We start from the raw sequence: 55,982 nt of genomic DNA on the forward strand, positions 1-55,982 counted from the left end.
TTTCTCCACAGCCTGAAAATAACCTCCTCTTTAAGAGGAGGTTATTTCACACGCCAAGAAAATTTAAATTTTAATAAGCGAGATAATAGTAGGTAGACTATCGTACTGGTCCCTATAAAACCAATATAATAATTTAAGATAGAACGACTTCCGCCCGCTGCCATTCCTCCAAACATTCCAATAAAGATTACACAACATATCATACATAGTGTTTTAAGCTTCGGATATAATAGAAAGTTTCCGTTTTGTTCATTAGGTGATCTTGTATATAAGTACATTCCTAAAGGGAATAGAATAAGTATATTTGCAATTGGACCGGTAAGTTTTGTTGCTGAAGGAATATACGTAAAATTAGGTTCATCATGACGTACGCCTTGTTGATCAGTATAAGCACGTTGAGGATCGTAATTAAAATTAATATTGAATCCACGAACGGGCGCTAAAATACTCATTTTTTCTATTACTGAACCGTAACGATCTACATTTTCCTCCGTATAGACGGTATGATTGGAAGTAAGTCCAACCGTATGAATAGAAATAGCTCCGGCAATTAGAGTCGGCAAAATAAAAGGGAATCCAAGTATAGCAACACTGAAGAATCCTTGTGAAATCATATTACCAGCAATTGTTCCTATGCATAATGCAAGTGTATAGATAGCAATTAAGATGATAACCATGTACAAGAAGTAAGTATGAAATGGTGAAAATATTTGATACTTATTATGAAAGGTTGTCTTTTTCATAATAGCAAAAAGTCCCCAATTTAGTATAACGATAGCTACAATATTACACACACCAAAAAGCCATTTCGTTATGAAGAGATGTTTTCGTTTAAATGGCATAGACCATAAAATGTCACTTGATTGATTTTGACGTTCCCATCCAATAAGAATGCAGGCTAATATAATAAGGAGTCCTCCTTGAACCATGATAGCATCGGGAAGTGAAAGTTGATAATAGTATCGGTATATATATTTCCATTCATTATGTTCATGAAAATATTTTAATTGCTCGGCAGCTGCTAAATAGTATTTATATGATAGTACATAAAAACTTACTAACCAAAGTAGCCAAACAATATATTTACTTTGTTTGTAGGTATGCACCCATAATGCTTTTTGAAACATAGGATCTCTCCTTTAAAAAACTTTATAGTTTGTAAGACGTGATAATATAAAATAAGTGACGATTCCGAATAAAAAGAATCCAACATAGTAACTAAATAATAAATCAAAACGTTTTAACATTTGCCCACCTATTAATGCAAAATAAAAGGTAGTACACCACATCCAGAGTGAGTTGTATTTTGGAAAAAGGAAAATTTTCTTATTATGTTCATTAGGTGACCTTGCATAGAGAAACATCCCAATAAGCAAACTGAAAATTGTATAGAAGATAGGAACAAGTATTATTTTTGCAGAGTAATAACTATGAAAAGTAGGTCCCCTTTGTATTACTTTTCCATGATCTTCATCTGATTGGGCAGTAGGGTGGTAATTATAACTAATTGAAAAGTCTAATATAGCGCTTGAAATGTTGGTTTTTTTATTGAATTTATAAACGTTTTCGAAACTTGTATAACTTTTATTTTCGTGTATTGCTTCAGCATGAGCTGTAAAGAAAAGGAGTAAGAGTGAAAAGATTCCCATTCCCATTATGCAAAAAGTAATGCTGAAGATGCTTTGTGAAATAATACTGCCAGTAAATGTACCTATACATAAAGAGACAGTATAGATAGCGATATATGTGAAAATTGCATACAAGAAATATCGATGAAACGGTTCGAAAGATTGATATTCAAAGTGAATCGTAGATTTATAAATAAAATACATAAGACCCCAATTGATTAGAAATGATAGTACAATGAAAAATCCACCAAAAACCCACTTCGATAAGAACATATCACGTCTTTTAAATGGAAATGTCATAAGTGAATCTCCATTTTGATTACTTCGCTCCCAGCCAATTAATATACAGGATAGGATAATTGTAATAATACCTAACCAAAAGCTATTAGAAGAATGAAAAGAATAATGATAGTAGAACTTTTCTTCACCTATTTTTTCTGGATGGAGAAAGAGAGACTGTTGAGTTTCTGCTGCTTGATAGTATTCGAAAGATAAAAAATAAAGTGAACTGAAGAGAAAAAGTAACACAGCATATTTCCCGCGCTTCCAATTCCACATCCACAACGCCTTATGAAACATACCCATCCTCCTCCAGTGTCGTAACGAAGACATCTTCAAGTGACATTGTTAATTCTTCAATGAGTATAGGTTGCTCTTTATAAAACTTCTCAAGCGTTACAGCTACATTTCCTTCAATTAAAATCGTATATACTTTTCCCGTTTGATTTAATATTTTAATATTGCTCAAGTTTTCTAGTTTTTGAGGTAATGATCGTTCATAAGCAACTTGAATTTTAGCAAATTGTGATTTTGCATCGTCTAGTGATGTAATAGAAGATACGGTATGTCCTTTTAATATGATGATTGTATCTGCAATTTGTTCAACTTCATCTAAATGATGGGTAGATATGAAAATGGTAATCTCTTTTTCTGCAACTTCTCCAACGAGAAACTGTAAAATCTGTCTTTTAACGATAGGATCAAGTCCGTTTGTTGGTTCATCTAAAATAATATATTCTGCCTGTGCAGCAACAGCTAAAATGATGGCAAGCAGTGCCTTCATTCCTTTTGAATAACTACGAATTCGTTTGTTTGGTAAGTTGAAACGTTCTAGTAGTTCGTAGAAATATGGTTCATCAAATGCGGTATAAACTGCTTTATAAAACTTCACGATTTCTTTTACTGTATAACCGTTCAGTATGTTAGTAGAATCCGGGACATATACGATTTTTTGTTTCGTTTCAGGATTCTTATGAATGTCGATATCCTCATATGTAACAGTTCCCTCATCTGGGTCTAAAATGCCGACTATCGTTCGTAATAAAGTTGTTTTCCCCGCACCATTTCTTCCAAGTAATCCGACGATACTACCTTTTTGTAATGTGAAAGAAACATCGTCTAAAATTGTTTGATTATCAATTGTTTTCTTCAAGCTTGTCACTTTCAACATTCGTATTCCCTCCAATCTCTTTATAGTATGAATCTATCCAATCATGAATTTTATCTTTCGTAATACCAAGATAAGAGGCTTCTAATAGTAATTGATGAAATTGCTTTTCAACCATAGCGATTTTCCTTTCGTCTAATGTTGGGGTAATCGATTGGGATACAAATGTTCCTTTTCCTCGTAACGTTTCAATAATTCCTTGTCGCTCTAACTCTTGATACGCTTTACTCACTGTATTTGGATTTATAACGAGTAAAGAAGCGAGTTCGCGTACAGAAGGAAGTTTATCACTTGGAGCCAACATGTTTTTCAATACGAGTTCTTTTATATTTTGAACAATTTGTTCCCATATCGGAGTGTTGCTTCTTGGATCAAGTTGAATATGCAAGAGCAATCTCTCCTTCCTCATATGTATTAAGTGTACTACTATGTGTAATACACTTAATACAATATAGGGGACGAATGTATTTGTCAACTGAAAATAATAGAAAAAATTGGTATTAAAAAAAGGAGAATTGGAAAAAATAGGTCTGATATAGAATGGAGGGTTAGTCATGAAGCGAGTTTTTGGAATACTTGTTTGTTTCATGTTATTGCTTTCTGGAACTTCAGTGAGTTTTGCGCAATCTGAAAAAACGAAGCAGGAGAAAACAGAAGAAACAACGCCGAAGTTAGCGGAACAAGCGTCGTCAGCAATCGTAATTGAGCAAGATACAGGTAAAGTTTTATTTGATAAAAACCCAAATGAAAAATTACCACCTGCTAGTATGACAAAGATTATGACAATGCTTTTAATTATGGAACAAGTTGAAAAAGGAAAACTAAAACTGACCGATAAAGTTAGAGCAAGCGAACATGCAGCTTCAATGGGTGGATCGCAAATCTTTTTAGAACCTGGGGAAGAGATGACTGTAAATGAGATGTTAAAGGGTATTGCAATTGCATCTGGAAATGACGCATCTGTTGCAGTAGCCGAGCACATCGCAGGTTCAGAAGAAGGATTTGTAAATATGATGAACAAAAAGGCGAAAGATTTAGGGCTGAAAAATACACATTTTCAAAATCCAACAGGTCTTCCGGCCAAAGACCATTATTCGACAGCAAATGATATGGCTATAATGGCGAGAGAATTGATGAAGTATCCACTTATTCGTAAATACACAGGTAAGTACGAAGATTATTTACGTGAAGATACGGATAAAAAGTTTTGGCTCGTTAATACGAATAAACTAGTACGTTTTTATCCTGGCGTAGATGGAGTAAAAACAGGTTTTACGACAGAAGCGAAATATTGTTTAACAGCATCGGCTGAAAAAAATGGTATGCGTGTCATTTCAGTTGTCATGGGAGCACCAACATCAAAAGAACGGAACAACCAAGTGACAAAGCTTCTTGACTATGCATTTGGACAATATATGACAAAGAAATTGTATACGCGCGGCGAAAAAATTAAGACAGTTCAAGTAGGAAAAGGGAAAAAAGAAAAAGTAGATTTAGTTGCGTCAGATAATGTTTCTCTTCTTATGAAGAAGGGCGAGAATATGGACAAGGTAAAACAAGAAGTAATTGCTGAAAAGAAAGTAAAAGCACCGATTAAAAAAGGTGACGCGCTTGGCACCCTTGTTATAAAAAAAGATAAAGATGTTTTATTAAAACAAACAATTATAGCAAAAGAAGATGTTGCTGCAGCGAGCTGGTGGGAGTTATTTAAAAGAAGTTTTGGGATGTTTTCAACATCAAAATAGCGGCAAATATTTTGCCGCTTTTCTATTCGTATGTAAGTGAATAATGCTGAAAGGTTTCACTTTATGACGAAATAGTTCTTCTTTTGTCAGCAGGAAGGATTCTTATTTTATATCACGAAAATCTTTATGTATGTGAATAAGTAAAGTTTGAGCATAAGGAGGAAATCGTGTGAGTCTTTCCATGCAATTAGAAGTAAAACGTGACGTCCTATGTGTGAGACTAGAGGGTGAATTAGATCATCATACGGCTGAAGAGTTGCGAACGAAAGTAACAGATATGATTGAGACACATGGTGTTCATCATATTGTTTTGAGCCTAGAGAACTTATCGTTTATGGATAGTTCTGGTCTAGGTGTTATATTAGGCCGATATAAACACGTAAAGGGATTAGGTGGAGAAATGGTTGTTTGTGCAATTTCACCGCCTGTTAAGCGTTTATTTGAAATGTCGGGCTTATTCAAAATCGTTCGCTTAGAAGAAAGTGAAGCGCACGCGCTCGCGACGTTGGGGGTGGCATAGATGAGAAATGAAATGAACCTTCAATTTTCAGCATTAAGTCAAAATGAATCATTCGCTCGCGTTACAGTGGCGGCTTTCATTGCACAACTAGATCCAACGATGGAAGAATTAACGGAGATTAAAACAGTTGTGTCAGAAGCGGTTACAAATGCAATTATTCATGGATACGAAGGAAATGCAGAAGGTATTGTTTATATTTCTGTAATTTTGGAAGAAGCAATGGTGAAACTCACGATTCGAGATGAAGGGATTGGAATCTTTAACTTAGATGAAGCGAGACAACCCCTTTTTACAACTAAACCTGAATTAGAGCGTTCCGGAATGGGATTTACTATCATGGAAAATTTTATGGATGAAGTAGAAGTTATTTCAAACGAATCTTTCGGGACAACAATCCATTTGACAAAATACTTATCAAATAGTAACGCTCTATGCAATTAAGGAGAATAGCCTATGGACATAGAGGTCAAAAATGAGAAGAAGAAACCTCAGTTAAAGGACCACGAGCTAAAAGCGTTAATTCAAAAAAGTCAAGATGGAGATCAACAAGCGAGAGATACAATCGTTCAAAGTAATATGCGCCTCGTTTGGTCGGTTGTACAGCGGTTTCTTAATCGAGGATACGAACCAGACGATTTATTTCAAATTGGATGTATTGGGCTCTTGAAATCGGTAGATAAATTTGATTTATCTTTCGACGTGAAATTTTCAACATATGCAGTTCCAATGATTATTGGTGAAATACAACGTTTCTTACGCGATGATGGATCAGTGAAAGTTAGTAGGTCTTTAAAAGAAACAGGAAACAAAATTCGAAAGATGAGAGATGAGCTTTCGAAAGAATTCGGAAGGGCTCCAACGATTAATGAAGTGGCAGAGGCACTAGAACTAACGCCAGAGGAAGTTGTTCTAGCACAAGAAGCGAGCCGGGCGCCTTCATCTATACATGAAACTGTATATGAAAACGATGGAGATCCAATCACTATTTTAGATCAAATTGCAGATCAATCTGAAACGAAATGGTTCGATAAAATTGCTTTAAAAGAAGCGATTAGAGAACTAGATGAACGAGAGCGCTTAATTGTATACTTGCGTTACTATAAAGATCAAACTCAGTCAGAAGTAGCAGAGCGCATAGGCATTTCGCAAGTACAAGTTTCAAGACTTGAAAAGAAAATATTAAAACAGATGAAAGATCGAATAGACGAATAATTGTCTATTCGATCTTTTTATGCCGTTAATAGGAGAGCGATGTTAATTTTCGTAAAAATTAACAGAATTTATTTATAATTTAGTCAATTTAAAATGTAATCCAAGTATGAACTTGTCATAAAGGGGGAAGGAAAAATGGAAACGAGGCAACAATGGGGAACGAGGGCTGGATTTATTTTCGCAGCGGTCGGATCTGCCGTTGGATTAGGAAACATATGGCGTTTTCCTTATACAGCGTATGAAAATGGAGGAGGAGCATTCTTTTTACCGTATTTATTTGCATTATTAACGACTGGTATTTCATTGTTAGCGTTTGAGTTTGCCCTTGGTCATCGTCATCGTGGCTCAGCACCACTTACATTTTTCCGTATTAGCCCGCGTGCAGAATTTATTGGATGGTGGCAAATGTGCGTAACATTTATCGTTTCAACATATTATGCAGTGATTATTGCTTGGTCTATATCGTATACATACTTTGCAATTACTGGAGCATGGGGAAAAGACACGCAATCATTTTTATTTAAAGAGTACTTACATGTTGCAGATAAGCCAGGACAATTTGGAGGACTTGTACCAGAAGTATTAATTCCGTTAGCTCTCGTTTGGATTATTGTGCTTGGCGTTGCATTTAAAGGAGTTAAAAAAGGAATCGAAGTTGTTAACCGTATATTTATTCCTTTATTAGTTGTTATGTTCCTTATTATCGTTGTTCGTGCAGTGACGATGGAAGGTGCTATGCAAGGACTAGATGCATTCTTTAAACCAGATTGGAGTCGTATTTTTGATGGGAAAGTATGGCTTGCTGCTTACGGTCAAATATTCTTTAGTTTATCTTTAGCATTTGGAATTATGATTACGTATTCTAGTTATTTACCGAAAAACTCGGATACAACAAATAATGCCTTTATTACTGGATTTGCAAACTCAGGATTTGAATTATTAGCAGGTATTGGGGTCTTTGCAGCTCTTGGATTTATGGCAAATAATATGGGAGTACCGGTTGATAAAGTAGCAAGTGCTGGCGTTGGGCTTGCGTTCGTAGTATTTCCCCAAATTATTAATGAATTGCCGATGTCACCGTTGTTTGGTGTTTTATTTTTCTTATCGTTAACGGTTGCTGGAATTACATCACTTATTTCACTCGCGGAAGTATGCTTTGCCGCTGTATCTGAAAAATTCAGTTTAAGTCGGGAAAAAACTATTGGAATTATGGGAACCCTTCTCGTGTTAGTTTCTCTTGTTTTTGCAACACGTGGTGGGCTTATGTTCTTAGATGTTGTCGACTATTTCGCTAATAATTTCGGATTAATTACAATTGCACTTGCGGAAGTAGTTACGATAGGGCTCATTTTACGTCGTTTACCAGTTTATCAAAATCATGCAAACTTTGTATCTGATATTAAATTAGGAACGTTTTGGAGAGTGAGTTTACTCGTTATTACTCCGCTTATGTTAGGGTATATGCTAATTGATGGTACAATCCAAAATATTAAAAAGAACTACGGAGATTATCCGACTGAGTTTGTTGTAATGTATGGTTGGTCGATAGCAGCAGCATTCCTCATAGTTGCAATAATCATTGGTCTGAAAAAATGGGATGCACAAATTCATTCGGATTCTGCCAAGCTTGAAAAAGAATGGAAAGATCGAGGTGTTTCATAATGAGTGGATCAGCGATTATGATGATGGTTATTGGAATCGTAGTCATTTGGGGAGGGCTTGCATTAAGTATTGCAAACTTATTTAAGAAAAAGGCATAAGTAAAAAACATCTGTACCAAAATGGTGCAGATGTTTTTTTATGAAAAAATTGTATTAGAAAAAAATTCAATAACCATACTACAACTACGAGGAAGAGTGAAGGGGTGAATGAAAGTTGGAACAAACGATTTATATTAAAATGCGCAATCGTTTAAAAGTTTCTCCTTCGTATGAAGTGAAGCTAGGTGATGTTGCTCAGCTTGCTGGAGATGCTTTCGTAGTTGAAGCGTTACAAAATGAGATTGTTTACAAAATAACAGCACACGATAAGACGCATGTTGTAATTGATGTTATGAAGATAATTGAGATCATTAGGCGAAAAGCGGCTCACATACAAATTAATTTACTCGGTTCTGGACAAACTCTTGTTGAAATTATTTATGAAAAAAAGAAAGTGCACCCAGTTTTCTTTGGACTTGTATGGTTATTACTTTTTATTGGAGCAGCTCTTGCAATCATTTATTTCCATGAGGATGTAAGTATGCAACAAGTACATCAACGGTTATATTACATGATTACTGGAGAATTTAATGCACAGCCACTTTTATTTCAAATTCCTTATTCTGTAGGTCTTGGCTTAGGGATGGTTCTATTCTTTAATCATGTATTTCAAAAACGAATTAATGAAGAGCCGAGTCCGTTAGAAGTTGAGATGTTTCAATACCAACAGTCGCTTGATCAGTATGTAATCGTTAATGAAAACAAGGATAATATGAAACAACTTGCCGATGATTGAGTCTGGATTTGTTATTTTAATTGGTTTAGCTGGAGGGATAGCGGTAGGTAGCGGATATGTCGCATTTTTAGCTGTACTTGGTATAATCCCCCGTTTAGCTCAATTAACGAGAAGTGGAAAGCATATTCAATATTTTGAGTGGGCAGTCATTGCAGGTACTTTAACAGGGGCTTGGTGCAGTTTGAAAAACATTACATTTCAAACGTCGCAATATTGGCTCGTTATATTAGGGCTATTTTGTGGTACGTTCATTGGAATGCTCGCTGCGGCATTAACAGAGGTGTTAAATGTTCTACCTATTTTAGCGAAACGAGTAGGGATAGAGGGGAAGATTATTGTTTTACTCGTTGCTCTTGTACTTGGGAAAGTAATAGGCTCGTTGTTTCACTGGATTTATTTCGTAAAGTAGGAGGCAGTATATAAATGACAAGTCAGAAATTGAAGGATGATTACATAAATAAAGTGAAGGAGTATCATCCAAAGCCAAACTATTTACTAAATTGTATCAAAGCATTTCTTGTAGGTGGACTCATTTGTACAGTTGGAGAAGTATTGATGAAATTTTATATACATTATTTTCACTTCAGTGAACAAGAGGCAGGAAACCCAACTGTTGCAACGCTTGTTTTATTATCCGCGATTTTAACAGGATGTGGTGTATATGATAAAATCGGTCAATTTGCTGGAGCAGGATCAGCGGTACCGGTAACAGGATTTGCAAATTCTATGGCGAGCGCTGCCTTAGAACATAAGAGTGAAGGGATTGTTCTAGGGATTGCGACAAATATGTTTAAACTGGCAGGAAGTGTGATTGTATTTGGGGTTGTTGGTGCATATATCATTGGGTTAATAAGGTATACCTTTAAAATTTTTATGTCTTAAAGGAGGGGCTAGTATGAGGTTGACCGGAAAACAAACGTGGGTATTTCAAAACGATATATATGTGAATGCAACGGGTACTGCTGTCGGTCCGAAAGAAGCTGAGGGCCCTCTTGGAAAAGATTTTGATATTTCATATGATGACTTGCATTGTGGAGAGGAAAATTGGGAGCTCGCCGAACGAAGATTAATGTCAGACTCAATTCAACAAGCAGTGCAAAAAGGGAATATAAAAACATCGCAAATTGATTTCTTTTTAGCGGGAGATTTATTAAATCAAACAGTGACAGCAAATTATGTTGCGCGTAAGTGGGGCATTCCTTTTTTAGGAATGTTTAGCGCCTGTGCGACGTCTATGGAGACTTTAGCAGTTGGATCAGCTTTTATAGACGGTGGATTTGCAAATCGTGTCTTAGCTACAGTAAGTAGTCATAATGCAACGGCTGAAAGACAATTTCGCTATCCAACAGAGTACGGTGGGCAAAAACCAGGGACAGCAAATTCAACTGTGACTGGTGCAGGATCTATATTAATTAGTAATGAAAAAAGTGCAATTAAAATTACGGCGGCTACAATCGGAAAAGTGCAAGATTTAGGAATCACAAATCCTTTGGATATGGGGGCAGCGATGGCTCCAGCAGCAGCTCATACAATTCAACAGCATTTTGAAGATTTAAGAAGAAGTGCCGATGACTATGATTTGATTGTTACGGGTGATTTATCAGCTGTTGGGACACCGATTGCAAAACAACTTTTACTTGAGGAAGGTTACGATCTTGGACATATATACAATGATTGCGGATTAATGATTTATGAATCAAGTCAAGAAGAAGTGTTTGCAGGTGGTAGTGGTTGCGCTTGTTCAGCAGTTGTCACATATGGCCATTTATTACACGAGATGCAAAAAGGGAATTTACAACGAATTTTTGTCGTTGCCACTGGCGCATTATTAAGCCCGATAATGATGCAACAGAAAGAAACGATTCCAACAATTGCACATGGTGTCGTATTTGAGAGAGTTAAAGGAGAGTGAATTGTGGATTTTATATATGCATTTCTTGTAGGTGGAGCTATTTGTGTAATTGGGCAACTATTGTTAGATTTCGCAAAGTTAACACCAGCTCATTTAATGGCAACTTTTGTAGTCATCGGAGCAATTTTAGATGGATTTGGATTGTACGATAAACTAATAAAGTTTGCAGGTGCTGGAGCAACAGTCCCTATTACAAGTTTTGGACATTCACTATTGCACGGAGCAATGCATGCAGCAGAAAAACATGGATATTTAGGAATTGGTATTGGCATGTTTAGTTTAACGTCTGCGGGCATTTCCGCAGCGATATTGTTTTCGTTTTTTATAGCACTTATATGTAAACCGAAAGGATAAATCAAATGAGACGAAGGGTTGTTTTGGTCACAGATGGAGATGAATATGCAAAGCGGACAATTGAGCTTTTAACAAAGGAATTTGGGGGAAGGTGTATTTCAGCATCACAAAGTAATCCAACCAAATTGACAGGGAAAAAAGTTGTTGAGCTTATTATGCAAACGCCATATGACCCTGTATTTGTCATGTTTGATGACAGTGGATTTATTGGAGAAGGATCTGGTGAAAAGGCTTTAAAATATGTAGCTACCCATAAACAAATTGATGTGCTCGGTATTTTAGCGGTAGCGTCTAATACGCATCATTGGGAATGGGCACGTGTAGATGTAAGTGTAGATCGGAACGGAAATTTAACCGAATACGGTGTTGATAAATTTGGACTTCCAGATGGTGAAATTGGCAGAATTAGCGGAGATACAATTTATTGTTTAGATGACTTGAATGTTCCTGTCATCGTTGGAGTCGGTGACATTGGTAAGATGTGCGGGAATGATGAATGGGAGAGAGGATCACCTATTACTAGAAAAGCGATTCAATTAATTTTGGAAAGGAGTGGTTTTTATGACGAAGCCTAAAAAAGTGGATATCCCTATATCAACTTTCATAAGTGATAATGAAAATTATTTAAAGCAGACAGTTGGACTAGGCGTTACATACGATGTTGGCATTCGTAAATTTCAAATTTTGAATAAAGAAATCGGTGTGTTATTTGTAAACGGACTTTGTGATACAAATTATATTATCCCTATTTTAGAAGAAGCGGTGGATACAAATGAGATAAGGGATGTAGAAGAAGATACAGTGAAGCTTTTAGAGAATCGCTTAATCCATCAACAAGTAAGCAAAGTGAAAACGATGGATGAGGTAATGCTCCAAGTATTATCAGGGCTCATTGTGATATTTGTGGAAGGTGAAACGGAAGCGTTCGCGATTGATGTTCGTAGTTATCCAGGGCGAACACCGACAGAACCAGATACCGAAAAGGTAGTACGCGGTGCGAGGGATGGATTTGTTGAAAATATCGTTGTAAATACAGCGTTAATTCGTAGGAGAATTCGAGATCCACGACTTCGAAATGAAATGGTTCGAGTAGGAGATAGATCACAAACGGATATTTGTATTACATACGTTCAAGATGTTGCAAATCCAGATTTAGTAAAGATTATAAAACAAGAATTAAATAACATTGATGTAGATGGAATTACGATGGCGGATAAAACAGTAGAAGAATTTGTTGTAAAGCAAAGCTATAACCCATTCCCGCTTATTCGATATACAGAAAGGCCAGATGTAGCAGCAAATCATCTACTAGAAGGACATGTGTTAGTACTTGTTGACACATCGCCAAGTGCTATGATTACACCGACAACATATTTTCACCATTTACAGCATGCAGAAGAGTTTAGACAAAATCCAGCTGTCGGTACATTTTTACGCTGGGTGCGCTTTTTAGGTGTTATATTCTCGTTATTTTTATTACCATTTTGGTTAGTGTTTGTATTTGATCCAACTCTTTTACCAGCAAATCTTGCTTTTATTGGACCGACTAAGATGACGCATTTACCAATCCTATTACAGGTGTTAATGGCAGAGGTCGGACTTGAGTTTTTAAGGATGGCTGCTATTCATACTCCAACCCCATTATCGTCTGCAGCAGGGTTGATTTCCGCCATATTAATTGGTCAAATTGCAATTGATGTAGGTTTGTTTGTGCCAGAAGTAATTTTGTATGTAGCGGTTTCGATGATTGGTGCATATGCAACACCGAGTTATGAATTAGGATTAGGAAATAAGGTTGGGAAATTGTTTGTTATTATTTTAACAGGTCTCTTCCATGAGATGGGATTTGTAATTGGTATGACGATATTAATTTTATTTTTAACGTCTATAAAAAGTTTACAAACACCTTATTTATGGCCGTTTTTACCATTTGATTGGGGCGCGTTAACAAAAATTTTACTCCGTCCAACGATGTCTAGTTTAAAAGTACGACCAAGTATTGTAAGACCTCAAAATGTAAAAAGACAAAAATAAACGGGATTATACACCCGTTTATTTTTTTAGTAAAAATTTATTGTTTTTTAACAAAAATCAAACATTTTTTGTGTACACTTAGAGTAGATATTGTGTATGGAAGGGGAAGAGTACATGATTAAATTATTTGTAAGTGATTTAGATGACACGCTCGTTTACGATGTGAATCATATGCAAAAAGAAGATGAACGTGCGCTGTGTTGGTTAGCTGAGAAAGGGACAAATATTTGTTTTGCCTCTGGCCGCTTTACACACAGAATTGATGAAGTTGTAAAAAGGTTTTCATTCCCATATTACATAACTGGCTTAAATGGAGCGACAATGTTACTTCCAGATGGGAATTTATTTCATGAATCGAGTTTTGAAAATACGGTTGCCCAGGAAATATATCGATATATACATAAAAAAGGACTAGCGGATATTGTTTGTGCAAATGAGCAACGATATACAAAAAGGAAAAATGAACATCACCATAATTTTGAAGCGTATATGGGCGTGCATATCGCCGAAATTGAAGCGTTAGAAGAAGAGTTTGGTAAGACTGTACACCCTGCAAAATTGTTTGTTTTTGGAGAAGAAGAGAAAATTGTGACATTAGATCAAGAGCTACGAGATACGTTTCAAGGCGAAGCGGAAGTTTTTATATCAGGTAAACGCTATGTTGATATTATGCCAAGAGGCGTGAGTAAGGGGAGTGCTCTAAAACGAATAATGGACCATTTGCAAATTGAAGCAAATGAAGTTGCTTGTATTGGAGATTCTTTCAATGATATTTCTATGTTTGAAGTAACCCCGCATTCATTTACTCTTCATCATGCCCATCCATATGTAAAGGAGAAAGCAAATCATATAGTGCGTTCGGTTGAAGAGGCTGTTATGAAATTACCGTTACTTGTATAAAAAAGAAGCCCGTCACTGGCGGGCTTCTTTTTTACTTGAATAAAGATTTAACAAAATCAATGATACTTGAGAAGAAATCTTTCACTTTATCTAGAAAACTTTGTCCTTCTTCAGATCCTAAAAAGGCAGAAACGTGTTCTTTTGCTTTGTTTAATTGACTACCAACTTGATTCCAATCGATATTAAGATTCTTCATTTTATCAAATAACGCTACTAGGTTATCTAATTGTTCATCTGTTAATGTAATGCCGAGTTGATCAGCAATTTTTTTAATTAATGAACGTAAATCTTCTGTTGTTTTTGGCTGTTCTTTTGCAATTTCTTCTTTAATTTTTGCAACAAGTTGAACTGCTTTTTCTTCACCAATTTTATCACCAAGCTGGGCTGTTTGTACCATTTCTTCATTCGCTACTTTTTTAACTTCTTCCGGAATTGGTTTATTGGACGCAGTTTCATATGCTTTCATTAATCCAGTTAAAGCTGCAGTTCCTGAAACTTTAAAAGGTGCAGTAATTTGAATTTCTGCATCTTTTACACCTGCTGTAATCAAAGCGTTAGTGTACATTGCATCTGTTACCCAGTTAATGTTCTTTGATCGCACAATAAGACCAGATCCTGGTTTTGTGTATGTAATCATAGAAGAAGAAATTGCTCTCGTACCAATTTGTGCTTTTGGAACAATGCCTTCTAGAAATTTATGTTCTTCCGCATTAGATACAGTAATAATTGTAGCATCTTTCGGTGCTTTCATTTCTTTTAACAGATCTTGTTTTTGTTGTTCGGATAAGTTCTCTCCTAGTGTAACAATTGATTCTCCCTCGATGATGTCTGCAAATGAAGCTGTTGGCATCATAAATACCGTTACAGCTAATAGCAGAGCTAATAATTTCGTTTTCACGAAAAACCGCTCCCTTTCTCTTTCTAAAATTTTCGGGCAACAAAGTTATTATAGTATATATTTCTTATTTGTCACCTAGCTTTTTCCGCATTTTAAAAAAGAAGTATCTAGATTGTCGGATTCTTTTTGTTTCTAGTCATGAATGTGGTAATATAGTGCTGAGATAGTTGAAAGGAGACATATACATATGAAAACTTTAGGATACATATTAATGGAAAACGGTGAAAAAATCGAATTGGAATTTTTCCCAGAAGAAGCGCCAAAAACAGTAGAAAACTTTAAAAAATTAGCAGAGCAAGGATTTTATGACGGTGTTACATTCCACCGTGTTATTCCTGGCTTCGTAAGCCAAGGTGGAGACCCAACAGGTACAGGTGCTGGTGGTCCAGGTTACTCTATTCCATGTGAAACTGATGGAAACCCTCATAAACACCTTGTAGGATCACTTTCTATGGCTCACGCTGGCCGTAACACAGGCGGTAGCCAATTCTTTGTTGTTCATGAGCCACAGCCACATTTAGATGGCGTTCATACTGTATTTGGTAAAGCAACAAGCGGTATTGAAACAGTATTAAAAATGCGTCAAGGCGATGTAATGAAAGAAGTTAAAGTTTGGGAAGAATAAGGTAAGGAAAAAGAGAGCTTTTGCTCTCTTTTTTATTTTTAATGAGATTGAGTACTTCTTCTATAGCTCATCATACAAGTAGTATTGTTGCTAAAATATATTGCTTGTGAGAACAAAGCTTTAACAAATTACATAGAATACATTACATTATATGTTTCAACAAATATTTTTTGTTATATTAATTTTGCTAGAATTGTGCTGTTTTAGGGGAACTATTAACGAAGTGATGTTGAATGATATGTTTCTTTTCATTCCATATAAAATTTTATTTTTTTCACTCTATTTATTAAAGGAATAGTGCTGAAACATAGATTTGACTTTCTTCTTTTCGCTTTGTATGATTATCAAGTTGTTTTAGACTCTTCTCACTCTGTTGAAAATATTGTAAAATGAATGTGATATGAAAAGAGTGATTGAGGGGATTACTAGTTTGTAACTTTTGTGAGAAGGGATAAGGGTTATGTTAATTCGTTTTAAAAAAAGTTATGAAAAAATTGCAATGGGGCTTCTTTCGTTTATGCCAACTGAAAAAGATGTGAAAACATTACAATTGACAATGAAAGAATATGAAGCAAAAGATGATTGGCAATTGTATTTGTGGAAAGAAAATGAAGATTTTGTTGGAATAATGGGGATTGTAAAAAAAGAGAATCAAGTATTAGAAATCCAGCATTTAAGTGTAAATCCGTCCCATCGTCATGTGGGGATTGGAACGAAGATGGTTCAAGAGTTAAAGAGTAAATTTCTTGAGTTTACAATTTGCGGAAATGAGCAAACAGCAAGTTTTTGCGAAAAATGTAAAGGGCTAGAACAAAATATACATTCGTGAAAGCAGGGATAAGTAGTTTATTATCTCTGCTTTCTTTTTTGTAATTGTTCGTTTCGTTCAGTAATGACCTCTGTGCGATCACGCAAAGAGTGCTTGTGTATAATATATTCACTTGGAATAGCATTCAAGTCTTTCCAAGAGAGGTTTTGTTTTTTGCATAACTCTATGCACTGCTTCTCTAACAATGGATCTGATAAGGGTAAAAATAAAGGTACAAAACGTTCTTTTTTATGGATAGATTGCAATCTTTCATTGAGCAAGGAAAGAAGTTGTACTTGATTAATTCCTAAACGTTGTAAAGACACACCGCTTTTTTCTAAAATTGTGATTGCGCTTTTCATCATTTTTGTGGAACCATTCCAGTTAGCACGTCTTTGATGGTATAAAGAAACGGCAATTTGAATGAGACCAACTAAGTAATGATCACGATTTCCTCTTGGTTTTGTCTTCCAGTACTCTTCTAGTATTTCGTGGCATTCAAAATAGTCGTAATCTCCTTGGAAATGAATTAAAAATTGTATGTATTCGGTAGGATACATGTTTTCTCGCCCCTATCTAACGGTTATACATATAAGTGTATCATAGAAATATGAACAATAAACGACTAGGAGATTTCCCCCTAGCCGTTATTGTTCATATTAGCAGAAGCAAGCTGCTCCTACAATAATTAGCAAAATAAACAGTACAACAAGTAATGCGAACCCACCGCTAAAACCACAATCAACGTGACCCATAGTTTTTTGACCTCCTACATTGTTCTTACTACACTGTTATCATATGAAGTGGTGGGCATGATGACATAGGCATCGGTCTATTTTTAATTAAATTTCTTAAAAAGGTTGGATAGAACATGAGTATGCTCTATACTTATGTTGTTATAGAAAAAATGTGGTGGGATGCTTTGTGCAATATAATTTTAAAGTAGAGGCTTTTGAAGGGCCTTTAGATCTATTGTTACATTTAATACATCGTTATGAAATTGATATATATAATATTCCTGTAGCAGATATTACAGAGCAATATTTATCTTATGTGCATACGATGAAAGAACTGCAATTAGATGTTGCAAGTGAGTATTTAGTAATGGCCGCAACGTTATTACAAATTAAAAGTAAAATGTTGTTGCCGAAACATGAAGAAGATGTACTTGATAACGGTGATGATTTTATAGATGATCCTCGTCAAGAATTGATGGAGAGGTTAATTGAATATAAGAAATATAAGCAAGTTGCTACTGAGTTAAAAGAAAGAGAACAAGAAAGAGCACAGCTATATACACGTCCACCAATTGACTTTACATCGTTGCAACAAGAAGAAGAGACAAGCTTGCCTCTTGATGTTACGTTATATGATATGCTAGCGGCATTTCAAAAATTAATGCGCCGTAAAAAGGCAAAAAAACCTGTAACAACACGTATTACTCGTCAAGAAATACCAATTGAACAGCGAATGACTGATATTTTAAAGCAATTAAAAATAAAGGGTGGTCGCCAAAGTTTTCATGATTTGTTTGTTGATGATGAACGTGAAATAATGGTTGTAACATTTTTAGCAGTTCTGGAACTTATGAAAAATCAACAAATCATAATTGAGCAAGAACATAATTTTGATGAAATTTTCGTATCAAGCTCTAATAAATCTGCATAGAGCAAGTATATGAAATTGGGATAGAAACACTTTATCCCGTGCTATGTTTTAATGTATCGTTTGGAACAAGAGAAAAAATATTGAACCGAACGCATTGATTGTGATTCGGTTTTTTGATGTGTATTTTTATGGGAAAATAGAAGGAAGGAGCTCGTGAAATGGATAGGAAAGAACAAAAGTCAATTATTGAAGGCCTTTTATTTGTTTCTGGTGATGAAGGGATTTATCCAGAACAAATAGCGAAAGTTCTTGGAATTGAAATGAATGAAGTAATTAATATTTTAGAAGAAATGCAACAAGAATGTGAAGGTGCAAACCGTGGTTTGCAAATTGTACAGTATGCAAAAGTATATCGTTTTGCTACAAAGAAAGAACATGCTTCATATTATCAAAAATTAATAGATACACCAACAGCTGCTTCGCTCTCACAAGCTGCCCTTGAAACGTTAGCGATTGTTGCATATCGTCAACCAATCACAAGGACTGAAATGGAAGAGATTAGAGGGGTTAAAACCGATAAGGCGTTACAAACGTTGGTTTCACATTTACTTATAAAAGAAATGGGAAGAGCGGAAGGACCAGGGCGTCCTATTTTATACGGAACAACAAAAGAATTTTTGGACACATTTGGATTGAAAACATTAGATGATTTACCGCCGCTTTCTGAAGAGAATGAACAAATGAATGAAGCGGATTTATTCTTCGGTTCCTTACAAGAGATATCGAAATAAAAGCTTAGCATTTTGCTAAGCTTTTTTTGTATATCAATTATTTACAGTGCCATACTAAATGAAAAAAGGAGACGAGTTATGAGAGGTATGCGGATTATTCTATTATTAGTTTCTGTTTTATTATGTTTTTCTTTAAATAGCGCATCAGCTAAAAGGTATATGATGTCCATTCATACTACGTCTCCTTTACATATGCATCGGCAACATCTTAGTAAAATGAAAGTGAGCTTTTTAAAAGTGGGGCAAGGTGATGCAACACTTATCATAATGCCAAACGGACAAACAATGTTAATTGATGGAGGACCTTATGAAGCAGGAGAAGTTATTATTCAGAAATTAATTGAGAAAGGGATTAATCATTTAGATGTAATTGTCAGTACGCATCCCGATATGGATCATATAGGGGGGCTAATTCCAATTGTAGAGCAAATGCCGGTATCGCTTATATTAGATAGCGGAAAAACATATAGTTCTCTTACTTATCATACATATCGGAATAATATTAAAAAAAGAGGGATACCTTTCGTTTCGGTAAAGGAAGGGCAATATATACCGCTGGATCCACATGTTTCTATACAAGTATTAAACAATGGGAAATCAAAAGATGAAAATAATGAATCCTCAATTGTTTTAAAGGTGCGATATGGAAAAGCGGATTTTTTATTAATGGGTGACGCGGATGTACGGACAGAACATGAAATATTAAAACAATTTGATGTACATGCAGATGTTTTAAAAGTGGGGCATCACGGTTCGTATACTTCAACAAGTGAAACGTTTATAAAAAAAGTGGAACCGCAGTTTGCTATTCTGTCTTACGGGAGTAGTAATCCGTATGGACATCCTCACCAAAGTGTAGTAAAACGCTTAAAAAGGCACGGTATAATGGTATATAGAACGAATAAACGTACAGTAGAAATAGAAACAGATGGTGAACATGTTATGTTAGAGTCTAGCGGGTTAATGCCATTGTTGAAGTGATTTCTATATTAGGGGTGGATACTGTCCCTTTTTGGAAAAATGAATAATATATATTATAGTTATAAAGGACGTAAGAAATTTCCTTTTTTGTTGAATAAAAAGGAAATTTCATTAGAATGTATAGACAACTACTCGTGCATATATTAAGATGGAACTAGGCGAATAAGGTAATAATAACAAGTAGGTATTTCATGGGAAAGGATCGATGAAAATGAAAACGCAAATTGTCATCAATGCCAAAATTTACACAGGTCAAGATATAGTGGAAAACGGATTTATCCGTTACGCAGAAACCATTAAAGAAATTGGTTTGATGGCTCAATATGTACCACAAGAAAATGAAACTGTTTTTGATGCTACAGGGAAGATTGTAATTCCAGGTATGATCGATGTTCATATTCATGGAGGATACGATATTGATGCGATGGATGCAAATAGCGATGGGTTAGTAACTCTAGGTAAAGAAATGTTAAAAGAAGGGGTTACAACTTACTTCCCAACAACAATGACACAAGCTCCAGAGGCAATTGAAGCAGCGCTAACCGCTGCGAAAGAAGCAAAAGAAAAAGGAGCACATTTCGAATATATTCACTTAGAAGGACCTTATGTTTCAAAGAAACGTGCAGGTGCACAACCACTTGAACATATCGTTCCTGCAAATATTGAGCAATTTAAACAATGGCAAGAAGCAAGTGGGAATTTAATTAAATTAGTAACATATGCACCAGAAGAAGAGGGAGCATTAGAGTTTGAACAATATCTTGCTGAAACTGGTGTAGTTGGCACAATGGGGCATACAGATGCAATTGATGCGCAACTAAAAAATAGAAAGATTACACATGCGACACATTTATACAATCAAATGCGTGGATTACATCACCGTGAACCAGGGGTTGTTGGTCATGTGTTATTAAATCCAGATGTAATGGTTGAAGTAATTACAGATGGTATTCATATTCACCCTGATATGGTGAAATTAGCATATAAGTTAAAAGGACCGAAAAAAGTAAGTGTTATTACTGACGCAATGCGCGCAAAAGGTCTTGAAGATGGATTATATGAGCTTGGCGGACAGCCGGTACATGTAAAAGATGGTAGTGCTCGATTAGAAGATGGAACGTTAGCTGGTAGTATTCTAAAAATGGATCAAGCTTTCCGAAATGTAATTGAATTTACAGGTTGTTCAATCGAAGATGCAGTACTGATGACATCAGTTAACCAAGCAGAAGAGTTTGGATTAAATAATAAAGGTGCATTAGCGGTAGGAAAAGATGCAGACTTTGTTGTGATGAATGAAGATTTACATGTATATGATACGGTTCGTTTAGGAATTCATATGAAGGAAGGGAAGTAATTAAATGAATATTCTTGTTGTAAAAACTCCAGAAGAACTAGCAGAAGCAGGTTATAAATTAATTGAAGAAGTTGTAAAAACAAAAGAAAATCCAACATTAGGAATGGCTACAGGAAGCTCTCCATTAGGTATTTATGCAGAAATGCGAAAAAATAAACTTGATACAAGCCGTGTAACCACTGTAAACTTAGATGAGTACGTAAATTTACCACATGAAGATAAAAACAGCTATCACTATTTCATGCAAGAACAGTTGTTTGATTATCTTCCATTTAAACAAACTTATGTACCAAACGGGATGGCAAGTGATTTAGAGGAAGAGTGCAAACGTTACGAGGGCATTCTAGCTGCTAACCCAGTTGACCTACAGATTCTTGGAATCGGTGAAAACGGTCACATCGGATTTAACGAGCCAGGAACACCGTTTAATTCTCCAACGAACATTGTTGAATTAACAGAATCTACACGCCAAGCAAACCTTCGCTTCTTCGAAAAAGAAGAAGATGTGCCAACTCATGCGATTACAATGGGAATTGGAAGCATTATGAAAGCGAAACAAGTTCTACTTGTAGCTATGGGTGCTAAAAAGGCAGAAGCTGTTAAAGAATTATTGCAAGGTGAATATAGTGAAGAGTGTCCGGCTACAGTTTTACAACGTCATCCGAATGTAACCGTAATCGCAGATCAAGAAGCTCTATCTTTATGCAGTGAGGCGATTGCTGATGAACATCGACAAGTATTCACCATTTCCGATCTATTATCAGATTCAAGAGTGGGTGAAACAGCTAATTGAGGACGGCGAATGGAAGCCGGGAGATAAAATCCCATCTGAGAATGAACTTTGTGATAAGTTCGAAGTGAGTCGTATGACAATCAGACAGGCGATTAATAATTTAGTGGAACAAGGCTATTTATATCGGAAGCGTGGAATTGGAACATTTGTCCAACTTCCGAAAGTGGAACAAAAATTGCAAGGAATGACGGGATTCACAGAAGATATGATTTCTCGTGGAATGAACCCAAGTAGTCAATTACTTAGTTTCCGCCTAGTTCCAGCTACTGCTAAAATAGCAGACCGGTTGAGAATACAGGAGGGGGAATCGGTTTATGAAGTGAGGCGTATTCGCTTAGCTGATGATGAACCGATTGCTTTTGAGACGACATATTTGTCGCCAGCTCTTGTAAAAGATATTAACGAAGAGATATTGCAACAATCTTTATATGAACATTTAGAGAAAAAACTGGGCTTTAAACTTGTTAGCGCTACTCAGTCAATTGAAGCTTCTGTTGCGACGGAAAATGAAGCTGAACATCTGCATATTCCTAAAAAGGCGCCTGTACTTGTAATGCGTCAATGGTCATATTCAGAAGGTGAGATACCGCTAGAGTACGTGAAATGTATTTATCGTGGAGATCGTTATAAATTTATTACGAATATCGCACGTAACAAATAGTATATTTCAGTTTGTGAAGTACAGTCGAAATGAAAATGGATAACATGTAAAGAAATAAAAATACGACTCATCCTTATAAGGAATGAGTCGTATTTTTATTATGAGCAATTACGTGGTTAACAGCATCTTTGACGTGATTTACTACATAGTGAGCGTGTTTTTTTACTGCATCATCTGCTTGCGACATAGCAAAACTGTGAGGAGTTAAAGAAAACATAGGAATATCATTGTAAGAATCCCCTATACAAGCAATTTCCTCAGGTTTTATTTGAAACTCATTTAATAAAACAGAAATGGCAGAGCCTTTACTAACATTCGGTGGCATTACATCTAAACATTGTTCTGCTGAGATGAAAGTACTAACTTTCCCGTGGAATTTTTCATCAATTTTTTTTTGAAGGAGTTGTAAGCTCTCCTTTGTTCCACCGACAGAAATTTTATTTGGGAAAATTGTATCATCAATCTTCTGTAGTAAGTTTGGTTCTTCAACAGAAGTCATTGTTACTTGTTGTTCAAGTTCTTGAATAAAAGGTGTTTTCTCTTCAATGTAATAATTATGCTCATCACTTACATAACGGAAATAAGGATTTTCATTCGTCATAGCTAACAAATCGGGAAGTATGCTGGAATCAAAAGTTGCAGATAATAGTTGTTTATTTTCATGTGTATATACAAAAACACCATTTACACTAATACGATGAAAATTTGTATTTACAGCTTTCATTAAGTCTGCAATTTCATTATCAAGTCTTCCGGAAGCGAAGCAAAGAATAACATTTTGCTCGGCGAGGCTGCGTAGTGCCGCAACATCTTGTTCATCAATAAGACCTCCGTGTTGCATCATTGTACCATCGATATCACTTACAAACATTTTAATCATGCTGTTATCTCCTTTCTATGTACAGTTGCTCTTACATTATACGCATCATATATAAACATGTCTAAAAAATGAATTTTTATTAAATGGCAGATGTTTTACATTGACGACAAAGAAGAATATTCTGTAACATAAAAGTAGGCTATTTAAGTACGAGGGTGGTGTTATATGAATAATTATCTAGAAATTAAAAAAGTTTTAAATAATAATGTCATCATTGCTAGCCATCCTGAACACGAGGAAGTAGTAGTGATTGGTAAAGGAATTGGATTTGGGAAAAAAGCGAAAGATGTATTGGAGCAAGAACAAATCGAAAAAATGTTTGTCTTAAAAAATGAACGTGATCGTGAACAATATAAATTATTAGTGCCGCATGTTAGTGAAAAATTAATTGAATTGATGAACGATATTATGCTGTACATTCAAGAAAAAGCGAAATCTCCACTAAATGAACATATTCATATTGCGTTAACAGATCATATTTCATTTGCAATTAAAAGGTTAAAACAAGGACTTACAATTGATAATCCTTTTTTAGTTGAAACAAAAATGCTCTATCCAGAGGAATATGAAATTGCGGAAGGTGTTGTAGAACTTTTAAATTCTCGTTTGCAAATTACATTGCCAGAAGGAGAAATTGGTTTTATTGCACTTCACATTTACAGTTCGCTTACAAATTCTGATTTATCTTCAGTTAATCAAAACTCCCGTCTCATTGCACAACTTGTATCTTTAATTGAGACAAACTTAGAAATTACATTAGATCAAGAGAGCATTCATTATTTACGCCTTATTCGTCATCTTCAATATGCTATTGAGAGGGTGAAAAAAGGAGAAAAAGTAGAAGAATCGCAAAGTTTTGCTGATTTATTAAAGGCGGAGTATCCAGTTTGCTATAACGTAGCTTGGAAGCTAGTTAAGGTCATGCAAAAAGAGTTGCAACTACCTGTATATGAAGCTGAAAGTATTTATTTAACGATGCACTTGCAACGCTTAGTCAAGGCAGAGCATGTGTAATAATTCATATATTTTTGTCTAAAATGAAAACGTTAAAAAAAATGATTGAATCGCTTACAATAGTTATGTATAATAACTATTGCAAAGTTATACAAATTTCGACAAACACATTAAGGTGAGTAACGAAAACGTTTGCCTTAATTATAGTGAACTTATACGTAAACCTATTTTTGACACGTGTTACTGATTCGATCAGGCATGAGTGGAGAAAAGTAAGGAATGTAAGCTAGAGAAAGGGATATACTACCCTTTGTATAGCTATCGTTCTATCTTTTTTTCCTCATGTCTTTTTGGCGTTTGTCGGAAGGTATCAATATAGATAAGAGAGGAAGGGTTTCCATGTTTAAGAAGATCTTTGGTGTTCTTCAAAAAGTCGGAAAAGCGTTAATGCTTCCAGTAGCGATTTTACCGGCAGCAGGTATTTTACTTGGATTTGGTAATGCATTTCAAAATCCACAGTTAACAAATGTTATTCCTGCTTTAAAAGCAGATTGGTTCGTAATGGTTGCAAAAATTATGGAACAATCTGGTGATATTATTTTCGCTAACCTTGCATTATTATTCGCAGTTGGGGTAGCAATTGGTTTAGCTGGTGGAGACGGAGTAGCTGGTTTAGCAGCATTCGTCGGTTACTTAATTATGAACAAAACGATGAGTGTGTTCTTAGAAGTAGATAAGCTAGTGAAAGTAACAAGTTCTGGAGCAGACCCAGTAAAAATTGGATTTACAGATCCAGCGTATGCAAACGTATTAGGTATTCCAACGCTACAAACAGGGGTATTTGGTGGTATTATCGTCGGTATAGTAGCGGCATATTGCTATAATAAATACTTCAACATTGAATTACCATCATACTTAGGTTTCTTTGCAGGTAAGCGTTTCGTACCGATCGCAACTGCAACATTCTCTTTAATAGTAGGTATTATCATGTGCTTCGTTTGGCCATACATTCAAGGTGGCTTAAACACGTTCTCACATCAAATGATTGATGCAAATAGAACAATCGCAGCATTTATATTCGGTTTAATTGAACGTTCATTAATTCCATTTGGACTACATCACATTTTCTATTCACCGTTCTGGTTCGAATTCGGTCAGTATACAAATGCAGCTGGCGAATTAATCCGTGGTGACCAAAAAATCTTTATGGCACAGTTAAAAGACGGTGTAGAATTAACAGCAGGTACATTTACAACTGGTAAGTATCCGTTCATGATGTTCGGTCTTCCAGCAGCAGCTTTAGCAATGTACCATGAAGCACGTCCAGAAAATAAAAAATTAGCAGCAGGTATTTTAGGTTCTGCAGCATTAACATCTTTCTTAACAGGTATTACAGAGCCACTTGAATTTTCATTCTTATTCGTAGCGCCAGTATTATTCGGAATTCACGCTGTATTTGCTGGTCTATCATTTATGACAATGCAAATTTTAGGTGTTAAAATTGGTATGACATTCTCTGGTGGTTTAATTGACTTCCTATTATTCGGTGTACTACCAGGCCGTACAGCATGGTGGTGGGTAATTATTGTTGGTCTTGTACTAGCAGTTATTTACTACTTCGGATTCCGCTTTGCAATCCGTAAATGGAATCTAAAAACACCTGGTCGTGAAGAGGCAAATGCGAATGACGGTGCAGGAAAAACAGAAGCAGGCGAACTTCCTCGTGAAGTATTAGTAGCACTTGGTGGTAAAGAAAACATTGCTTCTTTAGATGCTTGTATTACTCGTTTACGTGTTCAAGTTAACGAACAAAAGAATGTAAACAAAGACCGCTTAAAAGAACTTGGAGCAGCTGGTGTACTTGAAGTTGGAAATAACATTCAAGCTATTTTCGGACCGAAATCTGACACGTTAAAATCACAAATTCATGATATAATGTCAGGTCGTACACCTCATGTTGAAAAAGAAGAACCTGTAAAAGTGGAAGAAACTCCTCAAAAAGTTGATGAAAATGAAACAATTGTATCACCAATCGAAGGGAAAATCTTACCAATTACAGAAGTGCCTGACCAAGTATTCTCAGGAAAAATGATGGGAGACGGATTTGCAATTGAGCCAACTGAAGGAACAGTAGTTTCTCCAGTTAACGGTGAAATTGTCAATGTATTCCCTACAAAACATGCGATTGGTATTCAATCTGAAGGCGGAAAAGAAATTTTAATCCACTTTGGTATTGATACTGTAAAATTAAATGGTGAAGGATTCGAGGCACTTGTAGCACAAGGTGATAAAGTGAAGCAAGGCCAACCATTATTAAAAGTAGATCTTGCATTTGTAAAAGAAAATGCACCATCTATCATTACACCAATTGTATTTACAAACTTACAACAAGGGCAACAAGTCGAATTGAAAAAAGATGGAAATGTTAAGAAGGGCGAAACCGCTATTATTGACATTCAGTAGGAATTTGACGCAAAATGTTTATAATTATAATAGGCGATGTGGTTGACCGAACATCGCCTATTATATACAATAGATGATGTAGTACTCACGTCTATACAACTAAAAAAAACTGTAATTTAAAGGAGATAAATAATCATGGAAAAAATCTTTAAAGTAACTAGCGACTCAGGAATTCATGCTCGTCCAGCAACTCTACTTGTAAACACTGCAAGCAAATTCGGTTCTGACATTAACTTAGAGTATAACGGAAAGAACGTTAACTTAAAATCAATCATGGGCGTTATGTCTTTAGGCATTCAACAAAACGCAGAAATTAAAATCACTGCAAATGGTGATGATGCAGCTCAAGCACTAGCAGCTATCGAAGAAACTATGAAAAACGAAGGATTAGGAGAATAATGACTCTTAACATTCAAGGGATCGCTGCATCAAGTGGGATTGCTATTGCAAAGGCTTTCAGACTTGAAAATCCTGAATTTAACATCGAAAAGAAATCAATTACAAACGAAGCTGCAGAAATTGCACGCTTAGACGCTGCGCTTGAGAAAGCAAAAACTGAATTAGAAGCTATTAAGGACCACGCATTTGCTGAACTAGGTGCTGACAAAGCTGCGATCTTTGAAGCACATTTATTAGTGTTAAATGATCCAGAACTAGTAAACCCAGTAAAAGATAAAGTAAATAGCGAAAAAGTAAATGCTGAATTTGCAATGGATGAAGTTGCATCAATGTTTATTTCTATGTTTGAAAACATGGATAATGAATATATGAAAGAACGTGCTGCGGACATTCGTGACGTAACAAAACGCGTTCTTGCACATTTACTAGGAATTAACTTCTCAAATCCTGGTACAATTTCTGAAGAGGTAATCATTATTGCTGAAGATTTAACACCATCTGATACAGCTCAGTTAAACCGTAAGTATGCAAAAGGTTTCACTACTGATATCGGTGGACGTACATCTCACTCTGCAATTATGGCTCGTTCTATGGAAATTCCAGCTGTTGTTGGTACGAAAGTTGTTATGGAGAAAATCCAAAACGGCGATATCGTTATCATTGACGGTTTAGATGGAGAAGTAATTGTAAACCCATCAGAAGAAACTCTTCGTTCGTTTGAAGAAAAGAAAGCGAAATTTGAAGAGCAAAAAACTGAATGGGCAAAATTAAAAGACCAAGCTACTGTAACAAGTGATGGACATCACGTTGAGCTTGTTGCAAATATCGGAACACCAAATGATGTACAAGGTATTATCGATAATGGCGGAGAAGGCGTTGGCTTATACCGTACAGAATTCTTATACATGGGTCGTGACAATCTTCCAACAGAAGAAGAGCAGTTCGAAGCGTATAAAGCAGTTCTTGAAGGTGTAAAAGAAGGTCAACCAGTCGTTGTTCGTACACTTGACATCGGTGGAGATAAAGAGCTTCCATACTTACATTTACCAAAAGAAATGAACCCATTCTTAGGATACCGTGCAATTCGCTTATGTCTTGATGAGCAAGATGTGTTCCGTACACAACTTCGTGCATTACTTCGTGCTAGCGTATACGGTAACTTAAAAATTATGTTCCCAATGATTGCAACTCTTGATGAGTTCCGTCAAGCAAAAGCAATTTTATTAGAAGAGAAAGCGAAACTTGTAGAAGCGGGTACAACTGTTTCTGATTCTATTGAAGTTGGTATGATGGTTGAAATCCCAGCTTCAGCTGTATTAGCAGATCAATTCGCGAAAGAAGTTGACTTCTTCTCTATCGGAACAAATGATTTAATCCAATACACAATGGCTGCAGACCGTATGAACGAACAAGTATCATACTTATACCAACCATATAACCCATCTATTTTACGTCTTGTAAAAATGGTTATCGATGCTGCTCATAAAGAAGGCAAATGGGCTGGTATGTGTGGTGAGATGGCAGGCGATTCACTTGCTATCCCATTATTATTAGGATTAGGTTTAGATGAGTTCAGTATGAGTGCAACATCTATTCTTCCTGCAAGAACACAACTAAGCAAGTTGTCAAAAGCAGAAATGGAAACATTAGCAGAAAAAGCATTAATGATGTCAACTGCTGAAGAAGTTGTTGAACTAGTTAAAAGCATATAACCAATAAAAAAACCTGAGTCGATTTGAAATCGGTCTCAGGTTTTTTCTATGAGAAAAATAAATCTTATTTTCTTACTATAGAGGATAAGGAACGGAATTAGATAGCGATAGCAACGATATCAGTTGGGCATACACGTAAAATACCAGTAAAAGTATTTCGATTTTGATTGTTCTTATCGTCTTTATTGTTATCTTTGTCGTCTTTGTTATTACGAGCTAAAGCAGAGAAAAGAGCAACACCGTTAGCGAAACCTTCAAAAATTACATTGTTGAAAGTGCCATTACCTCTAATGCTTAAAAGAGAAAGTTCTGTTCCAACTGAAATGCTAGCAAGTACGTTACATACAGCTGGTTGTTGTGGTCTAACTACTTCTCTCTCTTTCTCTTTCTCATGATGTCTGCACTCTCTTTCATGATGATGACAGTCTCTAAAGTTATCACAGCATCCAAATGATCCAAACATAATCCTCATCACCCCCTTCACACTTATAATCTATGTAAGTTCGGTAGTGAGTGACTGGACAGAGAGTGGAATTTTTTCTAGGGGATTTTCTCATTTTAAATGACTAGCTGGGTGTTTAGTATGGAATGATGTTTAAAATAGGGGAAATATAACAAAAAAATGTAAAAACCACCGAAATAAATGAAATAGGTAGCCTTTACACTTTTTTACTTTTATATAAAACGATGATATATACAGGAAGAGCTAGGAGTAGTGGTACAATGGATCGTGCAGTATGTTTTTCTGATTCTAATTGGAATGCTTCTTCTTTTGGGAATTGTAAAATGGAGATGTTTGCGGCATCACCAATAAAATATAGAAGCAGTACAGTTACTATGTAACATAAAAGTGCGATAAAGCTTCCGTATGAACTCAATGAAAATCCCTCTCTTGTTATCTATTTGTTATCATTGTATCATAATTGTAACAAAAATACACGGGTATATTTCAACACCTAAACAAAATTCGACACAAAACGTCAAGTTTATTTATGATAAGGGAATAGAATATACTTTTCCATAAGTATAAATGTCGAATGATTTGTAGTAATATTACAAAAGTATGACAGGAAATAAAAAAACGAAGGCAATGTAGTTACCTTCGTTTTTTATTATTTTGCCCACTCACTCACTTGCTCTACGCTCATACGAGGTGCAGGGTGGCCTTTTAAAGTTGATTCACCAATTGTAATAAGCATAATTGGAACGTAACGAGATGAAACGTTAAATTCGTCTGTCAGTGCTTGTGGATTGAAGCCACCAATAGCACAAGTATCCCAACCAGTTGCTTTAGCTGCAAGCATAAGTTGCATTGCTGCTAAAGATGCATTTGAAAAGGCAGCATCTCTTGGGAATTGTTCACGAGCATATGCAGATTCAATATTTTTAGCTAAGCGTTCTTTTGCTTCTTCTTTCATAAATCCTTGTTCTACAATTGGACCATATACTGGCTCAACATTTTTATAAGCTTCTAAATCACCTAAAATAGCGACTACTGCAGAAGCATCAAGAATTTGTTGTTGGTTATAAGCTATTGGGTGTAATCGTTTTTGTACATCTTCACCTTGAAAAACGAGGAATTTCCAGTGTTGCAAGTTCCAAGCGGAAGGTGCTTGTGCTGCGGCTTTTAAAATCTCATGTAATTCTGTAGATGAGATTTCTTTATTTGGGTTGAATGCACGTGTAGATGTGCGTTCATATAGAACGTTAAAAAAGTTGTCGTTTGTCATTGTATATCCTCCAAATTGTATATCGAATTATTTTCAAAAAAATAATATACACTACTTACATTTTGTAAGTTATCGAATTTAAGAATATAATATCTTTATTTTAATTGTCAAGTTTTAAAAATAAGCTAGGGCATTCATACAAACGATACAATTCCTACAATCATACACTAAAAAAGGAATTTATAGAGTGAAAAGCGAAGATAACATTCTCAATTAGCTTGTTAATATGTATCTCTCACAAATTAAAGTTTATTGGAGAACAGTCTTTTAAAAAAGTTTGTGAGGAATTCAGTAGAACAAGATATATGAAGTGAGTGAAGACTAGTGATGAACATACTACATTTTTTATTAGAGAATACGGTTTTCCAAAATGTGTTACAAGATCTGCAGTTAAATGTCCTTTATATAGAAAATGGATGTAAGCATCAACAAACGGTAGAAAATATCCATCCAAAATGTATGTTTATAGCAAATAGTTTTGAAGAGGGCGAACTATTATTTCAAAGAACGAAACCACACATTATCATTACGTATGTAACAGATTATTCTCAAATAAAATATATAAAGAATATGTATACTCCGCACAGTACATTCATTGTCATTTGGGATCAACAAATAACAAAAGAATTCACAGATGTACTTGCATTAGGAATACGTAATATTGTAATAGCTCCTGTAACTCCGCAAGCAGTGTTAGAGGAAGTGAATAAGAGTTTGTATCAACTTTCTTTAGTAAGGCAAGTCGGTTTGCAGCAGGAATTGCTTCAAACGATGTTTGATTTTCAAAATGATCTATTATTTATAGTAGAAGATGATGAGATTGTTGATTGTAATACAAATTTTTTAGCTTTTTTTGGATATGAAAATCTGTTTGCCTATCGTGAGCAACATTTAGTATTTGCTGAACATTTTATTAGAGAAAGTGGATACTATTCGACGACGCATGATATAACATGGTTAGACGATACTTTATCAAGTGGTAGAAGAATTAAGATGCTAAATTATGAAGGGGTAGTATCCACTTTTTTATTACGTGCGACACCATTGCCAGAAGATTTATCAAGATTTATTGTAAAGTGCACGGAAATTACAGAATTAGATGAAATCTATCAAGAGCAAGAAAGACTTGCTATGGTAGATTCATTGACAGAGATTTATAATCGTTTAAAGTTTCAACAAATACTAGAGGTAGAGTGGGAAAAGGTAATACGTAGTGATGAGAAAATAGCTATCATTTTATTTGATATAGATAATTTTAAAACGGTTAATGACACATATGGTCATGATTTTGGTGATTTGGCATTAATACAACTTGCAGAGCTTATGAAATCTAAAGTGGAGCAACAACATGTATTTGCAAGATGGGGAGGAGAAGAATTCATTATATTAGTGACAAATACAGTAGAAAAGGAAGCATTTCAAGTTGCGGAGTCATTACGATTCTTCATTGAAACAAAGCAATTCACTGGAATTTCGAAGCTAACAGCTAGCTTTGGAGTTGCGTTATATGAACAAGGAACTACAAGAGAAGAATTAATGCAACGAGCGGACATTGCATTATATGAAGCGAAAAAAAATGGGAAGAATCAAGTATGTGTGTATAGAAAAGAAAAAATGTAATTTTTCGCAACAAATTGTTGCGATTTTTTTTTATTGTTTGATAATAGAATAGGGGGACAATTTTTAGCGAAGGAATTATGGAGGATCAATATGATAAAAAAAGTAATGGTGATGGCTTCACTGTCTGCTATAGTTGGCGGCGGAGTATACTATTTTCTTGTTAGCCCCAATATAAAGGAAAACACTGTATTAACAACTAAAGTGAATCCTACTATTGAATCAGAAGTACAAGGGAATATAGAAGAAAAAGAAGAGCAACAAATTGATTATGCTAGCATATCTCAAAAATTAGATCAATATTTAGTCGGAAAGCAATTTAATGGAACAGTTTTGGTAACAGATAAAGAGCGTGTTATATTGAATAAAGGATATGGGTATGCTGATGTTCAAAATAAAATAGAAAATACGCCTCAAACAAAATATCGTATTGGTTCTATTACGAAAACAGTTGTTGCCACATCTATTTTACAGTTGAAAGAACAAGGTAAATTGAATATTCAAGATAATGTAAATAAATATATTCCTTCATTTCCGGAGAATAAAAATATTACGCTATATCATTTATTAACCCATACCTCTGGTTTACCTGAACATGCGAAAGGAAATGTGAATGCTGCTTCCCGTTTACAGTTAATTAATTGGATTGGACGTCAAAATTTAGAATTTCCTGCAGGAACAGGTTGGAGATATACAGATTATAATTATATGGTTCTTGCTTATATAATAGAACATATCTCGAAAAAACCTTTAGGAGATTACATAAAAGAAAACATATTTGTAAAAGCAGATATGCATGAATCCGGTATGGGAAATATGGTACCTGGAGATAAAAATTTTACAAAGGGTTATGTGAAAAAAAATCAAGAGCTTGTACCAGCGCAGAAGTTAGGCATGGATTGGCTATATGGTTGTGGTGAGATGTATACGACAGTTGGAGATATGAAGAAGTTAGACGAAGCAATTATAAATGGAAAACTTCTTTCTGAACAAAGTATACAAGCAATGTTTTCGCCTTCAGCAGAACGGAAATATGCATTTAGTTTATATATATATCCAGATTATTTTCATAATCATGGTGTATTATCTGGTTGGAACACTTTCAATAATTTTAATAAAGAAAAAGGAATTTTTGTTATGTTATTTTCAAATGTAAAAAATAGTATGGATGATGACTTTAATAAAGAGTTCCGAAAGATGGTAAATGATTTATTAGAACAAAGGGGATGAGAAAATGGAACATAAAACTTTATCAATAGGTTTCATTGGTATTGGCGTAATGGGAAAAAGTATGGTTTATCACTTAATGCAAGATGGTCATAAAGTATATGTATATAATAGAACGAAAGCAAAAACAGATTCTTTAGTGCAAGATGGTGCACAATGGTGTGATACGCCAAAAGAGTTAGTGAAGCAAGTTGATATTGTAATGACAATGGTTGGATATCCACATGATGTAGAAGAAGTGTATTTTGGTATAGAAGGAATTATAGAACATGCAAAAGAAGGTACGATAGCAATTGACTTTACGACATCTACACCTACTTTAGCAAAACGTATTAATGAAGTTGCAAAAAGCAAAAATATATATACGTTAGATGCACCTGTCTCAGGAGGAGATGTTGGTGCGAAAGAAGCAAAACTCGCAATTATGGTAGGTGGAGAGAAAGAAATATATGATAGATGCTTACCTTTACTTGAAAAGTTAGGAACAAACATTCAATTACAAGGACCAGCTGGGAGTGGACAACATACAAAAATGTGCAATCAAATTGCGATTGCTTCCAATATGATTGGAGTATGTGAGGCTGTTGCTTACGCGAAGAAGGCTGGATTGAATCCAGATAAAGTGTTAGAGAGTATTTCAACAGGGGCAGCAGGTAGTTGGTCATTAAGTAATTTAGCTCCTCGAATGTTAAAAGGAGACTTTGAGCCAGGATTTTATGTAAAGCATTTTATGAAAGATATGAAAATTGCTTTAGAGGAAGCAGAAAAATTACAATTACCAGTCCCAGGCTTAAGTTTGGCGAAAGAATTGTATGAAGAGTTAATTAAGGATGGCGAAGAAAATAGTGGAACACAAGTATTATATAAAAAATATATAAGGGGGTAAACGAGGTGGACCTTCAAAAGTTTGATGAGATGATTGATACTGTACAGCGAGCTACTTGTATGCAAATTAATGAAAAACAAAAAGAAGCTTTTAAACAAAAATATGATTTTGAACCAGACTTTGAATATGGAAGAGATGAGAAGGGGCATTATGTAATTCGAACCTCTAAAAAGATGTTAGAAGAAATGGAGTTTTATTTGGCATTGAAATATGATTGTGATGGAGTGGATCTTTATATGCAAGCTGAGATTGACGGTATATTTCATGTATCTGTTAGCTATGGTGAAGATGCCCTACATCTACAAGAATTGTTTCAATTTCTAGAAGAAAATAAATAAAAGTCCTCATTTGAGGACTTTTATTTATTTAGTCATTATAAGTTAGAAGCGCGGCGACATCGTTCAACCGGGAATGGGATAATTTGTGCGATGTGATTAGGACCAAATTGTTTTGTACGAGCATGGCGTATTATATAAAAAGCACACAGAATTGAAACAGGAATAGCGCCGAATAAACCAAATAATAAAGCGCTTACACAAGATGCGACAAATCCTAAAACACCAATTTCTAACTCTTCCATAATAGCTCCTAAAATAACAGGAAATGCCCCACATGTAACTCCAAGTATAAGTGCGATAAGTAAGCTCATGATTATCCCCCTCTGTTTGCGATATTATTTTCCTTCTTAGTTAATTGTAGTATATCACATACAAAACAGAATTTTCAGAAAAATTTCAATAAATGTTCAATAAATGTTCAAAAAATACACTTGAAAAATCAAGGCGTTAAATTTGTGATGAAATGGTACTTTTGAGTAAATAAAAAATCAGGCTTATTTCAAAAGTGAAATAAGCCTGTTCCATAGGAGGATGTATATATGTAGAGTGAATAAAAGTTTGGAAAAGGGGATCCAAGTCCTTTTATTCAACTAACTACCTTAATAGATTGGAACCCAGCCTTCAGTTGTCACAAAAATACGAATAGCTACAACTTGACGATCATCTTGCAAGGTAAAATAATGTCTTGCATTTTCTGGAACAGATATTAGATCGCCTGGCTCAAGTTCAACATCAAAGAATTTCCCATCTTTGCCTTCAATAGCGAAAATGCCATGACCACTGACGATAAAGCGGACTTCGTCGTCTGTATGATGATGTTCTTTTTGGAAATTAATTAATAATTCGTCAAGGTTAGGTGTGCTATTTGAAAGTGAAATTACATCATGTGCTTTATAACCTCGACGTGCTGAAACATCAGCGATTTCTTTTGAAAAAACAGCTAATATTTCAGCTTTGTTTTCATCTGTTAAAGAATAATTTTCATTTAAATGAGTAGGAAGTTTAGAAATATTCCATTTCTCATATAAAACGCCTTCCTCTTGTAGAAATTTAGATACTTCCACTTCATTTTCAATACGAGTATTTACTTCATGAATACGAATTTGCGCCATTAGAAACGCCTCCTTGAATTGATAGTAGTTTTATATGAAATTGGAATAAAAACTCATAAGCTTCTAATCTCTTCTTTGCATCAAAGCTATCTCGGCCCCATACGGTAATACCGTGGTTACGGATTAATACCGCTCCCGAATCACCTTGTATATGCTTTCGAAAGTTTTCTCCAAGCGTTGGGATATGGGCATGGTTTTCGATAATAGGAATGTGAATTGTTGCACCTTCTTCCCAAATATCGAGAGCTTTAATAATTTCTTGATTTTGAAGGGTAACTGCATCACTATATAAATTTGTGATGACATTATTATCAGTTGTATGAACATGAAGTACGCACCCGGCATTCGTATTGTTATAAATATGTGTATGCAATATTGTTTCTGCTGAAGGGCGTAATTCAGTCTCTAAAACAGGAACTCCTACATGATCTACTAATAGAAAATCATCTGGAGTGGTTTTTGTTTTATCTTTACCGCTTGCTGTAATGAGAAAAGTAAGTGGCTCATGACTAACTTTTATAGAAATATTACCACTTGTTGCTGGGAACCAATTTCGAGTTGTTAATTCTTTTTTTATCTCGCTTAAGTCATACCATTGACGAAAAAGTTGTTTCATGATTTCACCTCCAACAAATGTTTTAATTCATTTTGAATATCATGGAATGTTTCAAACGGTGTATAAGCAATATAATTCTCTGCACACTTTGTAATAAGGAAGTCACGAGCAAATACTTTATCTGCTTGTTTCGCAGCTTGTAAATCAGTAATTGAATCTCCAATCACAATATGGAAGTCATTCGTATCACTCAATTTACGGATGAGAGATGATTTACATAATCCGCAATGATTTTGACAATGATGATCACAAGGATGAGGCCAATTCACCGTAATGTATTCATTTGAAAAATCTGTTTCATTACAGTAAATTTGCTCTTTTGGAATGAGTCCTTGTAAGAGTGGATAGACGAAGAAATCCATTCCACCTGATATAACGTAAAAAGAAATGTTATTTTCATTTACAAATTGTATAAATTCATGAAAACCATTACGAAGTTCAGCAGTTTCTATTAAAAATTGAATAATTTCATCGTGCAGATGAGTAGGTATTAATCGAAATAATTGAGAAACACCTTCTTGAATAGATAGCTCTTGTGATAAAATTCTATTCTTTACTTCTTCAGCTTCTGGTGGTGCGAATTTTTCCATAATGGACATAATGTTATCATTATTTGTAATCGTGCCATCGAAATCACAAAATACTTGAATACTCATAATTTCACCTCATGAGAGGGATTTCCCCATATTTGTAGTGCACTATGCAAATTTATGTCATCTACTTCATGGAGTGGTTTATTTTGCAAAGTAGCCTCAATTGCAGTACGGAATGCTTTACCACCGCCTTGCGCTCCATTTGGATGTCCATGTATCCCGCCGCCAGCATTAATAACAACATCTTTACCGAAATCTCGTACAATAAAGGGAACGAAACCAGGGTGAATACCAGCAGATGGAACAGAAAAGCTCTTCTTGAAAAATGCATCGTCTTCAGTTAAATATTTTGAGATAGCAAGAGCTTCCTCTTTTTCTAGCGCAACACTTCCGTATGGAGATGGGAATAATGAAAAGTCAGCCCCAGCATAGCGTAGTAGCTTTCCGAGTAATAATGGAGATGAAATTCCATATAACTTAGATGCTGAATAAGCACCACTTACAGCAGGGTGTGCCATAATAGGAACTGGGATTTCATCATCTTCTGCAAGTGATTGCAGTACATCTAGTCCGTAAGCAAATACGTTAAATAATAGAATATCAGCTCCAGCTTGCACTGCACGTTTCGCATTTTCTTTTAAATCAAAAGTTCGTCCTGTTAAGTTTACGGCATATAACGTTTTATGTCCGTATGTTTCATATACGGATTGTAAAACTTCTTTTCCAGATACAATGCGTTTCGTAAGTGGTGTTAATGCATTTTCAAATAATATTTCATCATCTTTTACTATATCTACACCACCACTTGCTTGATCACGTAATTGCGTTTTTAAATACCCAATATTTCGTCCAATCATTCCTTTAAAAATACTCATTAAAAGGGGACGATCATGCACTTGTAAAAGGTTTCGAATCCCATCTATCCCGAATTTTGGACCAGGAAAATGTTCTTTCAATTCTTCTGAAAAAGTTAAGTCAATTAATTTTACTTCGCCATCAAGGGATAGCTTTCCAAATGTAGTCGTTAAAATTGCTGGTAAATCTGGACTGAAGTTTAATAACGGATATTCGATTTTAATAATTCCGCGTTTTACTTTTTTACGTAAATACGAATTCGTATGTTCATGTTCAGCTAATTCCTCAATATGAATGACGTTGCCTTTATGTTGCTTTAATTGTTCTTGCAATAATTGTGGCAAATGAGTCCAAGAGCCAATTGTTAAACCAAGTGCAATTTGCTCAGCCTTTTTTTCTAAGTTATGTGAATCATCATGGATTAAATACGTCGCTATAATTCCGCTCATTGTTATAACCTCCTAGTTAAATAAAAAAACCTCTCAGCTAAGGAGAGGTTTTTTTACAACCAGCTCCTTATCTGTCAGCATAATGCTGCGAGAATTAGCACCGTGTCTACGATTGTAGATCGGTTGCCGGGTTTCGTCGGGCTCGTCCCTCCACCTGCTCTTGATAAGAAGTATTTAGAAATGTTTAAATTTTTAAGATAACTGAATTTTGTCAGATATTTTTCATGTTGTCAATTACTTTTTGAAAAAATTTAATTTATCAATTCGATTAATGGCTTCTCGTAATCTATCTCCTGTATGCAAGAGACCAACACGGACATACCCTTCGCCATGTTCACCAAATCCAACACCAGGAGCAACTGCAACGTGTGCTTTTTCTAGTAAAATATCAGAAAATTGCTCGGATGTATAACCTTCTGGTACAGGAAGCCATGCAAAGAATGATCCGGTTGGAATGTCTACATTCCAACCAATTGAGTGACAAGCTGAAATAAGAGCGTTTCTCCGAGATTCGTAACTATTTACAAGATCTACTACACAAGACTGTGAACTTAATAGTGCTTCGCGAGCAGCATCTTGAATTGCACCAAAAATACTAACATACATATGATCTTGCAATAGGTTAATGGTTTCGATGACACTTTCATTTCCAACTGCAAAAGCAATACGCCATCCAGCCATATTGAAAGTTTTCGATAACGTGTAAATTTCAATTCCTATATCTTTCGCACCGTCTGCTTGCAAGAAACTAACAGGTTTTTGACCATCAAATCCGATAGCGCCGTAAGCGAAATCGTGAACAACTAATATATTATGTTTATTAGCAAAATGAATAGTTGCATCAAAAAAATCTTTTGATGCAGTAGCACCTGTAGGATTATTTGGATAGTTTAAAAACATTAATTTTGCACGCTCGGCAATAGAGTTATTAATTTTTGTATAATCTGGTAAAAAGTTATTTTCTGCAATAAGCGGCATTGTTTCAAATTGTGCTTTGGCTAAAGCAACTCCTGATAAATAATCTGGATAGCCTGGATCTGGAACGAGAATTGTATCACCAGGATTTGTAAAACAAAGTGGTAATTCTACTAGTCCAGCCTTCCCACCAAACAATATAGCAACTTCAGTTTTCGGATTTACTACTACATCATATTCACGTTGATAGAATGTTGCCACGGCTTCTTTTAAACTTTCATGTCCGCGAAATGGCGGATATTTATGATGAATGGTCTTTTCGGCAGCATCTTGTAAAGCTTTTACGATATGCTGCGGTGTTGGTTGATCTGGATTACCTTGACCTAGATTAATAACATCATGACCAGCTGCAACGACTTTGTTAACTTTTGCAACAAGTGAAGCGAAAAATTGTGTTGGCAATGATGTTACTATCTCAGAAGGTTGAAATAATTTCATACTTTCCACCTCTTTTGAAAGTTGTTACAATTCTAGTGACAAATGATATAATCTTTCCAGTATTTTGTAAAGAAAAAATAAGAATGGGGCTGAAAAAATGAAAGTCGCATGTATTCAAATGGATATTGTTTTTGGAGATGTAGAAAAAAATATTGAGAATGCTAAAAATAAAATAAGCGAAGCTATGAAGGAAAGGCCAGATGTTATCGTCTTACCAGAACTATGGACAACAGGATATGATTTAACGAGACTTTCTGAAATTGCAGATAGGGATGGAGTGGAAACGAAAGAAAAGTTAATAGAATGGGCGAAGCAATATGATATACATATTGTTGGTGGTTCTATAGCAAAGCAAACAGAGCAAGGCGTTACAAATACGATGTATGTTGTAAATAATGAAGGACAGCTAGTCAACGAATATAGTAAAGTACATTTATTTCAGCTTATGGATGAACATAAATATTTAATAGCCGGTAATGGTACGGGCGAATTTAAGCTAGATGATGTTGAATGCGCTGGAACAATTTGTTATGATATTCGTTTTCCAGAGTGGATGCGTGTCCATACTGCTAAAGGGGCAAAAGTATTATTTGTTGTAGCAGAATGGCCATTAGTTCGTTTAGCACATTGGCGTTTGCTATTGCAAGCAAGAGCAGTTGAAAATCAGTGTTATGTTGTTGCATGTAATAGAGCAGGAAAGGATCCAAATAATGTATTTGCGGGTCATTCTTTAATTGTGGACCCTTGGGGTGAAGTTGTAGTAGAGGCGAATGAAGAGGAATCAATTTTATTTGGAGAGCTTGAATTCGAGAAAATTAAAGAAGTACGTAAAGGAATTCCAGTTTTTGCGGATCGCCGTCCAGAATTATACAAATAAAATGTTGACAAGTGATTTTTATTCTTGGTATAGTCTTCAACATAAAGTTAAAAATTCAAAAAATTATACAACTCTTATCAAGAGCAGGTGGAGGGATTTGGCCCGATGAAGCCCAGCAACCGACCGTAATACCATTGTGAAATGGGGCGTTTATTACGCCAAAAGGCACGGTGCTAATTCCAGCAGAAAGTAAAACTTTCTGGCAGATAAGAGGGGAGAAGATAAACTTCAAACCTCTTTCTTAGTGGAAAGAGGTTTTTCTATGTTAGAAAAACCTCTGAATTTAAAAAGGGGGAGAAGACGATGGGATATTATTCATTAACAGAAATAACAGCTGTACAATATGCGAAAGATCATGGCTATTTTGAAGCGAAGGCAAATGTCGTTTGTCATGAAATTGGAGACGGAAACTTAAATTACGTGTTCAAATTAGATGATGGAGAGAAATCAATTATAATAAAACAAGCACTGCCTTATGCGAAAGTAGTTGGTGAAAGCTGGCCATTGTCTATAAAAAGAGCAACGATTGAAAGCAAGGCATTACAAATTTTTGCGCAGTATGTACCGGATTATGTTCCAGTAGTGTACAGTCATGATGAAGAGTTAGCGATAACGGTAATAGAAGACTTATCAAGACTAACAATTACAAGAAAAGGATTAATAGACGGAGAAGAATATCCGCTTTTATCCCAGCATATCGGCCGTTTTCTAGCACATGTTTTATTTTATACTTCAGATTTTGGTTTACAGTCAGAAGAGAAGAGGTTACTAGAAGGTACCTTTGTAAATCCGGACCTTTGTAAAATTACAGAGGATTTAGTGTTTACAGATCCGTTTGGACATTATGATACAAATGATTATGAGCCAGATTTACAGCTCGTGGTTGATGAACTTTGGAGTGATAAAACTTTAAAACTAAAAGTAGCACAATATAAATATAAGTTCTTAACAAGAAAAGAAACTCTTATTCATGGTGATTTACATACTGGTAGTATTTTTTCGTCACCTTCTGAAACGAAAGTGATTGATCCAGAATTTGCGACATATGGCCCATTTGGATTTGACATAGGTCAATTTATTGCAAATCTATTATTAAATGCTTTATCTAGAGAAGAAGAGAAAAGAAGTGTACTATTTTTCCATATAGAAAAGACGTGGAGTTATTTTGTAGAAACTTTTACAAAGTTATGGATTGGAGAAGGTGTAGAAGCATATACGAAAGAAAAACAATGGTTACCAATTATTTTGCAAAATATCTTTACTGATGCAGTTGGATTTGCCGGATGTGAACTGATTCGTAGAACAATTGGTTTAGCTCATGTAGCAGATTTAGATGAAATAGAAAATAAAGAAACAAGAATTCAAGCTAAGAAACAAGCGCTATCCTTAGGTAAAGAACTAATAAAATATGAATCTAAAAGTGCTGATATTCAACTGTTTCGAACATTATTTCAACAGACAGTTTCAGGGGGCGTAAAAGCGTGAGTACAATTGTTACTGTTCCGAGATCTGTAAGCTGGAAAGGTGATGCAATTGCGGTATTAAATCAAACGAAATTGCCGCATAGCACAGAATACAAAACGTTGACGACTATTGAAGAGGTTTGGAAAAGCATCGTAATGTTAGAAGTACGAGGAGCGCCTGCAATTGGAATTGTAGCTGCATTTGGCTTGGCGCTTGCATCAAAAAAATATAACACTGTACATATTGAAGAATTTCAAACGAAGTTTAATAGAGATTGTAATTATTTAGGAACGTCACGCCCGACAGCAGTAAATTTATTTTGGGCAATTGATCGTATGAGAGAATCTATTCGAGAGATTACTACAATAAAAGAAGCACAAAAAACATTAGAAGAAGAAGCGCTTCGCATTCAGCAGGAAGATGAAGAGGTGTGCCGAAATATTGGGGAATATGCGTTAACATGTTTTAAAGATGGCGATAATATTTTAACAATCTGTAACGCTGGAAGTATCGCAACTGCCAGATATGGAACTGCATTAGCTCCCTTTTATATTGGAAAAGAGAAAGGTGTGCGTTTACATGCATATGCGTGTGAAACGAGACCAGTTTTACAAGGTGGTCGCTTAACGACCTGGGAATTGAAGCAAGCAAATATTGATGTGACCCTTATTACAGATAATACTGCAGCTCATGCTATTCAAACGAAAGAAATAAATGCAATTATTGTAGGGGCGGATCGAATTGTCGCAAATGGAGATACGGCAAATAAAATAGGGACAATGAATTTAGCTATTTTAGCAAAGCACTTTGATATCCCATTTTATGTTGCTGCGCCACTGTCAACATTTGATGTTAGGAAAGAAACTGGAGCCGAAATAATTATTGAAGAAAGAGATGAAACAGAAGTTACGAAAATCTTTGGAAAACAAGTAGCACCAATTGGAACGAATGTTTATAACCCTGCATTTGACGTAACACCGAACGAATTAATTACAGGAATTATTACTGAGAAAGGTATTATAAGCGGGGATTATAAACGAGAAATTGCATCATTATTTGAAAAACAGGCTAATACATAATAGCTTGTTTTTTTATGCCTAAATGCATTGTTTTCTCTTACTTATATAATGAAAGGAGGAGAAGAGGATGGAAGAGTGGATCAAGATGATAGGTAATGTAGGGTTTCCAATTGTTGTAACATTATATTTACTCCACCGTATTGAAAGTAAATTAGAGGGGGTAATTGTTGCAATTGAGAAGCTCCCGCGGCAATTACTAAAGTACGAAGATCCTCGCAATAAAAAATAAAGTTTGCTCTTCTTGAGCAAACTTTATTTTTTATTGAGCAGTATAGCCACCATCGATAACGACAGCTTGACCAGTAATACCTTTAGCTTTTTCACTCGCTAAAAACATAGCATAATCAGCGATTTCTTGTACTTGTAATAAGCGCTTTTGTGGGACGAGTGGATAAATAACATCTTCTAAAACATTTTCAAGTGGTACATTTCGTGTAGTAGCTAAGTCTTGTAGTTGATTACGTACAAGAGGGGTATCGACATAACCAGGGCAAAGGGCATTAACAGTAATACCATGCGTAGCACCTTCTAAAGCGGCAACTTTTGTTAATCCAATTACGCCATGTTTTGCACTATTGTAGGCAGCTTTTCCAGCAAACCCGACAAGGCCGTTAATAGAAGCGACATTAATAATACGACCATATTTTTGTTGTTTCATAATCGGAAAGGCATGCTTAATTGCGATAAACGGAGCAATTTGCATAATTTGAATTAGTAGCTCAAACTTTTCCGTTGGAAAGTCTTCAATGGGTGAAACGTGTTGCATTCCTGCGTTGTTAATTAATATATCTAATGAACCAAAATGACTAACTGTTTGAGAAATTGATGCTGTAATTTCCTCTTCAGATGTAACGTCACATTTTAAACCGATAGCTTGAAAACCTTCACTTTGTAATTGCTCAGCAGCTTCTTTCGCACGTTCTTCAAGACGATCAGTAATCACAACTTTTGCACCTTCTTTTGCAAAAGCACTTCCCATTTCATATCCAATACCACTCGCAGCACCTGTTAAAAAGACAACTCGATTTGTAACCATGATGAAAAACATCCCTTCATAATAAAGTTTTCATAGTGCTCTATTTAGAGAGGTTATAATGAAAATCCTGCAAACATTTGGAAAAAATATCGTTAGCTATCTTGTTTTGCAAAATAGTCTTTGCTATACTATTTTGTAAAGCAAGATACTTACGCTTATCTATCTTGTAAAACAAGATAGTAGGAGGATTTGAATTATGTCGACAAGTCAAATGCTGAAAGGGATCTTAGAAGGATGCTTACTTGCTATTATTTCTGAAGGCGAAATATACGGTTATGAAATGAGTGAGAAGCTAGCAAAGTATGGTTTTACAATGGCGAGTGAGGGAAGTATTTATCCGTTATTAATACGAATGCAAAAAGAAGGATTAATAACAAGCGTAATGAAGGAATCTCCATCTGGCCCAAAGAGAAAATATTACACATTAACAGAAAAAGGCGAGGAAGCACTTGATGAATTTATGGATCGCTGGGAAGCGATGCAAAGTAGTGTAGAACGTCTACTTGAAGGGAAGGGAAGGAGAAAATAATGTTATCAAGTGAAGCACGAAAGTTTTTGTTAGATATGAGATTATTTTTGACGGCAAAGAGTGTGAAAGAAAGTGATATTGAAAACTTTTTAGAAGACGCAGAACTTCATTTAATAGAAGGTGAGAGTGAGGGGAAGAGTGTAGAAGATATTTTCGGAAGCTCACCGAAAGAATATGCAAATGAACTTGTAAAAGTGATGGAAAGAGATAGACAGGAAACGTGGAAGCAAATTGGTTTTACAGTAATGAATATCGTATCTTTTTGGATTATTGCTTCTATCTTAATAGTGAGTAATGGAATGTTACAGATTTCACTTATTCAGTGTATCGGTTACAGTTTTTCATTGATTTTAGTTGTTATGGGTCCTAATTTTCTACTTCGCAAAATGACCTTCGTCACAAGCTTTACAAAAACATGGTTTTCCATGTGGTCTTTAGTTATGATTGCTCCATTGTTTTTATTAGGAGCTGTTACGATATTAGATGTGATATATCCTACAAAAATGCTCACATTCACCGAAGTCCAAAGTTATATAGTAGCTGGTGGGATTTTTATGATCACAGTAGCTATAAATATATATTTTGAAGGATGGTTTAAAAACTTATATTTAATCATTCCGCTTTCTATTATGTTACTGTTTAAAACATTTACATCTGAAGATCTCATGCCAATGTTATTTCAAATTATATGTTTATACGGAAGTTTGTTTATTTTAATTTTCCTTGAAATTATGATGAAGACGAATAGAAGAGAAATGGTTAAATAAGGGGGTGATAAAAGTGCTATCGAATGAAGGGCAAAAGTTTTTAGATGATACTCAAGGGTATTTACGAACAAAGGGCATTAGAGAAGCTGATATTATTTCCTTTATAGAAGATGCGGAAGTTCATTTAATAGAAGGAGAAAAGAGAGGGAAGAGTGTAAATGATATATTCGGTCATGCTCCAAAAGAGTATGCAAATCAACTTGCCAAAGAGATGGAAGTTGATAAAAAAGGGAATTATAAATTATTGCTTTACTTTATTATAAATTTATTAGCATTCACGATGATGAAGAGTGTATTTTTTAGTGAAGCCGACCATCGTTTGTCTTATTCTTTAATTGAATTAATTGGATATCCGATTATGATTTTTGTAGGAATTAGTGTATTAATATGGGGCATGAGAACAGCCTCATTTAAGCGTAAAAGAACTGAATTTTTAATTATGTATATAACAGGTGCGATATGGTTTTTATCAATTTTCAGTATTGCATTATTAAATAATTTTTATGGTACAACATTTATTAAATTTACTGCGACAGAAAGCTTCATTCTTGTTGGAATAGTAGTTCTATTTGCAGCTATTGTAAATATTAAATTTGGTGGTTGGTTTACTTTGGCGTATTTACTAGTTCCAATTGCATTGGAATATGTATTCGTAATGATAGATTTATCAAGTATTATTGGAATGTATGTACAACAAATAATTCTTTTCATTGTTATTTATATGCTTTTGAAAATTCATATAAAATTAGAAAAAGGAAAGTATACGAATAAAAAGAGAGACAGTATTATTTATAGGTAAATTGAGTAGTAGTTTTCTAAGGTTAACCTAACAATAACTCTTTTATAAAAAGGATATATGTTGACTATTTTATTAATATATTAGATTACACATCAGGATATATTCTGTTTTTCGGTTTAATAGGAAAGCGGCTGCTCTGGATATACAAAAAATTATTTCCAAAGAAATATTATATAGGGATTTTTAGAGGGATTACATTTACATTTAGTTGTCTATTTTTATTTCTAGCAGCCGGGATTTTGTTTGTTGATTGGAACAAGTTGTTTTAAACAGTAACATGAGGGTTACTGTTTTTTTCTTTGTAGTAAAGAGCTTTGTAAAGAGAGCGCTTTTTGTTCTGTTGTTAATAAGGAATGAATATGAACGTTTTCTGGACGAGGGACTATCGGATACATAAGATTTGTTGGAGAAGGGTGGTGCTCCGAGCCGGTTGGAGAATGAGGATCTGCATGAGTAAGTTTTCCATGAATACGTCTTGTAAATAAAATATGACCGATTTCGTGAGCGAGCGTATATATATTTTTCATAGGGGCAGCCGAATTTGTTAAAACGATATAGCCAGTAAGTTGCTGTTGTTTTGCTAAAGAATAAGCGCAGGCAATTACTGCTGTTTCTTTGAAATAATCACTGCCAATATAACAAATATAAAGGTCGCATTCAGGAGCTTCATTTACACATGTTTGGAAAAAGGATGCCAACTTTTCTTGACTTTGAATGGAATTTTTATAACTGATTTCACGGTCAAAAAAACGGAAAAGTTCATTTAATACAATTACTTCTTGAATTTGAAATGTAATGGGGTGCCAAATTGATTCTGCAACAGCTAAATCTTTTGCGATGCGGTCATCAGAAATATCGGCGCCGGGAGTAATGCAAATACATATATTGACGTATGGATCCATAAGGAACACCTCAAATGAAAAAAGTTCTTCCTATAATATATGTGGGGAAAAGATGTCATGTATGGATAAACGCCTTCTTTATTGAATATATAGATGACAAGTCGAAAAAATTTCATAGTTCTATAACATGGTATGGTCGTCTTTTTGATATAGTAAAGGAAAGGGGGAGAATATATGTATACATTAAAAATCGTTTCAGACAGAGAAGCACTTTATCAATTTGCGAGTTATGTAAGAGTTGTACAAGGGGTTGAAGATGTATATGTAGAGGTGGGAGAACCTTTATATGAACATCCTTTAATGAAGTTTTATGTACATATTAAGCTGAAAGAAACATATGAGCAGCATAAAGCGTTACAGGAAATAGCAAGATTAGTAGAATTGGGTCGTTTTACATATGTCCATTATCGTAATGATGAAATTGAGGAAGCTTTTGAAGCTGTAAAATATGAAAGTTTTAAGAAATAAAGATGAAAAAACGGAGGCGAAAGCTTCCTTTTTTTCTTTAAAATTACATGAACAAAAAGAGAGAAATTTTGTTATGATAAGGGAGGTTAGGGAAAGGGGAATTTACATATGGGGTATATTGAAGAGTTACGAAAAGTCGTTGGTACAAGACCGCTTATTCTCGTAGGATCAGCAATCATTATATTAAATGATAAACAAGAAGTATTGCTTCAATATCGTTCAGATACATATGACTGGGGTGTACCTGGCGGGGCGATGGAACTGGGTGAAACGACAGAAGAAACGGCACGTAGAGAGTTATTTGAGGAAACGGGGTTAACTGCAAAAATAATGCAATTTCTTGGTGTTCTATCAGGAAAAGAAGTATATTTCCGTTATCCGAATGGCGATGAAAGTTTCAATGTCATTCATCTGTATCAGGCACATCATGTGAGCGGGGAATTAAAGCTCGATCATGAAGGGTTGAAACTTCAATATTTTCCAGTAGATAAGTTGCCAAAATTGAATGAAACGACAGAGAAAATTTTACAAAAGTTTTTATATGCACTGACAGAATAGAAGGTTAATTCCTTCTATTTTTATTATATTAAATATTTTGATTTTTTAGTATGTTTATAGTATGATAGTTATAGATATACATCTTATGGAATTTCACCTAAAAACTGACTAGGGTACATAAGAGAGGGGCAAGTACAAAATGCATAATGTTGTTATTACAGCTGCAGTTCGTTCGCCAATTGGAACTTTTGGAGGAGCGCTAAAAAATGTAACGCCAGTAGAATTAGCTGTTCCTGTACTTCAGGAAGCTGTAAAACGAGGCGGGGTAGAACCACATGAAGTTGATGAAGTAATTTTAGGTCATTGTATTCAAAGAACTGATGAAGCAAATACAGCGAGAACAGCTGCATTAGCGGCAGGATTTCCTGACACAGTTACGGGATATACAATCCAACGTCAATGTTCTTCAGGTATGCAAGCAATTATGTCAGCTGCAATGCAAATCCAATTAGGTGTAAGTGATGTTGTTGTTGCAGGTGGAGTAGAAGCGATGAGTTCGAGCCCTTATGCATTGAAACAGCACCGCTGGGGACAACGTCTACAGCACGGAGAAATTCGTGATACGGTGTGGGAAGTGTTAGAAGATCCGATTCACCATATTATGATGGGTGAAACAGCGGAAAATTTAGTTGAACAATATGAAATTACAAGAGAGGAACAAGATGAAGTTGCTCTTCGCAGTCATACATTGGCACTGAAGGCAATCGAGTCTGGACACTTTGACGATCAAATTGTTCCTATTACAATAAAAGAACGTAGAAAAGAAGTAGTATTTTCGAAGGATGAGCATCCACGTGCAGATATTACAGCGGAAAAATTAGCAGGGTTAAAACCAGCATTCCGTAAAGATGGGTCTGTAACTGCAGGTAATGCATCTGGCCTGAATGACGGAAGTGCAGTTCTAGTATTAATGAGCGAAGAAAAAGCGAAAGAAAAAGGCTTACAACCGTTAGCTAGAATTGTTGGATATTCAGTAGCTGGAGTAGACCCGAAAATTATGGGTATTGGACCAGCACCAGCAATCCGAAAAGGATTAGAGAAAGTAGATTGGTCATTAGAAGATGCAGATTTACTTGAAATTAATGAAGCTTTCGCGGCTCAATATTTAGCTGTAGAGAAAGAGTTAGGCTTAGACCGTGAAAAAGTGAACGTAAACGGTAGTGGCGTAGGACTTGGGCATCCAATTGGTTGTACAGGGGCTCGTATTACAGTAAGTTTAATTCACGAATTAAAAAGACGTGGTTTAGAAAAAGGAATTGCCTCTTTATGCGTTGGTGGCGGTATCGGGGTTGCCTTATTTATAGAAGCACTATAAAAAAGAAGCAGCTATTGCTGCTTCTTTTTTTATGACTCAAATAGATGATGGAATAATCGATCGCGATTTTCAAAGAAAAGTTTCGTCGTTTGATAATGCTCAGTTTCTTCTAATGTGGATTCGTGAATCCCTTCTTGTGTTAAAGAATATATAGTGGATTCAGGGTAGGCCATTAAAATAGGAGAATGCGTCGCAATAACAAATTGTGAACCTTGTTCCGCTAGCTCATGCATTCGAATAAGCATGGAAAGTTGTCTCATTGGTGATAAAGCTGCCTCAGGCTCATCTAAAATGTATAAACCTTGTCCTGAAAAACGGTTCATAAATAAGGAAAAGAATGATTCGCCGTGAGATTGTTCGTGTAGTGAAACGCCGCCGTAAGATTTTATAGCATCTATTTCATCAATATAAGAAGCAACGTTATAAAATGATTCAGCGCGAAGAAAGAAACCGTCGTTTGGTGTATTGAAACTTTTGGAAATTCGAAGGTATTCATGTAAAGATGAATGTGAATCGTTAGTGCTAAAGCGAAAATTCTTCGTTCCACCTTCTGCATTAAAGCCTAACGCAATTGCAATTCCTTCAAGTAATGTTGATTTACCCGTTCCATTTTCTCCAATAATGAATGTTACATTTGGATGAAAAACTAGTGATTGTAATGTTCGGATAGCAGGTAAGCAGTAAGGATATGCGGAAAAACTAGGGATATTTTCTTTTTTTAATGTGACATTTTGTAAAAAGGGTACGTCAATCAATATATAAACCTCAATTCATAACGGATTTTGATTCTAAAAAGGCGGCAAATACAAGTGTTAATGACACCTGAATCCCTTCCTTATTTTCTGAATATTTTATGTGGATTATATCATTTAAACTATCATATTCCAATGTGAAAATAAATATTGCATGAAGATCCATTCTCTCGTTATGATATATGGTATTCTATTGAAAATGTGAGAAGGAGTTAAAGTATGCCGTTTACATTTGCACATCCAGCAGCAGTTCTTCCTTTTGCGAAAAAGCATTCTAAACATATTTCAGTAACGGCTCTTATATTAGGTAGTATGGCGCCTGACTTTGAATATTTTTTACACTTTAGACCGTATGGTGTAATTGGGCATACGTGGCTTGGATTCTTATATTTGAATTTACCACTTGTCTTCTTGTTAGCATACATATATCATTACATTTTAAAAAAGCCTTTTATAACGCATTTACCTAAACCGATTGCTGGGTATTATACATATGTAGTAGACAAGCGGTGGGGGCTTCATAGATGGAAGAATCTTTTTGTATTTTGTTATTCAGCATTATTCGGTATGTTAACGCATGTTGTTTGGGATGCATTCACTCATAAGACAGGCTATTTTGTTATGAAAATACCATTATTACAAAGAGAATGGTACGGTATCTCTGTTTATAAATATATGCAACATGGAAGTACATGTATTGGTTTTCTATTATTAGTATACGTTTTATGGAAGTATAGAAATGAAATGGGTAAAGATCTTATTTTAGCTTCGGAAAAAAGAAAGTATTGGGTTTCAGTAATTGTTGTAGCAACTATTATATTTATCGTGCACGCGTTCCTAGATCCCTATTTTCATATTTTCCAAATTGGAGGTATAATAGTATCTGGACTGACAAGTTCATTTTGTGGACTTGTCATTGTTTCTATAGTTTACAAAGCCAGGGACTAATTTTATATTCATGAATGATAGCGTTAGGAGAAATGAAATGATGAAAGCATGGAAAAGTATTTTTGTTTTATGTAGTTTTCTTCTTATGTTAAGTGGTTGCTTCCATCAAGAAGAAAAGAAAGCTGAACCGAAGAAGAAAGAATCTATTCCTGAAACAAAAGAATATGGTGGGCGTGAGCTGAAAAAAGTAGGACAAAAAGTGAAAGAAACAGGATGGGGTACTTTCAAGTTAGAGCAGATGCATTCTGTGAATCAAACATTTGAAGTAGCGCCAATGAAAATTCACGTACAAGATGTGAAAGTAATTTCTTTATCACAGATGAGTGAAAAGGCAAAAAAAACATTGAAAGTATACACGGCACTAACTCCTGAAGAAGTAAAACGGAGATTAGGGGATAAAGTAAGCCAAGAAGATGCAGAATTATATGCATCGCTAAGTGGAACAGAGATTAGTAATACAATTCGTTACGTTGAGATTACATATAAAGTGGAGAATACCGGAAATAAAAATATGCAATTTTTCTCTATGAATGATGTTATGATTAATGGTAAGCAACATTTTAAAGTAGCCACTCAAAACTTTTTATATGACGAAGATACGTTAGTTGGTACAAAAAATGTATCAAGAGAAGACTATAAGCCTGGTGAAACAAGAGATGGTATTATTGGTTTAATACTTGACGATGGAAAAGACAAAGTAAAGGATATTCAGTTTACAACTGATGATTTACTTGCAGGAGATTCAGAAACACAAGATGTTGTAAAAGAGCCACAAACGTTTAACATCTCACTTTCGGAGTAATGTGTTTTTAAAATAATGTAAGAAAAAACAGTCAGCACTCAAAAGATTATGTTGACTGTTTTTTTATTTCTTTTATGTATGAATCTACATTTTGAAAAGGCACCTTAATTTTAAACGCATCTTTTTGTTCATTAAATTGCTTTTCATTGTAGGGACCGAAACGTTTATTGTGCTTTACGTCAATAATCCAATAATGTTCACTTTTTTTATTTGCAATTGCTGCGTCAGGGTTATTCGGATCTGATTTTTCCTCGGTTTGTTTTGCAATAATGTATTTATCATCCCAAGCAATGTCTGTAATTTTTGCAGGGATGTATTGTGTGGCATATACAGCATCTTGCGAGGGGAAAAGTTCAAATGCATTTCCAGAAGTACGTATGAGTTCGTATTCATCGTTAACCGTATAAGTTAAGTGACCTGTGTTTCCTGCACAACCAGTTAATAGGAAGGCGACGAATAGGATTATCCATTTTTTCAATATGGGAACCTCCTTTATAATGCTATTGTAACAAATTGTACAAGAAAAGTAAGAGAAACGCTAGTTTACAATGTTTTTTAGAAGTGGTACGATGAGACGGGTAAAGAAGGATATGAAGGAGTCGACATAAAATGAAGTTAAAGATGCATCGTCCAGCGCTTGTAATGAATCGCATAGGTGCTTCCCTAATTGACATGTTTTTAATCTCGGTTATGTATGGTGCAGTAGTAGCTATTATGACCGGAAACTATAGTGCTATGTTTAAGCGCTTTAATATAAGTTTAGGTGATTTTAGATATGATTTCGCAGTAGTTTTTATATTAATGGCGATATATTTTATTGTGTTACCCTTTATTTGGAACGGTGTTACACTTGGAAAAAAGGTAACGAGAATAAAATTAATTTCATTGAAGAGTGAAAAGCTAACGTTGCAAACATTAATTATAAGATTTTTTGTAGTGTTATTACCGAACGTATTGCTATTAGGAATTCCATTAATATGTAACGTATATATGATGTTGTTCCGCAAAGACAATTGCGGTTTTCAGGACTTAATTACAAAGACGAAAATAATAAGTCTTGTATAATAAAATAAAAAAAGACCTTTTTATATATAAAAAGGTCTTTTGGATTTTATAAGTCTATTTTGAATGTTTACAGTAAGGAAAAGCTAAAATGTGTCATTTTTATTTATAATAGATTGAAAATTAAGATAATGGTATAATAATTAAAAATAATATCTTTATCTCACCATTCGGGGCTGATTAAAGTTTTACTTTATATAATAAGGGGGAAGTTGAGATGACAGGAGGTAGCATAATTTTTTTGGGCATTCTCATTTTTATCGGTCTAGTTCTTGATCAGCGTAAGAGTAAGAAAAAAGAAGGATAAAAAGTAAGCGTTTACAAATCGAATAGCAATTTTTCTTGCTTGCAGAATAATCTCATAAAGGAGTATACTGAATGACGGTAAGACTTATAGAAGGGGTAATGAAAATGAAGCTTGCAGGAAAAGTTGCTATCGTAACTGGCGGTGGCATCGGTATTGGACGTAATACAGCTCTTTTGTTGGCTAAACAAGGCGCAAAAGTAATTGTGACGGACATTGATCAAGAAAGTGGACAAGCAACAGTGGAGGAAATTACGAATCTAGGCGGAGAAGCCCTTTTTGTATTCTATGATATGGAAAAGCAAGGAGATTGGCAACGCGTTATTAGCATTACTTTGAATGCATTCAGTCGCATTGACATGCTTTTTCAAAATGCTGGTTTATATAAAATAGATTCGATTTTTTCTCGCCAACAAGAGAACGATTCCAATGTACTTTGTATTAATGACGTTTGGATAGAGATAAAACAATTAACGTCATCTTTTATGAAACAGCAAGAAGAAGTGGTGCTTAGTGATTTACCGATTTTCGGTATTATTGGCACGAAAGGACAATCATTTCATACAGTAGAAGCCCTAGTATAATAATGAAAACCGCCCTCAATATATGTGGACGGTTTTTTTGTATGTTATATAGAAGGAAATTTTTTTAGCGAATACGTTGTTCTGTTTGGCTGTCAAAGAAATGCGCTTTATTTAAATCAAATGCCAATTTAATTTGGTCTCCAGGTGAGAATATATGTCTTGCATCAACACGTGCTGCAAAATCTTGATTTCCAAGTTTCATATATAAAATAGATTCAGCACCTAACAATTCAGCAACTTCAATTTTTGTTGTGAAAGTAGTAGATTGTGAAGCTTCTAAAAATAGTAGTTCATCATGAATGTCCTCCGGGCGAATACCTAAAACAATTTCCTTATTTACATAGCCTTGTTCACGTAGCATCTTCATTTTTCCTTCAGATACTTTGATTTTTATAGTATTGTCTATAACGAAATCGGTTTCAGTCAATTTACCACGGAAGAAGTTCATCGCTGGTGACCCGATAAATCCACCCACGAAAATGTTTTCTGGTGTTTCATATACTTCTTTTGGTGTTCCAATTTGTTGAATCTTTCCATCCTTCATAACGACAAGACGCGAAGCCATAGTCATTGCTTCTGTTTGGTCATGTGTTACATAAATTGTTGTTGTTCCAAGGCGATGATGTAGCTTAGAAATTTCTGAGCGCATTGCAACACGGAGTTTAGCATCTAAGTTTGATAGTGGCTCGTCCATTAAGAAAACTTTTGCATCTCGAACGATTGCTCTACCTAACGCAACACGTTGGCGCTGTCCACCTGATAATGCTTTCGGTTTTCTACCTAAATATTGTTCAAGTCCTAAAATTTTTGCTGCATCTTTTACACGACGATCGATTTCATCTTTTGGTATTTTTCGAAGTTTTAATCCAAATGCCATATTATCATATACACTCATATGTGGATAAAGAGCGTAGTTTTGGAAGACCATTGCGATATCTCGATCTTTTGGAGGAACATCATTCATTAGTTTACCATCAATTGAAAACTCGCCTTTTGAAATATCTTCGAGTCCAGCTACCATTCGTAATGTTGTAGATTTTCCGCATCCAGAAGGACCGACAAATACGATAAATTCTTTATCTTGAATGTGTAAATTAAAATCAGTTACAGCTGTTACGTTATTATCATATATCTTATAAATGTTTTCTAATTTAAGTTCTGCCATGGTATTTCCCCCTAGAAATAATTATGCAAACGTTTTCTTTGAGTTCATTATAAACGAATAGATTCAAAAAATAAATAAAAAAATAAAACGTTTTCATATATTGGAGAATTATTAGTGATTTTCGCGTTTTTTCTTAGAAAAAGAACAATAAAAATTGTAAGCGCTATTTTAAATTGAGATAGAATCTGTTATCATTCATTAATGAAAACGTTTGCGCCTTAAAAAAGAGAAAAATGAATTATGAATGAAATGGGGTAGCATAATGGAAAAACAATGGTGGAAAGAAAGCGTAGTATATCAAATTTATCCTCGTAGCTTTATGGATAGTAATGGTGATGGTATAGGAGATCTTCAAGGGATTATTTCAAAGCTAGATTACTTAAAAGAGTTAGGGATTGATGTGATTTGGTTATCACCAGTCTATGAATCTCCAAATGATGATAATGGTTACGATATAAGTGATTATTGTAAAATTATGAACGAGTTCGGAACAATGGAAGATTGGGATGAACTATTACATGAAATGCATGAACGTAATATGAAATTGATGATGGATTTAG

At 35.0% G+C, this 55,982-nt stretch carries 69 protein-coding genes and 2 riboswitches (1 of these 71 running past the window's edge); of the genes, 47 read left to right on the forward strand and 22 right to left on the reverse strand.

The features are described 5' to 3' along the window. Nucleotides 1–41: 41 nt before the first annotated feature. The 4 genes from DN400_RS24460 to DN400_RS24475 are packed head-to-tail and all read right to left on the reverse strand — an operon-like array spanning nt 42 to nt 3,463. Nucleotides 42–1,127 carry an ABC-2 transporter permease gene (locus DN400_RS24460; RefSeq protein WP_000486564.1) on the reverse strand — a complete coding sequence of 362 codons (1,086 nt, stop codon included), beginning with the start codon at nt 1,125–1,127 and terminating at the stop codon, nt 42–44. 12 nt (nt 1,128–1,139) lie between these two features. Further along, on the reverse strand, nt 1,140–2,207 hold the full coding sequence (locus DN400_RS24465) for an ABC transporter permease (RefSeq protein ID WP_000468556.1): 1,068 nt from the start codon (nt 2,205–2,207) through the stop codon (nt 1,140–1,142). Continuing rightward, the gene (locus tag DN400_RS24470; protein WP_097911998.1) at nt 2,197–3,078 is read right to left on the reverse strand and encodes an ABC transporter ATP-binding protein; all 882 of its coding nucleotides are present in this window, start codon (nt 3,076–3,078) and stop codon (nt 2,197–2,199) included. Before DN400_RS24470 ends, DN400_RS24465 begins: the two co-directional genes overlap by 11 nt. After that, nucleotides 3,044–3,463, reverse strand: coding sequence for a GntR family transcriptional regulator (locus tag DN400_RS24475; protein WP_000548028.1), 420 nt, complete (start codon nt 3,461–3,463; stop codon nt 3,044–3,046). Before DN400_RS24475 ends, DN400_RS24470 begins: the two co-directional genes overlap by 35 nt. A 166-nt stretch (nt 3,464–3,629) precedes the next feature. Here DN400_RS24475 and dacF point away from each other — a divergent pair, with 166 nt between their 5' ends. The 14 genes from dacF to DN400_RS24550 all read left to right on the forward strand — a co-directional run bounded on the left by dacF (nt 3,630) and on the right by DN400_RS24550 (nt 14,248). Further along, entirely contained in the window at nt 3,630–4,820 is a 1,191-nt protein-coding gene (gene dacF, locus DN400_RS24485) for a serine-type D-Ala-D-Ala carboxypeptidase DacF (protein WP_000831997.1), read from the forward strand. Between the two features lie 169 nt (nt 4,821–4,989). After that, nucleotides 4,990–5,340, forward strand: coding sequence for an anti-sigma F factor antagonist (gene spoIIAA / locus DN400_RS24490; RefSeq protein WP_000059135.1), 351 nt, complete (start codon nt 4,990–4,992; stop codon nt 5,338–5,340). Then, nucleotides 5,341–5,781: an anti-sigma F factor gene (spoIIAB, locus tag DN400_RS24495; protein ID WP_001243398.1), complete on the forward strand. Its 441-nt coding sequence runs from the start codon at nt 5,341–5,343 to the stop codon at nt 5,779–5,781. It abuts the gene before it with no gap. A 12-nt stretch (nt 5,782–5,793) separates the two neighbouring features. Next, nucleotides 5,794–6,552: an RNA polymerase sporulation sigma factor SigF gene (gene sigF / locus DN400_RS24500; protein WP_000350729.1), complete on the forward strand. Its 759-nt coding sequence runs from the start codon at nt 5,794–5,796 to the stop codon at nt 6,550–6,552. A gap of 135 nt (nt 6,553–6,687) precedes the next feature. Next, nucleotides 6,688–8,214: a sodium-dependent transporter gene (locus tag DN400_RS24505; RefSeq protein WP_098211070.1), complete on the forward strand. Its 1,527-nt coding sequence runs from the start codon at nt 6,688–6,690 to the stop codon at nt 8,212–8,214. Next, nucleotides 8,214–8,312 (forward strand): methionine/alanine import family NSS transporter small subunit, encoded by a 99-nt coding sequence (locus tag DN400_RS24510; RefSeq protein WP_000016826.1) that lies wholly within the window; start codon nt 8,214–8,216, stop codon nt 8,310–8,312. Before DN400_RS24505 ends, DN400_RS24510 begins: the two co-directional genes overlap by 1 nt. A 115-nt stretch (nt 8,313–8,427) precedes the next feature. Beyond that, nucleotides 8,428–9,048: a stage V sporulation protein AA gene (locus tag DN400_RS24515; protein WP_016512343.1), complete on the forward strand. Its 621-nt coding sequence runs from the start codon at nt 8,428–8,430 to the stop codon at nt 9,046–9,048. Continuing rightward, complete coding sequence (gene spoVAB / locus DN400_RS24520) at nt 9,041–9,457, forward strand: stage V sporulation protein SpoVAB (protein WP_043352414.1); 417 nt, start codon at nt 9,041–9,043, stop codon at nt 9,455–9,457. The genes DN400_RS24515 and spoVAB overlap by 8 nt, the downstream gene beginning before the upstream one ends. 14 nt (nt 9,458–9,471) lie before the next feature. Then, a complete protein-coding gene (spoVAC, locus tag DN400_RS24525; RefSeq protein WP_000203808.1) occupies nt 9,472–9,930 on the forward strand; it encodes a stage V sporulation protein AC in 459 nt (152 codons plus the stop codon). Between the two features lie 13 nt (nt 9,931–9,943). Beyond that, nucleotides 9,944–10,960, forward strand: coding sequence for a stage V sporulation protein AD (gene spoVAD, locus DN400_RS24530; protein ID WP_001241138.1), 1,017 nt, complete (start codon nt 9,944–9,946; stop codon nt 10,958–10,960). 3 nt (nt 10,961–10,963) lie between these two features. Continuing rightward, nucleotides 10,964–11,314, forward strand: a complete 351-nt coding sequence (spoVAE, locus tag DN400_RS24535) for a stage V sporulation protein AE (RefSeq protein ID WP_000345907.1) — start codon at nt 10,964–10,966, stop codon at nt 11,312–11,314. 5 nt (nt 11,315–11,319) lie between these two features. Continuing rightward, nucleotides 11,320–11,889 carry a stage V sporulation protein SpoVABEA gene (gene spoVAEA, locus DN400_RS24540; protein ID WP_001254416.1) on the forward strand — a complete coding sequence of 190 codons (570 nt, stop codon included), beginning with the start codon at nt 11,320–11,322 and terminating at the stop codon, nt 11,887–11,889. Further along, nucleotides 11,876–13,348 carry a spore germination protein SpoVAF gene (gene spoVAF / locus DN400_RS24545; RefSeq protein WP_000165595.1) on the forward strand — a complete coding sequence of 491 codons (1,473 nt, stop codon included), beginning with the start codon at nt 11,876–11,878 and terminating at the stop codon, nt 13,346–13,348. Before spoVAEA ends, spoVAF begins: the two co-directional genes overlap by 14 nt. Nucleotides 13,349–13,444: 96 nt before the next feature. Next, nucleotides 13,445–14,248: a Cof-type HAD-IIB family hydrolase gene (locus tag DN400_RS24550; RefSeq protein WP_147801995.1), complete on the forward strand. Its 804-nt coding sequence runs from the start codon at nt 13,445–13,447 to the stop codon at nt 14,246–14,248. Between the two features lie 31 nt (nt 14,249–14,279). Here DN400_RS24550 and DN400_RS24555 read toward each other — a convergent pair whose 3' ends face one another. Next, nucleotides 14,280–15,146 carry a DUF1002 domain-containing protein gene (locus DN400_RS24555; protein ID WP_000850513.1) on the reverse strand — a complete coding sequence of 289 codons (867 nt, stop codon included), beginning with the start codon at nt 15,144–15,146 and terminating at the stop codon, nt 14,280–14,282. A gap of 187 nt (nt 15,147–15,333) precedes the next feature. Between DN400_RS24555 and DN400_RS24560 the strand changes: the two genes are divergently transcribed. Together DN400_RS24560 and ribT are read left to right on the forward strand one after the other, a co-directional pair. Continuing rightward, nucleotides 15,334–15,771, forward strand: coding sequence for a peptidylprolyl isomerase (locus tag DN400_RS24560; protein ID WP_000853788.1), 438 nt, complete (start codon nt 15,334–15,336; stop codon nt 15,769–15,771). Between the two features lie 460 nt (nt 15,772–16,231). Beyond that, entirely contained in the window at nt 16,232–16,600 is a 369-nt protein-coding gene (gene ribT, locus DN400_RS24565) for a GNAT family N-acetyltransferase RibT (protein ID WP_000908401.1), read from the forward strand. Nucleotides 16,601–16,620: 20 nt separating this feature from the next. Here ribT and DN400_RS24570 read toward each other — a convergent pair whose 3' ends face one another. Both DN400_RS24570 and DN400_RS24575 read right to left on the reverse strand, forming a co-directional pair. Then, nucleotides 16,621–17,139 (reverse strand): DUF309 domain-containing protein, encoded by a 519-nt coding sequence (locus DN400_RS24570; RefSeq protein WP_097822474.1) that lies wholly within the window; start codon nt 17,137–17,139, stop codon nt 16,621–16,623. Between the two features lie 99 nt (nt 17,140–17,238). Continuing rightward, entirely contained in the window at nt 17,239–17,334 is a 96-nt protein-coding gene (locus DN400_RS24575; RefSeq protein ID WP_000510194.1) for a YjcZ family sporulation protein, read from the reverse strand. A 169-nt stretch (nt 17,335–17,503) separates the two neighbouring features. Between DN400_RS24575 and scpA the strand changes: the two genes are divergently transcribed. From scpA to DN400_RS24610, 6 genes are all read left to right on the forward strand, one after another. Continuing rightward, the gene (gene scpA, locus DN400_RS24580; protein WP_001199751.1) at nt 17,504–18,247 is read left to right on the forward strand and encodes a segregation/condensation protein A; all 744 of its coding nucleotides are present in this window, start codon (nt 17,504–17,506) and stop codon (nt 18,245–18,247) included. A gap of 158 nt (nt 18,248–18,405) precedes the next feature. Then, nucleotides 18,406–18,978 carry a segregation/condensation protein ScpB gene (gene scpB, locus DN400_RS24590; protein ID WP_097912002.1) on the forward strand — a complete coding sequence of 191 codons (573 nt, stop codon included), beginning with the start codon at nt 18,406–18,408 and terminating at the stop codon, nt 18,976–18,978. Between the two features lie 78 nt (nt 18,979–19,056). Continuing rightward, nucleotides 19,057–19,959, forward strand: coding sequence for a ComEC/Rec2 family competence protein (locus DN400_RS24595; protein WP_001214828.1), 903 nt, complete (start codon nt 19,057–19,059; stop codon nt 19,957–19,959). Nucleotides 19,960–20,170: 211 nt separating this feature from the next. Beyond that, complete coding sequence (gene nagA / locus DN400_RS24600) at nt 20,171–21,313, forward strand: N-acetylglucosamine-6-phosphate deacetylase (RefSeq protein ID WP_002094130.1); 1,143 nt, start codon at nt 20,171–20,173, stop codon at nt 21,311–21,313. A gap of 4 nt (nt 21,314–21,317) precedes the next feature. After that, nucleotides 21,318–22,106, forward strand: a complete 789-nt coding sequence (nagB, locus tag DN400_RS24605; protein WP_001024213.1) for a glucosamine-6-phosphate deaminase — start codon at nt 21,318–21,320, stop codon at nt 22,104–22,106. Next, entirely contained in the window at nt 22,036–22,767 is a 732-nt protein-coding gene (locus DN400_RS24610; RefSeq protein ID WP_014894892.1) for a GntR family transcriptional regulator, read from the forward strand. Before nagB ends, DN400_RS24610 begins: the two co-directional genes overlap by 71 nt. 73 nt (nt 22,768–22,840) lie before the next feature. Here the strand turns inward: DN400_RS24610 and DN400_RS24615 are convergent, their stop codons facing one another. Further along, nucleotides 22,841–23,647 carry a Cof-type HAD-IIB family hydrolase gene (locus tag DN400_RS24615; protein WP_000594250.1) on the reverse strand — a complete coding sequence of 269 codons (807 nt, stop codon included), beginning with the start codon at nt 23,645–23,647 and terminating at the stop codon, nt 22,841–22,843. A 165-nt stretch (nt 23,648–23,812) separates the two neighbouring features. Here DN400_RS24615 and glcT point away from each other — a divergent pair, with 165 nt between their 5' ends. The 4 genes from glcT to ptsP all read left to right on the forward strand — a co-directional run bounded on the left by glcT (nt 23,813) and on the right by ptsP (nt 29,175). Then, nucleotides 23,813–24,661 carry a glucose PTS transporter transcription antiterminator GlcT gene (glcT, locus tag DN400_RS24620; protein WP_001067322.1) on the forward strand — a complete coding sequence of 283 codons (849 nt, stop codon included), beginning with the start codon at nt 23,813–23,815 and terminating at the stop codon, nt 24,659–24,661. A 339-nt stretch (nt 24,662–25,000) separates the two neighbouring features. Then, nucleotides 25,001–27,064, forward strand: a complete 2,064-nt coding sequence (ptsG, locus tag DN400_RS24625) for a PTS glucose transporter subunit IIABC (RefSeq protein ID WP_000473191.1) — start codon at nt 25,001–25,003, stop codon at nt 27,062–27,064. 135 nt (nt 27,065–27,199) lie between these two features. Beyond that, nucleotides 27,200–27,463, forward strand: coding sequence for a phosphocarrier protein HPr (ptsH, locus tag DN400_RS24630; protein ID WP_000411080.1), 264 nt, complete (start codon nt 27,200–27,202; stop codon nt 27,461–27,463). Beyond that, complete coding sequence (gene ptsP, locus DN400_RS24635; protein WP_000174216.1) at nt 27,463–29,175, forward strand: phosphoenolpyruvate--protein phosphotransferase; 1,713 nt, start codon at nt 27,463–27,465, stop codon at nt 29,173–29,175. The genes ptsH and ptsP overlap by 1 nt, the downstream gene beginning before the upstream one ends. A gap of 97 nt (nt 29,176–29,272) precedes the next feature. Here the strand turns inward: ptsP and DN400_RS24640 are convergent, their stop codons facing one another. The 3 genes from DN400_RS24640 to DN400_RS24650 form a co-directional block, all read right to left on the reverse strand. Continuing rightward, nucleotides 29,273–29,638, reverse strand: coding sequence for a DUF3915 domain-containing protein (locus DN400_RS24640; protein ID WP_000468017.1), 366 nt, complete (start codon nt 29,636–29,638; stop codon nt 29,273–29,275). Between the two features lie 196 nt (nt 29,639–29,834). After that, nucleotides 29,835–30,053, reverse strand: a complete 219-nt coding sequence (locus DN400_RS24645) for a hypothetical protein (RefSeq protein WP_000100485.1) — start codon at nt 30,051–30,053, stop codon at nt 29,835–29,837. A 234-nt stretch (nt 30,054–30,287) separates the two neighbouring features. After that, nucleotides 30,288–30,905, reverse strand: a complete 618-nt coding sequence (locus DN400_RS24650; RefSeq protein WP_000180387.1) for a nitroreductase family protein — start codon at nt 30,903–30,905, stop codon at nt 30,288–30,290. A 327-nt stretch (nt 30,906–31,232) separates the two neighbouring features. Between DN400_RS24650 and DN400_RS24655 the strand changes: the two genes are divergently transcribed. From DN400_RS24655 to DN400_RS24670, 4 genes are all read left to right on the forward strand, one after another. Next, complete coding sequence (locus DN400_RS24655; protein WP_001023187.1) at nt 31,233–32,525, forward strand: GGDEF domain-containing protein; 1,293 nt, start codon at nt 31,233–31,235, stop codon at nt 32,523–32,525. A gap of 90 nt (nt 32,526–32,615) precedes the next feature. Then, entirely contained in the window at nt 32,616–33,752 is a 1,137-nt protein-coding gene (locus DN400_RS24660) for a serine hydrolase (RefSeq protein ID WP_141505585.1), read from the forward strand. A 4-nt stretch (nt 33,753–33,756) separates the two neighbouring features. Next, nucleotides 33,757–34,635, forward strand: a complete 879-nt coding sequence (locus DN400_RS24665) for an NAD(P)-dependent oxidoreductase (protein ID WP_000400437.1) — start codon at nt 33,757–33,759, stop codon at nt 34,633–34,635. 5 nt (nt 34,636–34,640) lie between these two features. Further along, nucleotides 34,641–34,973 carry a DUF3909 family protein gene (locus tag DN400_RS24670; protein ID WP_147801996.1) on the forward strand — a complete coding sequence of 111 codons (333 nt, stop codon included), beginning with the start codon at nt 34,641–34,643 and terminating at the stop codon, nt 34,971–34,973. 35 nt (nt 34,974–35,008) lie between these two features. On the opposite strand, the gene DN400_RS24675 is transcribed toward DN400_RS24670, so the two are convergent. From DN400_RS24675 to DN400_RS24700, 6 genes are all read right to left on the reverse strand, one after another. Next, the gene (locus tag DN400_RS24675) at nt 35,009–35,284 is read right to left on the reverse strand and encodes a hypothetical protein (RefSeq protein ID WP_000054659.1); all 276 of its coding nucleotides are present in this window, start codon (nt 35,282–35,284) and stop codon (nt 35,009–35,011) included. A gap of 288 nt (nt 35,285–35,572) precedes the next feature. Then, nucleotides 35,573–36,085, reverse strand: coding sequence for a 1,2-dihydroxy-3-keto-5-methylthiopentene dioxygenase (locus DN400_RS24680; RefSeq protein WP_000057317.1), 513 nt, complete (start codon nt 36,083–36,085; stop codon nt 35,573–35,575). Next, nucleotides 36,063–36,701 (reverse strand): methylthioribulose 1-phosphate dehydratase, encoded by a 639-nt coding sequence (locus DN400_RS24685; protein WP_000811341.1) that lies wholly within the window; start codon nt 36,699–36,701, stop codon nt 36,063–36,065. Before DN400_RS24685 ends, DN400_RS24680 begins: the two co-directional genes overlap by 23 nt. Then, nucleotides 36,698–37,357 (reverse strand): 2-hydroxy-3-keto-5-methylthiopentenyl-1-phosphate phosphatase, encoded by a 660-nt coding sequence (gene mtnX, locus DN400_RS24690; protein WP_000027488.1) that lies wholly within the window; start codon nt 37,355–37,357, stop codon nt 36,698–36,700. The genes DN400_RS24685 and mtnX overlap by 4 nt, the downstream gene beginning before the upstream one ends. After that, a complete protein-coding gene (gene mtnW, locus DN400_RS24695; RefSeq protein WP_097996792.1) occupies nt 37,354–38,598 on the reverse strand; it encodes a 2,3-diketo-5-methylthiopentyl-1-phosphate enolase in 1,245 nt (414 codons plus the stop codon). Before mtnW ends, mtnX begins: the two co-directional genes overlap by 4 nt. Before the next feature lie 64 nt (nt 38,599–38,662). Then, nucleotides 38,663–38,768: riboswitch (SAM riboswitch) on the reverse strand. Nucleotides 38,769–38,832: 64 nt separating this feature from the next. Then, a complete protein-coding gene (locus DN400_RS24700; RefSeq protein ID WP_098211066.1) occupies nt 38,833–40,011 on the reverse strand; it encodes a pyridoxal phosphate-dependent aminotransferase in 1,179 nt (392 codons plus the stop codon). A 97-nt stretch (nt 40,012–40,108) separates the two neighbouring features. On the opposite strand from DN400_RS24700, the gene DN400_RS24705 reads away from it, so the two are divergent. The 4 genes from DN400_RS24705 (at nt 40,109) to DN400_RS24720 (ending at nt 43,660) form a co-directional block, all read left to right on the forward strand. After that, nucleotides 40,109–40,888: a carbon-nitrogen family hydrolase gene (locus tag DN400_RS24705; protein ID WP_015382453.1), complete on the forward strand. Its 780-nt coding sequence runs from the start codon at nt 40,109–40,111 to the stop codon at nt 40,886–40,888. Nucleotides 40,889–40,959: 71 nt separating this feature from the next. After that, nucleotides 40,960–41,101, forward strand: a riboswitch (SAM riboswitch). Nucleotides 41,102–41,191: 90 nt separating this feature from the next. Next, entirely contained in the window at nt 41,192–42,373 is a 1,182-nt protein-coding gene (gene mtnK, locus DN400_RS24710) for an S-methyl-5-thioribose kinase (protein ID WP_097912008.1), read from the forward strand. Beyond that, complete coding sequence (gene mtnA / locus DN400_RS24715; RefSeq protein ID WP_097912010.1) at nt 42,370–43,431, forward strand: S-methyl-5-thioribose-1-phosphate isomerase; 1,062 nt, start codon at nt 42,370–42,372, stop codon at nt 43,429–43,431. Before mtnK ends, mtnA begins: the two co-directional genes overlap by 4 nt. Before the next feature lie 67 nt (nt 43,432–43,498). Further along, on the forward strand, nt 43,499–43,660 hold the full coding sequence (locus DN400_RS24720) for a YvrJ family protein (protein WP_000393338.1): 162 nt from the start codon (nt 43,499–43,501) through the stop codon (nt 43,658–43,660). 30 nt (nt 43,661–43,690) lie between these two features. Here the strand turns inward: DN400_RS24720 and DN400_RS24725 are convergent, their stop codons facing one another. Beyond that, a complete protein-coding gene (locus DN400_RS24725; protein WP_000258450.1) occupies nt 43,691–44,467 on the reverse strand; it encodes a 3-hydroxybutyrate dehydrogenase in 777 nt (258 codons plus the stop codon). Nucleotides 44,468–44,663: 196 nt separating this feature from the next. Here DN400_RS24725 and DN400_RS24730 point away from each other — a divergent pair, with 196 nt between their 5' ends. The 4 genes from DN400_RS24730 to DN400_RS30045 are packed head-to-tail and all read left to right on the forward strand — an operon-like array spanning nt 44,664 to nt 46,831. Beyond that, nucleotides 44,664–44,996 carry a PadR family transcriptional regulator gene (locus tag DN400_RS24730; protein WP_000107977.1) on the forward strand — a complete coding sequence of 111 codons (333 nt, stop codon included), beginning with the start codon at nt 44,664–44,666 and terminating at the stop codon, nt 44,994–44,996. Continuing rightward, the gene (locus DN400_RS24735; protein ID WP_097912012.1) at nt 44,996–45,763 is read left to right on the forward strand and encodes a DUF1129 domain-containing protein; all 768 of its coding nucleotides are present in this window, start codon (nt 44,996–44,998) and stop codon (nt 45,761–45,763) included. The genes DN400_RS24730 and DN400_RS24735 overlap by 1 nt, the downstream gene beginning before the upstream one ends. A 13-nt stretch (nt 45,764–45,776) precedes the next feature. Next, the gene (locus DN400_RS24740; RefSeq protein WP_000950457.1) at nt 45,777–46,562 is read left to right on the forward strand and encodes a DUF1129 domain-containing protein; all 786 of its coding nucleotides are present in this window, start codon (nt 45,777–45,779) and stop codon (nt 46,560–46,562) included. Nucleotides 46,563–46,606: 44 nt separating this feature from the next. Continuing rightward, on the forward strand, nt 46,607–46,831 hold the full coding sequence (locus tag DN400_RS30045; RefSeq protein ID WP_420920603.1) for a DNA-binding protein: 225 nt from the start codon (nt 46,607–46,609) through the stop codon (nt 46,829–46,831). 15 nt (nt 46,832–46,846) lie between these two features. Here the strand turns inward: DN400_RS30045 and DN400_RS24750 are convergent, their stop codons facing one another. Beyond that, complete coding sequence (locus DN400_RS24750; protein WP_000371606.1) at nt 46,847–47,464, reverse strand: ImmA/IrrE family metallo-endopeptidase; 618 nt, start codon at nt 47,462–47,464, stop codon at nt 46,847–46,849. Nucleotides 47,465–47,638: 174 nt separating this feature from the next. On the opposite strand from DN400_RS24750, the gene DN400_RS24755 reads away from it, so the two are divergent. The 3 genes from DN400_RS24755 to DN400_RS24765 all read left to right on the forward strand — a co-directional run bounded on the left by DN400_RS24755 (nt 47,639) and on the right by DN400_RS24765 (nt 49,805). Further along, entirely contained in the window at nt 47,639–47,932 is a 294-nt protein-coding gene (locus DN400_RS24755) for a DUF3928 family protein (protein ID WP_000288330.1), read from the forward strand. A 108-nt stretch (nt 47,933–48,040) separates the two neighbouring features. Further along, nucleotides 48,041–48,490, forward strand: a complete 450-nt coding sequence (locus DN400_RS24760) for an NUDIX hydrolase (RefSeq protein ID WP_141505583.1) — start codon at nt 48,041–48,043, stop codon at nt 48,488–48,490. A gap of 139 nt (nt 48,491–48,629) precedes the next feature. Continuing rightward, complete coding sequence (locus DN400_RS24765) at nt 48,630–49,805, forward strand: acetyl-CoA C-acetyltransferase (RefSeq protein ID WP_000552075.1); 1,176 nt, start codon at nt 48,630–48,632, stop codon at nt 49,803–49,805. Between the two features lie 29 nt (nt 49,806–49,834). On the opposite strand, the gene DN400_RS24770 is transcribed toward DN400_RS24765, so the two are convergent. Then, the gene (locus tag DN400_RS24770; protein WP_000568009.1) at nt 49,835–50,560 is read right to left on the reverse strand and encodes an AAA family ATPase; all 726 of its coding nucleotides are present in this window, start codon (nt 50,558–50,560) and stop codon (nt 49,835–49,837) included. 216 nt (nt 50,561–50,776) lie between these two features. On the opposite strand from DN400_RS24770, the gene DN400_RS24775 reads away from it, so the two are divergent. Both DN400_RS24775 and DN400_RS24780 read left to right on the forward strand, forming a co-directional pair. Continuing rightward, nucleotides 50,777–51,505 carry a DUF4184 family protein gene (locus tag DN400_RS24775; RefSeq protein ID WP_097912014.1) on the forward strand — a complete coding sequence of 243 codons (729 nt, stop codon included), beginning with the start codon at nt 50,777–50,779 and terminating at the stop codon, nt 51,503–51,505. A 37-nt stretch (nt 51,506–51,542) separates the two neighbouring features. After that, nucleotides 51,543–52,307: a hypothetical protein gene (locus tag DN400_RS24780; RefSeq protein WP_000973896.1), complete on the forward strand. Its 765-nt coding sequence runs from the start codon at nt 51,543–51,545 to the stop codon at nt 52,305–52,307. Between the two features lie 46 nt (nt 52,308–52,353). Here the strand turns inward: DN400_RS24780 and DN400_RS24785 are convergent, their stop codons facing one another. Next, nucleotides 52,354–52,785: a DUF3997 domain-containing protein gene (locus DN400_RS24785; RefSeq protein WP_000758786.1), complete on the reverse strand. Its 432-nt coding sequence runs from the start codon at nt 52,783–52,785 to the stop codon at nt 52,354–52,356. Nucleotides 52,786–52,916: 131 nt separating this feature from the next. Here DN400_RS24785 and DN400_RS24790 point away from each other — a divergent pair, with 131 nt between their 5' ends. From DN400_RS24790 to DN400_RS24800, 3 genes are all read left to right on the forward strand, one after another. Next, on the forward strand, nt 52,917–53,372 hold the full coding sequence (locus DN400_RS24790; protein ID WP_000769080.1) for an RDD family protein: 456 nt from the start codon (nt 52,917–52,919) through the stop codon (nt 53,370–53,372). 214 nt (nt 53,373–53,586) lie between these two features. Next, a complete protein-coding gene (locus tag DN400_RS24795) occupies nt 53,587–53,676 on the forward strand; it encodes a flagellar motor protein (protein WP_071713526.1) in 90 nt (29 codons plus the stop codon). 71 nt (nt 53,677–53,747) lie between these two features. Beyond that, nucleotides 53,748–54,257 carry an SDR family NAD(P)-dependent oxidoreductase gene (locus DN400_RS24800; RefSeq protein WP_000218413.1) on the forward strand — a complete coding sequence of 170 codons (510 nt, stop codon included), beginning with the start codon at nt 53,748–53,750 and terminating at the stop codon, nt 54,255–54,257. A gap of 64 nt (nt 54,258–54,321) precedes the next feature. Here DN400_RS24800 and DN400_RS24805 read toward each other — a convergent pair whose 3' ends face one another. Then, nucleotides 54,322–55,422: an ABC transporter ATP-binding protein gene (locus tag DN400_RS24805; RefSeq protein ID WP_071713525.1), complete on the reverse strand. Its 1,101-nt coding sequence runs from the start codon at nt 55,420–55,422 to the stop codon at nt 54,322–54,324. A 262-nt stretch (nt 55,423–55,684) separates the two neighbouring features. Here DN400_RS24805 and malL point away from each other — a divergent pair, with 262 nt between their 5' ends. Then, nucleotides 55,685–55,982 carry the start of an oligo-1,6-glucosidase gene (gene malL / locus DN400_RS24810; RefSeq protein ID WP_097912016.1) on the forward strand. The gene runs 1,379 nt beyond the window's last position, so 298 of the gene's 1,677 nt are visible here — the first part of the coding sequence; it begins with the start codon at nt 55,685–55,687; its stop codon lies beyond the right edge, outside the window.

The organism is Bacillus sp. AR8-1 (assembly GCF_008042345.1).
Classification (GTDB): Bacteria; Bacillota; Bacilli; order Bacillales; family Bacillaceae_G; genus Bacillus_A; species Bacillus_A cereus.

Excerpts from the sequence above, each read along its gene's own strand:
- DN400_RS24460 (WP_000486564.1), bottom strand. The coding sequence starts at position 1,127 with ATGTTTCAAAAAGCATTATGGGTGCATACCTACAAACAAAGTAAATAT.
- DN400_RS24465 (WP_000468556.1), bottom strand. The coding sequence starts at position 2,207 with ATGTTTCATAAGGCGTTGTGGATGTGGAATTGGAAGCGCGGGAAATAT.
- DN400_RS24470 (WP_097911998.1), bottom strand. The coding sequence starts at position 3,078 with ATGTTGAAAGTGACAAGCTTGAAGAAAACAATTGATAATCAAACAATT.
- dacF (WP_000831997.1), top strand. The coding sequence starts at position 3,630 with ATGAAGCGAGTTTTTGGAATACTTGTTTGTTTCATGTTATTGCTTTCT.
- spoIIAB (WP_001243398.1), top strand. The coding sequence starts at position 5,341 with ATGAGAAATGAAATGAACCTTCAATTTTCAGCATTAAGTCAAAATGAA.
- sigF (WP_000350729.1), top strand. The coding sequence starts at position 5,794 with ATGGACATAGAGGTCAAAAATGAGAAGAAGAAACCTCAGTTAAAGGAC.
- DN400_RS24505 (WP_098211070.1), top strand. The coding sequence starts at position 6,688 with ATGGAAACGAGGCAACAATGGGGAACGAGGGCTGGATTTATTTTCGCA.
- DN400_RS24510 (WP_000016826.1), top strand. The coding sequence starts at position 8,214 with ATGAGTGGATCAGCGATTATGATGATGGTTATTGGAATCGTAGTCATT.
- spoVAB (WP_043352414.1), top strand. The coding sequence starts at position 9,041 with ATGATTGAGTCTGGATTTGTTATTTTAATTGGTTTAGCTGGAGGGATA.
- spoVAC (WP_000203808.1), top strand. The coding sequence starts at position 9,472 with ATGACAAGTCAGAAATTGAAGGATGATTACATAAATAAAGTGAAGGAG.
- spoVAD (WP_001241138.1), top strand. The coding sequence starts at position 9,944 with ATGAGGTTGACCGGAAAACAAACGTGGGTATTTCAAAACGATATATAT.
- spoVAEA (WP_001254416.1), top strand. The coding sequence starts at position 11,320 with ATGAGACGAAGGGTTGTTTTGGTCACAGATGGAGATGAATATGCAAAG.
- spoVAF (WP_000165595.1), top strand. The coding sequence starts at position 11,876 with ATGACGAAGCCTAAAAAAGTGGATATCCCTATATCAACTTTCATAAGT.
- DN400_RS24550 (WP_147801995.1), top strand. The coding sequence starts at position 13,445 with ATGGAAGGGGAAGAGTACATGATTAAATTATTTGTAAGTGATTTAGAT.
- DN400_RS24560 (WP_000853788.1), top strand. The coding sequence starts at position 15,334 with ATGAAAACTTTAGGATACATATTAATGGAAAACGGTGAAAAAATCGAA.
- ribT (WP_000908401.1), top strand. The coding sequence starts at position 16,232 with ATGTTAATTCGTTTTAAAAAAAGTTATGAAAAAATTGCAATGGGGCTT.
- DN400_RS24570 (WP_097822474.1), bottom strand. The coding sequence starts at position 17,139 with ATGTATCCTACCGAATACATACAATTTTTAATTCATTTCCAAGGAGAT.
- DN400_RS24575 (WP_000510194.1), bottom strand. The coding sequence starts at position 17,334 with ATGGGTCACGTTGATTGTGGTTTTAGCGGTGGGTTCGCATTACTTGTT.
- scpB (WP_097912002.1), top strand. The coding sequence starts at position 18,406 with ATGGATAGGAAAGAACAAAAGTCAATTATTGAAGGCCTTTTATTTGTT.
- DN400_RS24595 (WP_001214828.1), top strand. The coding sequence starts at position 19,057 with ATGAGAGGTATGCGGATTATTCTATTATTAGTTTCTGTTTTATTATGT.
- nagA (WP_002094130.1), top strand. The coding sequence starts at position 20,171 with ATGAAAACGCAAATTGTCATCAATGCCAAAATTTACACAGGTCAAGAT.
- nagB (WP_001024213.1), top strand. The coding sequence starts at position 21,318 with ATGAATATTCTTGTTGTAAAAACTCCAGAAGAACTAGCAGAAGCAGGT.
- DN400_RS24610 (WP_014894892.1), top strand. The coding sequence starts at position 22,036 with ATGAACATCGACAAGTATTCACCATTTCCGATCTATTATCAGATTCAA.
- DN400_RS24615 (WP_000594250.1), bottom strand. The coding sequence starts at position 23,647 with ATGATTAAAATGTTTGTAAGTGATATCGATGGTACAATGATGCAACAC.
- glcT (WP_001067322.1), top strand. The coding sequence starts at position 23,813 with ATGAATAATTATCTAGAAATTAAAAAAGTTTTAAATAATAATGTCATC.
- ptsG (WP_000473191.1), top strand. The coding sequence starts at position 25,001 with ATGTTTAAGAAGATCTTTGGTGTTCTTCAAAAAGTCGGAAAAGCGTTA.
- ptsH (WP_000411080.1), top strand. The coding sequence starts at position 27,200 with ATGGAAAAAATCTTTAAAGTAACTAGCGACTCAGGAATTCATGCTCGT.
- ptsP (WP_000174216.1), top strand. The coding sequence starts at position 27,463 with ATGACTCTTAACATTCAAGGGATCGCTGCATCAAGTGGGATTGCTATT.
- DN400_RS24640 (WP_000468017.1), bottom strand. The coding sequence starts at position 29,638 with ATGTTTGGATCATTTGGATGCTGTGATAACTTTAGAGACTGTCATCAT.
- DN400_RS24650 (WP_000180387.1), bottom strand. The coding sequence starts at position 30,905 with ATGACAAACGACAACTTTTTTAACGTTCTATATGAACGCACATCTACA.
- DN400_RS24655 (WP_001023187.1), top strand. The coding sequence starts at position 31,233 with ATGAACATACTACATTTTTTATTAGAGAATACGGTTTTCCAAAATGTG.
- DN400_RS24660 (WP_141505585.1), top strand. The coding sequence starts at position 32,616 with ATGATAAAAAAAGTAATGGTGATGGCTTCACTGTCTGCTATAGTTGGC.
- DN400_RS24665 (WP_000400437.1), top strand. The coding sequence starts at position 33,757 with ATGGAACATAAAACTTTATCAATAGGTTTCATTGGTATTGGCGTAATG.
- DN400_RS24675 (WP_000054659.1), bottom strand. The coding sequence starts at position 35,284 with ATGAGCTTACTTATCGCACTTATACTTGGAGTTACATGTGGGGCATTT.
- DN400_RS24680 (WP_000057317.1), bottom strand. The coding sequence starts at position 36,085 with ATGGCGCAAATTCGTATTCATGAAGTAAATACTCGTATTGAAAATGAA.
- DN400_RS24685 (WP_000811341.1), bottom strand. The coding sequence starts at position 36,701 with ATGAAACAACTTTTTCGTCAATGGTATGACTTAAGCGAGATAAAAAAA.
- mtnX (WP_000027488.1), bottom strand. The coding sequence starts at position 37,357 with ATGAGTATTCAAGTATTTTGTGATTTCGATGGCACGATTACAAATAAT.
- mtnW (WP_097996792.1), bottom strand. The coding sequence starts at position 38,598 with ATGAGCGGAATTATAGCGACGTATTTAATCCATGATGATTCACATAAC.
- DN400_RS24700 (WP_098211066.1), bottom strand. The coding sequence starts at position 40,011 with ATGAAATTATTTCAACCTTCTGAGATAGTAACATCATTGCCAACACAA.
- DN400_RS24705 (WP_015382453.1), top strand. The coding sequence starts at position 40,109 with ATGAAAGTCGCATGTATTCAAATGGATATTGTTTTTGGAGATGTAGAA.
- mtnK (WP_097912008.1), top strand. The coding sequence starts at position 41,192 with ATGGGATATTATTCATTAACAGAAATAACAGCTGTACAATATGCGAAA.
- DN400_RS24720 (WP_000393338.1), top strand. The coding sequence starts at position 43,499 with ATGGAAGAGTGGATCAAGATGATAGGTAATGTAGGGTTTCCAATTGTT.
- DN400_RS24725 (WP_000258450.1), bottom strand. The coding sequence starts at position 44,467 with ATGGTTACAAATCGAGTTGTCTTTTTAACAGGTGCTGCGAGTGGTATT.
- DN400_RS24730 (WP_000107977.1), top strand. The coding sequence starts at position 44,664 with ATGTCGACAAGTCAAATGCTGAAAGGGATCTTAGAAGGATGCTTACTT.
- DN400_RS24735 (WP_097912012.1), top strand. The coding sequence starts at position 44,996 with ATGTTATCAAGTGAAGCACGAAAGTTTTTGTTAGATATGAGATTATTT.
- DN400_RS24750 (WP_000371606.1), bottom strand. The coding sequence starts at position 47,464 with ATGGATCCATACGTCAATATATGTATTTGCATTACTCCCGGCGCCGAT.
- DN400_RS24755 (WP_000288330.1), top strand. The coding sequence starts at position 47,639 with ATGTATACATTAAAAATCGTTTCAGACAGAGAAGCACTTTATCAATTT.
- DN400_RS24760 (WP_141505583.1), top strand. The coding sequence starts at position 48,041 with ATGGGGTATATTGAAGAGTTACGAAAAGTCGTTGGTACAAGACCGCTT.
- DN400_RS24765 (WP_000552075.1), top strand. The coding sequence starts at position 48,630 with ATGCATAATGTTGTTATTACAGCTGCAGTTCGTTCGCCAATTGGAACT.
- DN400_RS24775 (WP_097912014.1), top strand. The coding sequence starts at position 50,777 with ATGCCGTTTACATTTGCACATCCAGCAGCAGTTCTTCCTTTTGCGAAA.
- DN400_RS24780 (WP_000973896.1), top strand. The coding sequence starts at position 51,543 with ATGATGAAAGCATGGAAAAGTATTTTTGTTTTATGTAGTTTTCTTCTT.
- DN400_RS24790 (WP_000769080.1), top strand. The coding sequence starts at position 52,917 with ATGAAGTTAAAGATGCATCGTCCAGCGCTTGTAATGAATCGCATAGGT.
- DN400_RS24795 (WP_071713526.1), top strand. The coding sequence starts at position 53,587 with ATGACAGGAGGTAGCATAATTTTTTTGGGCATTCTCATTTTTATCGGT.
- DN400_RS24800 (WP_000218413.1), top strand. The coding sequence starts at position 53,748 with ATGACGGTAAGACTTATAGAAGGGGTAATGAAAATGAAGCTTGCAGGA.
- DN400_RS24805 (WP_071713525.1), bottom strand. The coding sequence starts at position 55,422 with ATGGCAGAACTTAAATTAGAAAACATTTATAAGATATATGATAATAAC.